Genomic DNA, 45,080 nt, shown 5'->3' with positions numbered 1-45,080 from the left:
CTTTTAGTTCCAAATGGGACATTTTTATTATCAGCATAATAAATTATTTCTTTTGCTACACGGCTTTTTACTAATAATTTTAAAGTTCCAAGCCCACCTACACCACTATCAAAAATTGCTATTTTATTTAGCATTTATATACCTTCTTGCATCTAAATATCTTGTATTCCAATATCTTACATTAAGGCTTTGAATTCTTGTTCCACCTTTTGAAGATAAATGTATAAAATTGTTATTTTCAAGATAAATTCCAACATGTAAGCCAAAAGGTCCATCTGTTCTAAAGAACACTAAATCTCCTGCTTTAAGCTTAGATTTTGAAACTTTTTTACCACCTAATCTTTGCTCTTTTGTGCTTCTACTTAGATTAAATCCATATACTTGTTTATAAATCTCTTGAGTAAAAAAAGAACAATCCGCACCTTTATTTTTATTAGTGCCGCCAAGTCTATAAGGAGTGTATCTCCACTCACTTGAAGAATTTAAAATACGCTCTACAATTTTATTTGTTTGTTGTACTTTTTCTATATCCAATTTAGTATCAAAAATAGCATTAGGAGTAAACATTTGTGCTGGATAATTAGAATAAACATCATCAATTAATACTACACCATTGATTTTATTTTGATAGTTTTCATAGTTATTGTTGGCTATATTTTGTGAACAAGCCACAAAAAATATAGCCAAAATAATCGGCAAAAATATTTGCCTATTTATAATCATAAGCCTACTGCACTTAAGGTTTGATATTTATTCACATACATTTGAGCTTCAATTTTTCTCATTGTATCAAGCGCTACTTGAACAACAATTAAAACTGATGTTCCACCAAAATAAAATGGAACTCCCATAAATTTAGCTAAAAGCCAAGGAAGCGTAGCGATAATTGCTAAATATATTGAGCCACTTAATGTCAAGCGACTTGCAATTTCATTTAAATATAAAGCTGTTCCTTCTCCTGGACGAATACCTGGAATAAAACCACCTTGTTTTTTTAGGTTTTCTGAAATATCTTTTGCATTAAATGCAATTGATGCGTAAAAATATGCAAAAAAGATTACAAAAAAGAATGTAAAAATATGAAATACATAACCATTTGGATTGAAAATATCATTAATTTTCATAATGTATTCATTTGTACTTGATTGTAAAACAGTAGCAGGAAATGTCAAAATTGCACTAGCAAAAATTGGAGGAATTACACCACTTAAATTTAATTTAATAGGAATATAATTCATAATTCTTTTATTTTGATTTTGCATTAAAACTTTTCTACTATAAGAAATTGGAATTCTTCTTTCTCCCAATTCTACATAAATAATAGCACCAATAGCTGCAATAATAACTAAGGCAATACCAATTACTACTAAGAAATTTAATTCACCAGTATTTACAAGGTTAATTGTGCTAGAAATCGCACTAGGAATTCCCGAAACGATACCAGCAAAAATAATTAATGAAATACCATTGCCAATACCTCTTTGAGTAATTTGCTCGCCTAACCACATAAGCAACATAGTTCCAGCTAACATACTAGCAGCGCTTAAAGCTATAAATGTATTAAAATCAATCATAATAGCAGCTTCACCTGTTCTTGAGTGTAAGCTTTGAAGCCCTACTGAAACTCCAACACTTTGAATTAAAGTAATTACAATAGTTGCTACACGAATAATTTGCATATATTTAACCATTCCATCGCGTTCTTTTTTCATACGACCGATATTTGGAAATGTTGCTGCAAGTAATTCCATAATAATTGATGAAGTAATATAAGGCATTATACCTAAAGATATGATTGATAAACGCTCAGCAGCTTTTCCACTAAACATATTAAACATACCTAAAGCATTATTTGTGTTTGATTCAAAAAATTCTTTAATTACATCTACATTTACGCCAGGAACTGGCACGTAAGCCAGTATCCTGTAAGCAAATAAAAGCGCCAATGTTATAAAAATTTTATTGGCAAGATTTTTATTCATTATTTACTTCCGCTAGTTTTAATGTTTTCGTCTTTGATTTTTGCTACTAATGAACTAGCACTTGCGCCAATTAATTTTATTTTCTTAACGCTTGAAGAAAATTTATGAACACTTTTTAAGCTTTCAAAAGTAATTTCTTTTAATTCTTTAATAGCTGTAACTTTTTCAACATTAATTACATAAGGTTTTTCAAACTTAGAAGTAAAACCAACTTTAGGTAATCTTCTTTGAAGTGGTTGCTGACCACCTTCAAAACCTCTTTTTTCATTATAACCTTTTCTAGCTGTTTGACCCTTACCACCTTTTGTAGCAGTTTTTCCCCAGCCAGAACCTTGACCACGGCCTATTCTTTTTGTTTTATGAGTAGAGCCTGCTGCTTTTTGTAAATTTTCAAGTCCCATTTTTTATCCTTTCAACATACTTAAAGCTTTGATTGTAGCTCTTACAACGTTGCCTGGATTTGATGAACCAAGTGATTTTGTAAGAATATCTTTAATACCTGCAAGTTCAATAATTGGACGGCTTGAACCACCTGCGATAACTCCAGTACCTTCGCTAGCAGGTTTTAATAAAATACGGCTTGCATTGTATTTTACTTCAATATCGTGTGGGATTGTTTGGCCACGAAGTTTAACTGAAATGATATTTTTGAACGCATCATCTACTGCTTTTTTAATAGCATCAGGAACTTCTTTAGCTTTACCATAACCAACACCTACAAGGCCATTTTTATTACCTACAATTACAAGTGCTGTAAATCTAAAGCGGCGACCACCTTTAACAACCTTTGTAACTCTACCGATATCAACAATTACTTCTTCAAATTCTTCTCTATTATATTTTTCCATAATTTATCCTTATAGTTTGATACCGTTTTCTCTTAAAGCATCAGCAAAAGCTGCTACAACACCATGGTATAAATAACCATTTCTATCAAAAACTGCTTCTTCAATTTTTGCTGCTTTTAAGCTTTTTGCAAATTCAGCTGCTAATTTCTTAGCACCTTCAATATTTGCTTTAATGCCTAATTTTTTACCATTTACGCTAGCTATTGTGTGAGCTTTTACATCATCAATTGCTTGAACATAAAGCGTTCTATTTGATTTAAAAATAGATACTCTTGGTAAAGTTGCACAACCGCTAATTTTTGCACGAATTCTCTTTTTTCTCTTAATTCTAAGAGATAATTTTCTTTTTAAGATATTTGCTCTCATTATTTATCCCTTACTTCTTAGATGTTTTACCAGCTTTGCGAATAATACGCTCATCTGAATACTTAATACCTTTACCTTTATATGGCTCAGGTGGTCTAAATTCACGAATTTTAGCTGCAACTTGACCTACTACTTGCTTATCAGCACCTGTAATTACGATAGTATTTTTCTCAACTGCTATTTCAATGCCTTCTGGAGCATCAAAAATTACTGGATGTGAGTAACCTAAAGCCATTTCTAAAGTTTTACCTTTCATTGCAGCTTTATATCCAACACCATTTATTTCTAATACTTTTTTAAATCCTTGAGTAAGACCTATTACTATATTATTAGCTAAAGCTCTGTAAGTTCCCCAATAAGCTCTTGAACTTCTATCATCACTTTTTGGAGTGAATACTACTTGATTGTCTTTAACTTCTACATTTACATGGCCTTTAAAATCAAGTTCTTTTTTTACATTTCCTTTAGTAAAACTAAGAACATTACCATCTACTTTAGCTGAAATTCCAGCTGGAATTTCAATTGGTTGTTTTCCTATTCTTGACATATTTTTCCTTTTTATTTGTCTAGGGAAAGCTTAAGCTTTCCGAATGCCATAAAAAGCATTAATTACCAAATAGTGCAAAGTACTTCGCCACCGATGCCTTCTTTATAAGCAACTTCATTGCTAATAACACCTTTGCTTGTACTCACAACTATTGTTCCATAACCGTTTTTAAATCTTTTGATTTCATCTTTACCACGGTAAACTCTACGACCAGGTTTGCTAACACGCTTTATTTCATTAATAACGCTTTTGCCTTTTTCATCATATTTTAAAACTACATTGATGAATTTCTTTTTATCTTCTTCAACAACGCTATAATCTTCAATATAACCTTTCGCTTTAAAAATATCAACAATAGATTCTACAACTTTTGAATGTAGTAATTTTGTTGTATCTAATTTACGAAGTGCTGCATTTCTAATACGAGTTAGTGAATCTGAAATTAAATCGTTAATCATAACTTCTCCTTACCAGCTAGCTTTCTTAAGACCAGGAATTAATCCTTCATTAGCCATTTTTCTTAGGCACACACGGCAAATTCCAAAATCTCTATATACTGAGTGTGGACGACCACAAATTTGGCATCTTGTATAAGCTCTAACTTTAAACTTAGCTGGACGAGCAGCTTTTGCTATCATTGATTTTTTTGCCATATTACTTTCCTTTTGTGAAAGGCACACCGAATAATTCTAATAATCTTAATGCCTCTTTATCGCTATTTGCTGTTGTTACAACATTTATATTCATACCATGGGTTCTTAAAATTTGGTCATATACAACTTCAGGGAACATTAATTGTTCATTTAAACCGAAGCTATAATTTCCACGACCATCAAAACCATCTCTACTTAGGCCTCTAAAGTCTTTAACTCTTGGTAATGCAATAGAAATTAACTTATCTAAAAACGCATACATATTGTCTTTTCTTAAAGTTACCATTACACCAACAGGGAAACCATCTCTTACTTTAAAACCAGCAACTGATTTTTTAGCTTTAGTTACAACTGCTTTTTGTCCTGAAATTAAACTAATTGTATCAACAATGCTTTGTAATACTTTTTGATCTTTAGTAAATTCAGCACCTAAACCAACGCTAATTACAATTTTTTCAATAGCAGGAATTAACATAGGATTTTTAATATCAAATTCTTTAGCAATAGCAGGCTTAATGCTATTAACATATTTTTCTTTTAATCTCATATTATGCCTCCACCTTTGCTACATTTGAAATATCCATAGGCATTTCCTTATTTACAAAACCACCTTGTGGATTTTGCTCGCTTGGTTTAACTGCTTTCTTAGCAATTTTGCAACCTTCAACGATTACTTGATTTTTCTTAGGAAAAACTGCCTTTACAACACCTGTTTTACCTTTATCATCACCTGCGATAATTTTTACATTATCACCTTTTTTAATTTTAAATTTAACAGCCATTATAAAACCTCCGGAGCTAGTGAAACAATTTTCATAAAGCCACCATATCTTACTTCTCTACCAACTGGCCCGAAAATACGAGTTCCAACTGGCTCTCTTTTAGCATCTAAAATAACTGCTGCATTTTCATCAAAACGAATTAATGAGCCATTTTCTCTTTGAACTTCTTTTTTAGTTCTTACGATTACAGCTTTAACTACTTGACCTTTTTTAATTTTACCATTTGGTAAAGCTTTTTTAACAGATGCAACTATAACATCACCTACAGTAGCATATCTTCTCTTGCTACCACCTAATACTTTTATACACATAATTTCTTTTGCGCCGCTATTATCAGCAACTACAAGCCTTGTAAAACTTTGAATCATTACTCAACTCCTGCTGCTAAGATTGTTTTAAGACGAAAAGATTTGCGTTTTGACAATGGTCTGCATTCAATTGCCACAACTGTATCGCCAACATTAGCAGTATTTTTTTCATCATGAACTAAATATTTTTTAAAGCGTTTTACAATCTTTCTATATCTTGGGTGAACAACTTTACGCTCAACTAGAACGCTAACTGTTTTATCACCTGATTTTGCAACGATTACGCCTTGTATTTCTCTTTTAAAACTCATAATTAGCCCCTTATTTCATAGCTGATATTGCAGTATTGATTTTAGCAATATCTTTTCTTACTACGCGAAGCTCATTTGTATTTGTAAGCTGCATCGTTTTAAGCTTTTGTTTTAGTGTAAATAAAAGCACCTTTTTCTCTTTTAACATAGCATTTAATTCTTCTGCTGTTTTATCTTTTAGCTCAGTATATTTCATTTTCACTCTCTCTTGTAACGAACTTAGTTTTAAATGGTAATTTACTCATAGCAAGTGCAAGAGCTTCTCTAGCCATATCTTCACTAACGCCTGTCATTTCAAAAAGAATTCTGCCTGGTTGAATATTCATTACCCATTCTTCAACACTACCTTTACCTTTACCCATCCTTGTTTCAAGTGGTTTTTTAGTTAAAGGTTTATCTGGGAATACTCTTATCCATGATTTACCTTGTCTTTTAACATGACGAGTTAGAGCAATACGAGCTGCTTCAATTTGGCGTGAATTAACTCTACCACCCTCAGTAGCTTTTAAAGCATAATCACCTAGAGCAAGTTTTGTGCCACGGCAAGCATAGCCACGATTGCGGCCTTTCATCATTTTTCTAAATTTTGTTCTTTTTGGCATCAACATAATTATTTACCTCTTCTGGTTCTTCTTGTCTTCTTTGCTGCTGGCTCTTCAGTTTTATCAGCTTGAACACCTTTATGTAATACCTCACCTTTGAATATCCATACTTTAATACCTATGTTTCCATAAGTTGTATGAGCTTCAGCAAAACCATAATCAATTTTTGCTCTTAAAGTATGTAAAGGCACACGACCTTCAAGATACCACTCTGTTCTAGCCATTTCAGCACCACCTAAACGACCTGCAACGCTAACTTTAATACCTTTTGCTCCTGCTTTTTGTGCATTTTGAATAACTTTTTTCATAGCACGGCGGAAAGCAACACGCTTTTCAAGTTGAGTTGCAACACTTTCTGCTGCTAATTGAGCTGATGCATTAGCACGACGCTCTTCTTTAATATTAAGATTTACTTCTTTATTGATAATTTTTTGTAGTTTTGTTTTAATTACTTCAACATCACTACCTTTTTTACCAATGATAATTCCAGGACGAGCTGCAACTACAGTAACTCTTAATTTCTTAGCAGTTCTTTCTATTATTATTTGACTAACGCCTGCATAGTATAGCTCTTTTTTAAGAAAAGCACGGATTTTATAATCTTCGCCTATGCTTTGTGCTAAACTAGCTTTAGCTGGAAACCATCTTGATTCCCAATTTCTATTAATTCCTAGTCTAAGACCGATCGGATTTACTTTTTGTCCCATTTTAGCTTTCCTTACTTTCAGTTTTTGCTCTGCTTACTTCAACCATAATATGAGCAGTTGGTTTTCTAATGCGACTTGCACTACCTCTTGCTCTTGGTCTAATTCTTTTTAGAACTGCACCTGCATCAACACGGCATGAACTTACTACAACTTCACTTGGCTCATATCCACCATTTGCAACAGCACTTGAAATTGCATTAGAAATGTATTTTGCTGCTTTATTTGGCATAAATTTTAAACTAGCCATTGCTAATTCAGCATTCATTCCTTGAACTTCTCTTGCTAACAATCTTGCCTTAGTTGGTGATAGTCTTATGAATTTAATTAATGCTTTACTCATCTACTACCCCTTATTTTCCAATTTTCTTCTGCACAGAACCTTTGTGGCCTTTAAATGTGCGAGTTGGTGCAAATTCACCTAATTTATAACCTATGTGATTTTCAGTTACATATACTGGAATAAAGCTTTTACCATTATGAACGTTAAAAGTAAGACCGATCATATCAGGAGTTATAGTGCTTCTTCTTGACCAAGTTTTAATTGGTTTATTATCGTTAGCTTTTTTTGCTGCGATAACTTTTTTCATAACATGAGAATCAACAAAAGGACCTTTTTTTAATGATCTAGCCATCTTATTTTCCTTTTCTTCTTGATATTATTAGCTTATCGCTAGCCTTTTTACGGCGAGTCTTAGCACCTTTAGTTGGTTTACCCCAAGGTGTAACTGGGTGACGACCTGAGTTCTTTTTACCCTCACCACCACCATGTGGGTGATCTACTGGGTTCATTGCACTACCACGAGTTTGTGGGCGAATACCTCTATGTCTATTGCGTCCTGCTTTACCGATTGTAACGTTAGCCCAATCTTCATTACCAACTTCACCAATACTAGCCATACATTCAGCTAATACTCTTCTCATTTCACCTGATTGTAAGCGAACGATTACATATTTTTCTTCTTTACCCATTAATTGAGCAAAAGAACCTGCTGAACGAATCATTTGTCCACCTTTACCTGGTTTTAACTCAAGGTTATGGATAATTGTACCTACAGGAATTGATTTTAATTTCATAGCATTTCCTGGTTTAATATCTAAACCTTCAGCAGCTGAACAAACAATGTCATTTACTGCTAAACCACGAGGTTGGATAATATATCTTTTTTCACCATCTTTATAAGCAATTAATGCAATACGGCAATTTCTGTATGGGTCATACTCAATAGCTTCTACACGACCTTCAATTCCAAATTTATTTCTTTTGAAATCAATGATACGATATAGTTTTTTAGCACCTGCTTCTTTATGGCGACTTGTTATTCTTCCGTTGTTATTTCTACCTGCTGCAGCTGGAAGTTTTACAAGTAATGAGCGAACACTAGCTTTTGCTGTAATATCATCGCTACTTACACCTGTAATATATCTTCTGCTTGGGGTATATGGTTTATAAGTTTTAATAGCCATCTTAGCCTTCCTTATTCTCTAAACTAGCACCCTCAGGTAGCTTTACATAAAACTTTTTAAAGTCACTTCTTTGGCCTTCAATTCCTCTAAATCTTTTAACTTTTCCATCCATTCTTAATGAATTTATTTTTAAAGGAACGATACCAAAATATTCTCTTAACACTTGCTTTAGACCATTTTTTGTCATTTTAGGGCTAGCTTGAATAACTACTACGCCACTTTCTTGAAGGCCTAAAGTTTTTTCTGTATAAACTATATTTTTTATATCTGTGATATCAGCCATCTTAGCCCTCTCTCGTAATTGATGCTAAAGCATCTTTTTCAATAATAACTGAGTTAAATATACTTAATAAATAAGCATTTACTTCAGTAATATCAACAACATAACAATTTGCAAGATTTCTAAATGCTAATAAAGTTTTTTCATCTAATAATGATTTAACTATTAAAGCATCTTTAACACCTATTTTATTAATCATAGCTCTTGCATCTTTTGTTTTACCACTTTCAATAACTATATTATCTACTGCAAATATTGCGTTTGCATTTGCTTTATCAGCTAAAGCTCTTTCAAATGCTAATCTTTTTTGCTTTTTATTTACTTTTTGAAAATAGTTTCTATTATTTGTTGGACCAAATGCAACTGCACCACCTACCCATACGTTAGTTCTAGTTGAACCTGCACGAGCACCGCCACGACCTTTTTGTCTCCATGGTTTTTTACCACCACCGCTAACATCACTTCTACCTTTAGTATGAGCTGTATTTGCTCTCATGCTAGCTTGATATGATTTTACATATAAATAAAGGTTATGAGGATTTACTTCAGCGTATCTTGCTGGTAAATCAAGCTCGCTAGCTTTTTCAAATTTATCGTTTAATACGCATACTTTCATTTTACAATCCTTACTTTACCCATTGCACCATTATAACCTGCAACGCTACCTTTTAATACTAAAACACCATTTTCAGCGTCAAATGAAACAACTTCATTTTTAACAGTAACTAATTCATTACCAAAATGACCCGCCATTTTGCGTCCTTTTTGAACACGACCTGGCCACTCGCGGTTACCTATAGAACCTGAGCGTCTGTGAAAACGGCTACCATGACTTGCTGGACCACCTGCAAATCCGTGTCTTTTAATAACACCTGCAAAACCTCTACCTTTTGAATTAAAGCTTACTTTTAAAACTTTTGCTTCAGCTAAAGGTGTAGTGTCAATGTCACCTGCTTCTTTATTTGCTACTTCTAAACTAGCAAATTTGTTAAACTCTGCACTTAGGCTGTATTTTTTTTGCTGACCTGCTATGCACTTGTTTTGATGTTTACCTTGTGCGTAAGCAACGATAGCTTTACCATCTTTAAGTTCGCAAACTTTTGTTTTTACTAACTTAAGTAATGTTACAGGAGTGCTAGATGTGTTAATTGTTCTACTCATTCCGATTTTTTCAACAATATATTCCATACTCTATCCTTACTTGCCCATTGCACGAACTTCAACATTAACTTCTGGTGCCAAATCAAGCTTTGTTAAGCTATCAACGGTGTCAGTAGTAGCAGCCAAAATATCAATCATACGAGCGTGAATTCTCATTTCAAATTGTTCTCTTGAATCTTTATTGATGTGCGGAGATCTTAAAACGGTATAACGCTTTATTTTTGTAGGCATTGGCACTGGACCTCTAATTTCAGCACCAGTTCTCTTAACGGCTTCAACAATTGCCGCAACTGTACGATCTAGAACCCTATGGTCATAAGCTTTTAACTTTAACCTAATTCTTTCCATAATTTTTCCTTTTAAAAGAACTCGTTGGCATTTAAGCCAACCCATTAAAGAACATGTGATAAGTATCACAAAAACTAAAATAGGTTCGCAAGTGTATTTAATATAAGTTTATTTGTCAAGAAAAAATATAAAATTCTACATATTTTTATCTTTTTTAAAGAGATAATAAATATAATTTAATTTATTTTATCTTATTTCTTATATAAATATATTTAAAAATTTACATTTTTTTAAGTTTTAAAATTATAAAATTAAATAATTTTTTTAATTTTATATTAAGGTAAAATATGCTTGAGTTATTTTATGCTTTATTTTCAGGTATTTGTTTAATTTGTTGTGGTGTTTTAATGTATATGAAATTGTCTAAAGAAGAAAAACAATGAATATTATAAGCCTGCTTGTTTTAATTTCTTTTATCTTATTTTTAATCTTGTCTTATTTTCTTTCAAAAAGAACTAAAAATTTAGATGACTTTTTTGTTGCAGGAAGAAATGCTAATACTATATTTTTAACAGGTACTGTTTTTGCAAGTATGTTATCTACAAATGGTTTTATGGGTGATTGTGCTTGGGTATATGATGGCCACTTTATATCATTAATGGTGATAAATACTATGTGTGCTTGTGGTTATATCTTAGGCTCTTTATTTTTTGGAAGATATCTAAGAACAAGCAAAGTAAAAACTCTACCTGAATTTTTCTATTTAGTATTTAAAGAACATAAACTTGCAAAATATCTAAGAATGTGTTCGGCTTTTGTAGTTTGTTTTAGTATGTTTGCTTATCTTGTTTCAGTTATGCAAGGTGTTAGTATTTTATTAGAAAGTTTAACTGATTTTAGCAAAACTACAAGCTTAATTGCAGGTTTTATTATAATTTTAGCCTTTGTAAGCCTTAGTGGCTCAAATGGAGCAATTATTAGTGATACTCTTATGTGCGTTATGTTTTTAAGTGTTACTATAATTGCAGCATTTTATGTTTTTAATACTATTGAAAATCCTTTTATAGCAATGAAACAACTTGCTCAATCACGGCCAGAAACATTAAAAGCTCCAAATGAATTACCTTATGTAGTAACTATGGGAATTATCTGGTGTATAACTATAGCTATTTCTCCTTGGCAAGCAGGTAGAAATTTAATGGCTAAAAATGAACATGTGATTTTTAGAACGAGCGTATTATCAGCAATTTTAACAGTATATTTTCTAGGAATTTTATACCTATTAGTAATAGTTATTAAATATAGTGGAATTAATATTAATACCAGTGAAAAAGTAGTAATTATTTCTGCTTTAGAACAAATGCCTCCTATTTTAGGTGCAATGCTAATAACTGGTATAGTTCAAGCAGGAATTAGCTCTGCTATGACATTTTTAGCTGTTATTGGTTTTAGTTTTAGTGAAGATATTATAGGACAAATAAGCAAAAAAGAAAAAACTGATAAACAAAAACTTATATTGTGCAGAATAATTATATTAAGCGTATGCGTTTTATGTTTTATAATTAATACTTTTGAATTAGCAAGTATTAGAATAATTGCTTGGTTTGCAAGCACTATAATAGCAGCTAGTTGGATAGTAAGCGTTATTGGTATTTTATATATCAAAAACTATGGAATAAAATCAGCCCTAGCATCTCAAATCAGTGGATTTTTAACTTATATAATTGTTAGATTTTTAAGCGAACTAAACTTAATTACATATGAAGCATTTTTTTGCTCTATATTGTCTAGTTTAATCTTTGGAATTATGTTTTTAGAAAAAAATTCTAATAAAAATTTAAATTTTATGTCTATTAAATTAGAAACAAACGAATACAAAAAAACTAAATTATATGCCATATTATTAATATTTTCAGGCGTTTTATTATCTTCGTTATTGCTTAAATATTATTCTTCATTATTTAATTAAATATTTATATCAATATATCTTTAAGTTTCAAACAAGGAAAAAAATATATAATTAAAAAACTTATATTTAAAATTTAATATTTTAAATTAAGATTAAATTAAAAAAGGAGATTTTATGAATATTTTAGTTTGCACTAAAATTGTTTTAGATGAAGAAGAATTAAAATTTTCAAATGGTGAATTAAATCAAACTTCTAATTTAAAAATTTCTAACTTTGATTTAAGCGCAATTGAATGTGCTTTATCAATTAAAGAAAAAAATGCTGATTGCAAAATCATAGGAGTTTATGCTGGCGAAAGTCTAAATTCAAAACTTAGTAAAGATTTATTAAGCCGTGGCTTAGATGAGTTAATCAATTTAAAAGGCGTTGCAGTTGATAGCATAAGTGCAGCAAATGCAGTTTGTGAATATGCAAAAAGCATTGATGCAAAAATTATAATCGCTGGTTCAAATTCTTCTGATTTATTTCAAGGAATATTTTCACCTTTTCTAGCTGCAAAATTAGATGCTGCATATGCAGGTAATGTAAGTGCTATTAATGCAGTTTCAAATATTGTAGATTTAAACACTAGTGATTCTTTAAACGAAAGTCATCTTAATTTAGATTTACCTGCAGTGCTTAGCGTAAATCCTGAATACTATGAAGCAAAAATACCTGGTATGAAAGCTATCTTACAAGCTGCTAAAAAACCTTGCAGTGAAGTTGCTGCTAGTAATAATGTGTCGAAAATTACTACATTAAAAATAGAAGCTCCAAAATCAAAAGATAGAGCAAAACAAATATTTGAATTAAAAGACTTTGAGAATTTCAAATCGGAATTTGAAAAATTATTATAAGGAGCAAGATATGAAAATTTATGTATTTACAAACGAAATTGATACCTTAAAAAAGATTAATAATTTAGGTATTATTGACACTCACTATTGCACTGAAAATATACAAAGCATTGCTGAAAATCAAATTAAGTTTAATATTGCTAATGGTGCTAGCATTAATGATTGTGCAAAAAGCATTGCTGAAGATTTAAAAAATCAAGATGTATTATTTATCACCTCATCAGCTAATAAAGATTTAGCAGCTTTAGTTGCAGGATATTTAGACGCTCCTATTGTTAGTGATGTATCAACTATAGATTTAAGCAATGGGGTAAAAACTACTAATATTGTTTATGGTGGTGCTGCTATTAGAACAAGTGAACTTACAGGAAATGAAAAAATAATCTCTTTAAGCACAAACTACGCGGCAAATGAAAATGAAATAACTTTGAAAGATGTAAATACTGCAACAAAAGAAATATCGGCTAATGAAGTAAAAGTTTTAAGTGTTAATAAAAAAGTAAATAACGATGTAGATTTAAGCAAGGCAAAAATTATTGTTGCAGTTGGTCGTGGCTTTGCTCAAAAAGAAGATTTAAATTTAGCATATAAATTAGCTGAAAAATTAGGCGCGCAAATTGCATGCTCAAGACCTATTGCAGAAACTGAAAAATGGATAGACAAATCTCGCTATATAGGTATTAGTGCAAACATTATTGCACCTGATTTATATATTGCTATAGGTATTAGTGGACAAGTTCAACATTTAGTAGGTTGTGTAAATTCTAAAAAAATTGTAGTTATTAACAAAGATGACAAAGCACCATTCTTTGAATCTGCAGATTTAGGAATTGTTGGTGACTTAAAAGAAGTTTTAAATAACTTATCAAAAGTATTAATTTAAAGGAGTATTTATGGTTTATTTTGAAAATAAAGGTTTAAAGTGTGAATTAAACGATGGAATTTTAATTATGAAAATTAATCGTGAAAATAAAGCAAATGCACTAAATCACGAAACAAGTTATGCTATGGAAGATGTTTTAAATCGTGCAGAGCTTGATAAAGATGTAAGAGTTATCATAATAACAGGTGCTGGTTCAAAAGCCTTTTGTGCTGGAGAAGATTTAAGTGAACTTAGTGGAAGTGGCGAGTGTGCTACAGTTACACCGCATGGCTTTGGAGGTATTACAAATCGCCTTAGCAAAAAGCCAATTATAGCTGCTGTAAATGGCTTTGCAGTAGGTGGTGGCATGGAAATAGCTATGAGTTGTGATTTAATAATTGCATCAGAAAATGCTAAATTTGGCTTAACTGAAGTTAAAGTTGGACTTATTGCATCAACTGGTGGTCTTGTAAGACTTGCAAGAGATATCCCTACAAAACTTGCAATGGAAATGATGCTAACAGGTCGTGTAATTAAAGCCGACGAAGCTTTAAAATATAATCTTATTAACAAGATAGTTCCACAAGATGAGCTCATGAATGAAGTTTTAGAATTAGCTAAAACAATTACAAAAAATGCTCCATTATCGCTTGAATTTTCAAAAATGATTTTTCATAGAGCAAAACAAATGAGCCTTGAAGATGCAACTGCATATTGTGATATAGCATATCGTTTTATAGAAAAAACAGCTGATGGAATTGAAGGACCTAAAGCCTTTATTGAAAAGCGTGAACCTGTTTGGCAAGGAAAATAATCATGGTAGAAAAAAGAGGAATAGAACCTAAAGTATTTTTTCCATCACTTTTTGTAGTGATTCTTTTAGGTTGGTGGGTTATAAGTGATTTAGATGCTGCTAATGCAACTATAAATAAAACCTTTGATTTTGTTACTCAAAAGTTTGGTTTTTTATTTGAATGGTATATGGTAGCAATGTTGGCTGGATTTTTTTGGCTAGTGTTTGGACCTTTAAGTAAAAGAAAGTTAGGAGATGGCGATCCTGAATACAGCACTATATCTTGGATATTTATGATGTTTGCAAGTTGCACTAGTGCAGCTATTATTTATTGGGCTGTTTTAGAGGTTTATTACTACTCTATTTCTATGCCATTTGGATACGAAAAAATGAGTTATGAAGCTATGGATATGGGGCTTCCATATTCTATGTTTCATTGGGGGCCTTTACCTTGGGCTTCTTATGCACTTTTAACAATTGCATTTGGTTATTTTATGTTTGTTAAAAAAATGGATACTATTCGCCCATCAGGAACATTAGCACCAGCAATAGGAGAAAAATTAGCTAATGGTTGGCTAGGAACTATAATTGATAATGTTTATGTAGTTTGCTTAATTCTAGCAATGGGAACTTCACTAGGTCTTGCAACCCCTATTGTAACTGAATGTATGCAATGGTTATTTGGAATAGAACACACTTTAATGCTAGATGCAACAATAGTTTCATGCTGGGTAGTATTTAATGCTATTTGTGTGGCTCTTGGTATTTCTAAAGGTATTAAAATTGCTAGCGATATTAGAACATATTTGATGATTATTATGCTTGGATATGTGTTTATATTAGGCTCTACTACATTTATGCTTAATTATTTTACCGATAGTATTGGTATATTTATTACAAACTTTGCAAAAATGATATTTTACACAGATGGTATTCGTAGCAATGGTTTCCCACAAGCTTGGACAGTGTTTTATTGGTGTTGGTATATAGTTTATGGAATTTCAATGAGTATTTTCTTAGCTCGTATTAGTAAAGGTAGAACAATAGGACAACTTTGTATAGGAATTGTTGCTGGAATTAGTGCTTCAACTTGGATTATGTGGGGTATTTTAGGTGGAAACACAATGCATTTAATGGTAACAAAAGGCCTTGATATCCCTGCAGTTATTGAAAAATCTGGCGCTTTTAGGGCTGTAATTGAAACTTGGGCAACACTTCCTATGCCTACTGTTTGTATTTTTGGCTTCTTTATTTTTGCATTCATTGCAACTATTACTTTAATCAACGGATGTGCATATACTCTAGCAATGAGTACTTGCAAAGGTGTAAAAGAAGATGAAGAACCACCTCTATTTATAAGAATAGGTTGGAGTATTTTAGTAGGAGTTGTAGGTGTTACGTTGCTTGCATTAGGAGGATTAAAACCTATACAAACAGCAATTATAGTTGGGGGTTGCCCTTTATTTTTCGTAAATATTTTAATCATTTATGCATTCTTAAAAGATGCTAAAAAAATGAATTGGTTTTAAAAATTATTAAAGGATAAAAATTATGGATTTTAAATTAAACGAAGAGCAAGAATTATTCGTAGCAGGCATTAAAGAATATATGACTAGTAGAAACTGGGAAAGCTATTTTGCAGAGTGTGATGAAAAACATGAATATCCTATTGAATGGGTTAAAGGGTTAGCAGAACTTGGAGTTGATACCATGCTTTTAGATGAAGAACATGGTGGAATGGGTGCAAGTATGGTAACACTAACAGCTATTTGGGAAGAATTAGGTCGTCATGGAGCACCTACTTATGTATTATATCAACTTCCAGGATTTGGTACTATCTTAAGATATGGAACACAAGAACAAATTGATAAAATATTTGCATTCCGTGGAACAGGCAAGCAAATGTTTAATAGTGCTATTACAGAACCTATGGCAGGAAGCGATGTTGGAAGTCTTAAAACAACTTATATAAGAAAAGATGGCAAAATTTATTTAAACGGACAAAAATGCTTTATTACAAGTTCATTACATACTCCTTATTTAATAGTAATGGCAAGAGATGGATCAAGTGAAAAGTCTATTTATTCTGAATTTTTTGTTGATATGAGCAAGACTGGTATCAAAGTGACTCCACTTGATAAACTAGGTCTTAGAATGGATAGTTGTTGTGAAATTACATTTAACAATGTAGAACTTGAAGAAAAAGACTTCTTTGGAAAAGAAGGAGAAGGGTTTAATAGAGTTAAAGAAGAATTTGATGCTGAAAGATTTTTAGTTGCTTGCACAAATTACGGCGTAGCTTTATGTGCTTTTGAAGATGCTTGCAAATATGCTAATGTTAGAGTTCAATTTGGTGAAGCTATCGGGAGAACTCAATTAATTCAAGAAAAAGTAGCTTTCATGGCAATGAAACTTAATTCTATGAAAAATATGATTTATGAATGTGCTTGGAAAATGGATGAGGGAATTGCTAATTCAGGAGATAGTGCAATGTGTAAATATTATTGTGCTAATGAAGCATTTAGCGTAATTGATACAGCTGTACAAATTCTTGGTGGAATTGGTGTTACAGGTCATAGGGTAGGAAGATTTTGGAGAGATTTAAGAATAGATAGATTAAGTGGTGGTAGTGATGAAATGCAAATCCTTACACTTGGTCGTGCAATATTAAAACAATATAGATAAAGGAGTTTAAAATGAATACACCTAAATTTGGTCCATTAAGTGGAGTAAGAGTAGTTTTCTCAGCTATTGAAATAGCTGGGCCATTTGCAGCACAAACTTTAGCAGAATGGGGAGCTGAAGTTATTTGGATTGAACATAGCAAATACACTGATACTATTAGGGTTCAACCAAATTATCCTGAACTTAGTAGAAGAAATTTATATGCTTTAAGTCTTAATATTTTTAGCGAAGAAGGCAAAGAAATTTTTTATGATTTAATAAAAACAGCTGACATTTTTATTGAAGCTAGCAAAGGCCCTGCATTTGCTAATAAAGGTATAACAGATGAAGTTTTATGGTCTTACAAAAAAGATTTAGTAATTGCACATTTAAGTGGTTTTGGTCAATTTGGTGATGATTATCACACAAATTTAGCAGCTTATAACACAATAGCTCAAGCATTTTCAGGATACCTAATACAAAATGGAGACATCAACCAACCAATGCCAGCATTCCCTTACACGGCTGATTATATGGTAGGTCTTACGGCAGCAGCATCTTGTTTAGCGGCTTTACATAAAGCAAAAGCAACAGGCGTTGGAGAAAGCATAGATGTTTGTATGTATGAAGTAATGCTTAGGGTTGGGCAATATTATATGATGGATTACTTTAATGGAGGAGAAATGTGTCCTAGAATGATTAAAGGAAAAGATCCACTTTATGCAGGTTGCGGATTATATAAATGTGCTGATGGTTATATTGTATTTGAAGTAGTTGGTGGATATCAAGTAAGTGAAATTTTTAAAGATTTAGGTATAGGAGAATTAATAGGCACTGAAGAATATCCAGAAGGTATTCAGCTAATATCAAGAAAAACTAGTAAAGCTACTTTATTTGAAGAAAAACTTGATGAATATTTTGGCAAATTAAATGTAAAAGATGCGCTTGATTATTTAAAGAGTAAAAAAATTGCAGGCGCAAAAGTTCTTGAAGTTAGTGAATTAGAAAGTAATTCTCAATATATTGCAAGAAATAGCATTATCACTTGGGAAAACGAAACAGGAAAAACTATTAAAGGTCCAAATATTATGCCAAGATTTAAAAATAATCCTTGTAAAGTATGGAGATCAATGCCTAGTTATGGAAAAGATACAAAAGATATTTTAAGTAGTATTGGTGTTAGTAAAGAAAAAATTAATAAACTAGCAGAAGAAAAGATTATTAATTGCGGTAAATAAAAATGCAAATAGTAAGCGAAAAAAACTTAGCTCATTTTTTAGAGCTAAAAGCAAAAAATGCTAAAGTAGATGATTCTACTTTAGCATTTTCTTTAAAAAGCCTTTGTTTTGTTTATGATAAATGCGAGGCTAACTATGAAAATGCTTATCTTGATAATTATGAAAATTTTGATGAGTATTTTATCAATAATGCAAAATTAGTTAATGGTTATTTTCAAGTTGGAGATTTTATAAAAGCAGTGAATTATAAACAATTAAATGCTTTAGCAAACCAGTGTGCTAATTATTTTAAAGAACTAGGGTTAAAACAAGGAGATAAACTAGGGCTTATGATCTATAACTCTTTTGAGTTTGCAATTATCTTTTTTGCTAGCTTTAAGCTAGGCTTAGTTTTAGTTCCTATAAATGCTTTATTTGCATATGATGATGCAAAATATGTAATAGATAAAACTAAGCTACAATATATTATATTAGAAAAGGAATTTCAAAAAAATTTTAAATTTAATATTAATACAATAATTAAAGAAAAATTATTAGAAAATATCAAAAATAAATCAAAAGAATTTGAAACAAATATTATAAATTGTGATGATTTAGCAATAATATTATTTACTTCAGGGACTACAAGCAAACCAAAAGGCTGCAAATTGACTCACTATAATTTACTTTATGCAAGTCATTTTACTTCAGCTCAAATAGGTTTAAGGTGTCAAGATATTTTTGCTACTTCTATGCCAAATTGGCATATAGATTTACTCACAACTGCATTTATGCCAAGTCTTAGAGCCAATACTAGATTTATTTTACTCAATAGATTTTCTGCTAGAAGATTTTGGCAACAATTGGTATTTTTTAAAGCAAATGTTAGTGAAGTTGTTCCAAAAATGATAGAAATAATAAAATTACAAAAACCATTTTTTAGAGAAGATAAGCACAACCTAAGATTTTTATTATATTTTCTAAATATGAGCAATAAAAAATATCTTGAATTTAAAGCTAGATTTAAAACTGATCTCTTTACTAGCTATGGACTTAGTGAAAGCATAGTTGGTATTATTGGAGATAATCACTATGAAGAATTTAAATTCGGAAGTTTAGGTAAGGTTTATTTTGGTGTAGATGTAATTATTGCAAATAAAAAAGATAACAAACTAATACCATTAAAAGCTAATGAAATAGGTGAAATTTGTATAAAAGCAAGAATGGGTAAAGAAATTTTTGCAGGTTATTATGAAGATGAAAAAGCTAATAATGAAGCTTTTTGCGATGGTTATTTTCTAACTAAAGATTTAGGCTTTTATGATGAAGAAGGTTTCTTTTATTTTTATTCAAGAAACAAAGATTTAATTAAAATAAATGGAGAAAATGTAAGCGCTATTGAATTAGAAAATAAACTATGTGAACATGAGGCTATTAAAAACGCTTGTATTATAGCTGCATGTGATGACATTAGCTGTGATTTAATTATTGCTATTGTTGAACTAAATAATAATGAAGGTATTAGTTACAAACAAGATTCAAAAGATTTAATGAGTGCTATCTTAGATGAGAACTTAAAAAAGCTTAAAAAAGACATATTAAAAATTAACAATACTCTTACAAGTTTCAAAAGAATTAGAGATATTGTTTTTGTAAAAAATTTACCTTACAACCACATAGGTAAAGTTTGTAAAAATATTTTAGGAGAAGTTTATGGAAGAATTTGATGTGATTGTAGTGGGTGGTGGTATAAGTGGGCTTATTTGTGCTTATATACTAGCCCAAAAAGAATTAAGCGTAGTTTTATTTGAACGTGCAGATATAGGGACTAAAAATGTTTCTGGCGGAAGGCTTTATGCTCATACACTAAGAGACATTAAAGGATTAGAAGATTTTGACAGTGCTTGTGAAAGAGCTATTATTTGCGAAAAATTAGGCTTTATGGATGACGAAAGTACTTTTATGATAGAAAGTAGAACTATACTTAGCGATGATAAATTTTCAAACTCTTATAGTGTGTTACAAAATAAATTTTTAAATTATCTTTCTAATAAATGCGAAGAATTAGGAGTTATGATTGCTAGCAATGTTTTAGTAGATGATTTGTTAATTAGGTTAGAAAATGGTGAAATAACTAAATCAAGTTCATTAAATAGAACATTAAGGAACAATGAGAGCGTAATAGGTGTTAAAGCTGGTGAAGATGAAATGAATGCAAAATATGTGGTTTTAGCTGAAGGATTAAATTCTCTTCTTTCACAAAGCATTGATTTGCATGCAAGTAATGATGGCAACAATAGTTTTATAGGCAAAAACTATGCATTAGGAATAAAAGAAGTGATTGAGCTTCCTGTTAGCTCAAGATTTGCTTTAAATGATAAAGAAGGATTAGCAGCACTTTACGCAGGAAAAGCTAGTGATTATTTAATGGGTGGTGGATTTTTATATACTAATGAAAATACTATTTCTCTTGGTTGTGTTATAGGACTTGGAAGAAATATGAATAAAAAAAGCCATGAAATATTTGAAAATTTCAAAAATCATCCAAGCATTGCTCCACTTATTAAAGATGGAAAAACTTTAGAATATAGTGCAAAATTAGTTCCTGAAGGTGGATTTAATGCGATAAGTAAATTAGGGGCTAATGGTGTTTTAGTAATAGGAGATGCTGCTGGTTTTTGTATGAATCTTGGCTACACCGTACGTGGAATGGATTTGGCAATTATGTCAGCAAAAAATGCTGCTCTTGCTATATCAACAGCCATTAATGATAATAAAAATGCTTTAGAAACTTATAAAGCTAACTTAGAAAAAGAAGGATCTTTTTTAGATTTCAAACAATTTAATCAAATAGGAGAATTCTTAGAGAATAACGAAAGAATGTTTAATGACTATCCAAAAGAATTAAATATTTTAATGAAAAGTCTATTTAAAATAGATGGCAAAAGCGAACCTATAAAAGCAAAAGTTATAAGGCTTATAAAATCAATCGGGGTTATCAATTTAATCAAAGATATATGGAAAGGAAGCAAAGTATTATGAATATTGATGAAAAATTAGGATTAAATAAATTTAATATTGATGAAGAAAATGCTCATATCATAATAAATGATATAGATAGCTCATTGGCAAAAGCATTATGCGATATTTGTCCTGCAAATTTATATAAATTAGAAGAAGATGTTCTAAAATTTGATTATGCTGGTTGCCTTGAATGCGGAACTTGTAAAATGGTATCTTGCATATATGCAAACCAAAAAAATGAAATAACAAGTACAATGGCAAGTGCAAATAACTGCGGAAAATTACTAAAACAATGGAAAGTTCCTAATGCAAGTTTTGGTGTAATATATAGATATGGATAAGTTTATAACTTATCCTTCTTCTTGAATAAATTCTGGAGTTGGTATATCTAAACTTTGTATAAGCTTATTTAATTCTTCATCCATATTACTTTCATAATAAGCCCAAGTTCCAACTCTTTTTACTTTTAACAAATTAGCTTCTTTTAATATTTTTAAATGCCTTGAGATTCTTGATTGACTCATATCAAACGACCTGCACATATCACAAACACATAAAGGTCCATTTTTGATTAAAAAAGCAGTAAGTGCTATTCTAGTCTCATCGTTAAGTGCTGAAATTCTTTTTAATAATTCTGTCATTTATTCTCCATATATATTTAATTAAATATATCATTATATATAATTTTTACTTTCAAATTGATTAAACTTATCTTATTATTAAAATTTTTATAATTATTGTATAAAATAGGAAACTTAATTCCTATTTTAAATTCCTAGACTATTTTATTATCTTGTAATAGTTTTTTAAATTCTTCTTTTAAAAATGGTTCTATTTCTTTATATGTTAAACGAACTTTTATATATCCACTAGCGTATGAAAATAATTCATAAGGACTATATGAAAATACTATTCCTAAATTATCAAAATAAAAATTATTTAATTCTAAAGGACTAAAAAATTTATTATCTTTTTCTGGATGTTTAGTTGTATTTTGAAAATCTCTTATTTTTTTAGATATTTTTTCTTTTAACCTATCTGTATCTTTAAAAGCTTCGTTTGATGAAATAATTTTGCCTGTTTTATCTAAAATTGCATATTTTTTAAAATGTAAAGGATGGGCACCTTTATTGTCTTCTACTAAACTAAAACTTATACTCGTTAAATCATTCTTAGCAAATATTACATCTTCTAATATTTCTAAAGTTCCAAAATGAGTTAAGCTTTGAGCAAAAAATTCATTTAAATTAAGTTCTTCTTTATTGTTTCCAGATAAATATCTAATCTTAAAATTACCATCGCTTGTGCCGATACTAATACTATCATATTTAACCCCAATTGATTTTGAAGCCTCATAATCTATATTATTTGTTATCGTATCATTACATGCAAAACATACATTATCTTGCATTATATTCATACCGCTAACAAACTCAACTTTATCTTTATGGTCGTTAATTGTAAAATATGCAGTTTTATCTTTATCTATCATTAAAAACCCAGCAGAATTTAAACTAAGTGCCAAAATACTTGAAATTAATACTTTTTTCATTTTATACTCCTTAAATAAAAATAGTATTTTATCCTAAGTTAATAACACTTAAAAATTTTAATTAATTTTGTTTCACGTGGAACAAAATATTTTAGTCTAAATAAAATTAATAATATTTATTGAATTATTTATTTAATAACATATAATTGGTTCAATAGGTATATTTAATTTTCAATCAAAAATTTTATTAGCACAAAATAAGCTTGTTATTTTATTTCTATAAATAAAAATTTGTCTTCTAATTAGATAAAGTATTAGAACAATTGTTCTTTTGTAGCATTTACTATTTTTTGTATCTTATTTAATTTTTTTACAAATTCTTCTTTATGCGTTATCTTAGTTTTACAAGTTATTGTAAAACTAAATATTTTGTAATCTAATTAGTGAGTTAAGTTGAACCTATAGTTTATAATTTTATATATAAACTTCCAAGTGTGTTTAAGATTATTGATAGTTACAATGTTATTTATTTTAAATTACTAACACTTGTACAATTATAGATAGATTACAATAACTTATGTTCTATAAATCTAAAATATAATAAAAGTAAAGTTTAATTAACATTATAAAAATAACTAAGAAAATAACAAATATAATTAAATCTTGTTAGTTATTTAAAAAATCTATAAATATCAATATAATATATTAAATTGTTTTTAAGATATAATCTTGCTAATTATATCCTAAAATAATTTAATTTTCATTGACAACCTTCGCATTCAATGCTTCTATCAACAGGTTTATTATCTAGATGTTCGCTTGCTGGACTTTCACTTCTTAGATAATAACAAGATTTAAGTCCTAGTGAGTGAGCTAATGTATAAATACTATTTAAATACCCACCACTTGCTTTGTCAAGACTAACAAATATATTTAAGCTTTGTCCTTGGTCTATCCATTTTTGGCGAATTGCAGCAGCACGAACTAAATCTCTTTGGTCAAGCTCATAAGCTGTAACATAATATTGCCAGGTATCAAGACTTAGATTTGGTACAACATTAGGTATCATTCCACTTAAGTTTTGTTCAAACCATTTTCTTTTATATACAGGTTCAATTGTTTGAGTAGTTCCAACTAGAATTGATATACTAGAAGTTGGAGCTATTGCCATTAAATAGCCATTTCTCATACCTTGTTTACTAACTTTCTTTCTTAAATCATTCCAATCACAATTTGATTGATTAAATAAATTATCTCCTAGTGTTAGCATTTTTGCATTATCGTTAGCGACATCAATAGGGAAAATTCCCTTACTCCAATTACTTCCTTCATATTCAGGATATACACCTTTTTCAACTGCTAAATCACTACTTGCACTTATAGCTTCATAAGATATATTTTCCATAATTTTATCAATTAATTCAAAGTGGTCGTTAGTTCCAAACATTATTCCCTTTTCTGCTAACATTTGTGCTTCACCCATAACACCTAAACCTATTGCACGAGATTTAAGGTTAGTGTTTTTTACTTTTGCGTGTGGATAAAAATTAAGTTCAATTACATTATCAAGCATTCTAATTGCTATTGGAACTACTCTTTTAATATCTTCTATACTATTAATTTTACTTAAATTTATACTAGCTAGATTACAAACTGCGGTTCTTCCTTCATCATATTCTTTTTCTACTATATAAACTTTTTTACCATTTAAAGTATCAAGGCTACTTAATTTTTTTGCAGTTTTTACTTGTGAATTATCAAGAGTTAAAATATCATTTTCTTCATAAATCTTTATACTACCATCTTCAAAAGTAGCTTTTATTTTATAATGATTTGGGTCTGTATTTTGAAAAATTTCTGTGCATAAATTAGAACTTCTAATAAGACCTGAATGAGAATTTGGATTAGCTTTATTAGCATTATCTTTAAAGCATAAAAACGGCATTCCACTTTCAAAATAATTTGTTAAAATCTTTTTCCAAAGCTCTTTTGCATCCATTACTTCTTTTACTATATTTTCATCTTTTTCAAGTCTTTCATACTCTAATTCAAATTCTTTTCCGTATAAATCACAAAGTTGTGGAGTATCAAATGGGTCAAATAAAGTCCATTTTCCATTTTCAGCAATTCTTTTCATAAATAAATCATTTATCCATAAAGCAGGGAATAATTCGTGAGCTCTTCTTCTTTCTTCTCCGCTATTTTTTCTAAGGTCAATAAAATCACAAACATCCATATGCCAAGGCTCAATATAAACAGATATTGCACCTTTTCTTGTGCCTAATTGATCAACCGCTACAGCAATGTCATTTGTGATTTTTAAAAATGGAATAATTCCACCAGCTGCATTTTTATGTCCGTCTATACTACCACCCATAGCACGAACCTTACTCCAATCCCAGCCTATTCCACCGCCAAATTTAGATAATAAAGCCATTTCTTTATAAGAATCAAAAATACCTTCTATATTATCAGGGGTTGAGCCGATATAACACGAACTTAATTGGTGTCTTGTTGTTCTTGCGTTACTTAAAGTTGGAGTTGCACACATAACTTCAAATTTGCTTATTAAATCATAAAATTTCTTAGCCCATTCTTGCCTATTTAATTCGTTTTGAGCTAAAAACATAGCTATTGCCATAAACATATGTTGTGGTAATTCAATAGGATTACCTTTGCTATCTTTAATTAAATATCTATCATAAAGGGTTTTAATACCTAAGTAAGTAAATTGTAAATCTCTTTCAGGTTTGATATAAGAATTTAAATCATCTAAGTCATATTTTTCTTTAAGACCTAAAAATAATCTTCCTGCTTTTTCTCCACGCTCAAAATATTCTCTTAAATGCACATATTCTTTTTGTGGATTAACTTTGTGATATAAATCATATAAAAATAATCTCGCAGCTACAAAAGTCCAATTAGGTCTATCTATATCTATTTTATCAACTGCTGTTTTTATTAAAGTGTTTTGTATTTCTTCAGAAGTTATCATATCTCTAAATTGTATTTTAGCATCAACTTCTAGCTCACTTTGGCTTACATTATCAAGCCCTTCAGTTGCTAAAGTTGTATATTTTTTAATTTTAGATATGTCTAATTCTTCTACTCTACCTGTTCTTTTTACTACCTTCATGATTGATTATTTTTCCTTTGTGAATTTTAAAAAAGAATGTATTATAATAAGTAGATATATAATAAAGGTTAAAAAGAGTGGGATATTTATATAAAAAATTTTTTACTACAGAAAATAAAAAAGCTTATCAATTAGTTATGCAAAATTTAAACTACGATTTAAAAAAAGCACAAAGATTTTGTGATAAAAATCGTGTTATTATTTTTAAAAATAATGTTAGTAAAAAGCTAGAAAATACTTTAAATATAGAAGAAATAAATTTAACTGATATTGAAATATGTAAAAAGAATTCTATTATTTGTGGAGAATATTATTTACTAATTTATGAATGCGTTAGTAATAATTTAAAACCAATTTTTGAAAATGAATATTTTGCAATTTTTAATAAACCAAGCGGAGTTTTATCACATCCTAATGGAAGAAATTGTGAGTATTCTTTAAATGATGAAATTTGGCAAAAATATGGAGAAAATGCAAGTGTAGCTCATAGACTTGACGCTGCTACAAGTGGTCTTATAATGGTAGCTAAAACAAAAACTGCCAATAAAGAATTAAAAGAACTTTTTGCAAAACAAAAAATACACAAAGAATATTTAGCATTAGTATGTGGTAATATTAAAAATGATTTTTGTGTTAGTGCAAGACTTAAAAATGATGATGATTTAAAAAATAAAATGCAAGTTTGTGTAGATGGCAAGATTTCGCAATCTGAATTTATAGTTATCAAAAATTATCCTAAATATACACTTTTAAAAGCAATTCCACTAACAGGAAGACAACATCAATTAAGAGTGCATTTGCATTATGTAGGAAATAAAATTGCAGGGGATAATTTGTATGGACTTACTAACAAACAAGCAAGAGATATTTTAGATAAGAAAATATCAAATATAAAAGAACTTTGTGGTGCAAGTAGGCTTTGTCTTCATTCTGCAAGATTAAAATTTACTTATAAAAATCAAGATTATGATTTTTTTAATTATGATATAGAAAATGAATTTTTAGGAGCAATTAAATGAATGGATTAGATATATTTCAATATTTATTTATGGGTGTGGTTTGCATTGGTGGAATTATTGGAATGATTTTTATCATAATCAATGAAAAGAAAAAATAATGTTTCACGTGAAACTTTTTATCATTAGATTATTTTAATGTTTCACGTGGAACATTAAACTTATAATAAAATTAAAATTATTTACATACAAAATAAATTCATTAAACAAAAATTTTATTCTAAAACTTTGTTATAAATATAAATATAAAATATTTTATAAATTTTATTGAAGGAGAAAATATGAAAAAGATATTAATTTCTTTATTTTGTATAGGTGCATTAAATGCTAGTTCAATCAGTGAAATTGAAAAATTAAAACAAGAAAATGAAATTCTAAAACAAAGAATTGATGCTTTAGAAAATAAATTCTATGACCCGTTTGATGATTTTTTTAAAAGTTTTGATGCAATCAATAAACAACATATAAAAGCTTTAAATGAAATCAAAAAATCAATGGAAGATGATTTTAAAAACTACAAATCAAATTCTAATTACTCAAGTTATTTTCAAATCAACAATATCATATCTTATATGAAACAAACTTCACAAAATATAGATAATAAAACCAATTCAAAAATAGAAATAAAAACATATAACGAAAACACAAAAAAGGAATATTTATTAAAAGATATTATAAAAGATTTTGATACTTTTAAGGTGTATTTTAATTCAAAAAATCTTGATAAAAATATAGAATTAGATAAATTCTATATTAGTAGTAATGGCTTTGTATTCTTATCAAAGGATTTTAAAAATCAAATTATTATTAATTTTGAAGATATGAAAATTTATTTAAAAGATGAATTTTTAAAAGAACTTTCTTTATAAATTCATAAACCCTATTTTATAAATAGGGTTAAACTTTAAAAATATATTAAAATATAAATTTAATTACCGATATATTAGTATAATCAGTAACTAAATATAAAGGTAAATTATGAAGCAATCACTTCTATTAGAATTAATCTATCCACTTCCTGCGGCAACACTTGGTTTTGAACTTTTAGTATTTTTAGGTTCAATATATTTTAAAAAACTAAATATCACTTTTATAACATTGTTATTTTTAGCTAGTAGGATATTATTTATTTTTATGGATTTTCAACAAGCCCACGCATATATTTCACTATTTTCACCGATTGTATTTGCAATATTATTAACGCTTAAAAAAGATTATCTTTCTACAAAAAGATTAATTCCTGCTTATTTAGTAGTATTGTTTTATATCTTAATTGGTATATTTATTAAAGATTACCAATTCATATCGTATTTACATAATTTAAACTTTATAAATCTTACTTATGCTTATTCAGATTTTTCTTTTTGCTTATTTTTAGTTTTAATGATTTATGTTGTAATTCTTAGAAAAATTAAAAATTTTGAATGTTTCTTGCAAGGTGCATATATTGCAGCCTATTTTCAATTTATATTCTACAATAGCCTTCAATTTTATAATTTAAGTTATTTTGAATTAGGCTCATTTATATTCTTAGCTGCTATTGGTTATCAAGGATATAAACTAGCGTTTTATGATTCACTAACTAATGTTTATAACAGAAGAGCTTATGATACTACTGAAGTAAAAAATAAAGATGTAATTGCTGTAGTTGATATAGATTTTTTTAAAAAGATTAATGATACTTACGGGCATGATGTAGGAGATATTATTTTAAGAAGTCTTGCAAGTATTTTGAAACAATACTCAAAAGCTTATCGTTATGGTGGAGAAGAATTTGTTTTGATTTTTAAAGAATATGATTTTTATAAATGTGTTAGCTTACTTGAAAACCTTAGAAACGAAGTGCAAAATCATACTTTTAAGGCTAAAAATCACGAAATAAAACTAACTATTAGTATAGGTGTTAGTTTGGTTACAAACTCTAAATTTGGAGCGTTTGAAACTGCTGATAATAGACTTTATAAAGCTAAACAAACAGGAAGAAATAAAACTATATTTGAATAACCAAAGTCATATTAAATTCTTTGATAAATTTATTATTTATACTAAGTTTGTGAGTATATTTATTTTTATAAAATTACTTAAAAGATAATAATATTTGAAAACCTTATTTTAAATCCTATAAATTAGAATTTAAAATAAGAAAATTCAATACTTAAAACTCAAATCTAATACTTGCATTAATATTATAATCAATATTTAAATTCCCACTAAAAGTCTTTTCAGCTTCTATATTTAATCCTAATTTTTTACTAATATTTTTATTAAGTCCTATACTTGCAAAACCTCTTTTATCTTTCTTCGCTCCACTAAAAGCAAAAGAACTAATCCCATCACTAACTAAAAAATCAGGATTATTAGTTAAATCAAATATTCCACCAATTCCAGCTCTTAATGTTGTATTATTAATATCTACTCCAGTATAAACTGCTGCTTTTGATACCATTAAAACTTTTGAAGAAGATGTAATATTGACATTTGATACTTGAGATAAATTGCCAAATTGAATTACTTTTTCACCTTTAATATCAGTCTTCGGGATATAATTTGCAATCAATTCTAAACTAGGCTCTAAATAAAATTCATCACCAAATCTATAACCTAATTCAGCACTTGCTATTATACCTGTTCCTTTACTTGTAGAATTTCCTAAAAATGTATCGTTTCTAAATTCGCTTTTATAATGATTTGTTTTAAGAGTAGCATCTAAGAAAAATCCATTATTATAAACATTACTAACATACACTCCAAAACCATAATTATTAATTTTTGAATTAGTAGTATTATCAGTGGTTGTTTTACCGATATTTAGCATAATTCCTGCATAAGTATCAAAATCATTATTATTTATAATTTTGTCAGCACCTAATTGTATTTCATTGGCTTTTATAGAAGTATTTTTTATACTACCTTTATTTATATATCCACGAATCCAAATTCCTGCATTGTTATTAGTAAAACTTCTTAATTCTCCTAAACGCTTATTAAGATTATTATATTCAAACACTTGAGAAAAATAAAATTGCGAAGTCATTAATTTAGCTGATTCTAAAGCTTTTTCATTTTTACCTGTTACCATTAATTTGATAGCTTCTTTTTGTTCTTCTAATGCTATTTCAAATTTTTCTTCATCAGTCTTAGGCTCACTTGGTTTAATAGGATTTGCAGGTTTTAAATCTATCCAAGGAATGCTTGGTTTGATTTCAGGTTTTGCTTCTTCGTTAGGATTAGGTTTAATATTTTCATTAGGATTTATAGGAGTTTCTGGTGTAACTTCTGGCTTAATATCAGGTTTTATTTCTGGCTCACTTGGTTTAGTATCTTCAATATTTGGCGGGGTTGTTGGCTTAATAGGATTTGCAGGTTTTAAATCTATCCAAGGAATGCTTTTATTGTCAAAATCTTTTATCATTGTGCCTTTATTTTCTAGACTTTTATCTGTATTTTGATTAATTAACTCTTTTGCTTCATTACTTGCTAATAAATTATCATTAAAATCTACTAAATCTTTTATTTTATCACTATTAGCTACTATTTCATTTATTTTATTTATATCTAATTTAGAATTATTTTTATAAGTTAAATTATTAAAACTTTGCTTATTATCCTTAGCTAAAACATATACTTGATAATCTCCTACCTTTTCACTCTTTAAATAAGAATTCGCTAAAGCATATTCGCTAATTCCTGAATAGAATTTAAGATTTGTAGCAAAATCATTATTAGCACCCTTTAAAATAGCTAAAGGTAAATTAACACTTAAATTATTTGCTACTAAATTCCCTTTAGTATCTTTGCTAACTACTCCAATAATTCCAAAATTATTATTAGCCCCACTTGTGCTAATTTTAGAAATTATTGCTCCATTATAAGTAGTATTTGTGCCACCTAAGAAGAATGTAGAATTATTTGCAATTAGTTCATTTGTGCTAAATGCTCCTAAACTTGTAGAATTATTTAAGCTTATTTTATTTGCTGATATTTTATTTCCTGCTAAATCTTTAAAACTACCTACTAAAGAACTCCTAGTTAAATCAATATTAATAGAATTATTACTTTTAATATCAAAATTAAGAGCTGAATTTGTAGCCTTTAAAACACCCCCCCCCCATTAATTCTAAATATCCTTTAGTATTTATATCTTTACCTACTTTTGTATTGGTTAAATTAAAATTTTTAGCACTATATTTAGCATCACTTATAGATGGTAATTTAAATCCTTCTAAAGTGCTTTTATTTAAAATTATTTCATCAGCACTAAAACCACCTTTAAAAATTGAATTAGTATCATCAATTTTGCTTACATATTCACTTTTTACAATTTTATTAAATACTGAATTAGAGCTTTTTATTTCTCCTGAATAATTATTTAAAGCCCCATCTAAATAAACATTATCTAAGCTTATTTTAGAATTGATAGTAGGTTTTAGAGTTTTTATAAGTCTAATATCATCAGAATTTACAATATCGCCTTTAATATAACTATTTGTAATTATAAATGTTCCAGTAGAAGTTGAACTTTTATTTAAATCAAGACCACCACCAATATAAGCTTTGTCAATATTTGCATTTTTTCCGAGATTTGTTTTAGTGCTTGAATTGATAATAGTATCAAAAGTATTATTTGTAGCATTCATAGTATTGCTTGATTTTGCAATGAAATTTGAATTATTTTTATAAATACCCTTAATAGTAAAATCCCCATCAGTATTTATATACCCTGTTATACTAGAGCCTTTATTATTTTTAGTATCATCTATTATAATAGTGCTTGATTGATTAGCCATAATAGCTGTTGATTTTATATCATTATCTCCTGCTTTTATGATTGAACCACTTATATTTAAATAGGTTTTATCAGTTCCAAAACTACGAGCATTAATAGCTTGATAACTTCTACCACGCTGATAACCTCCTTCTACTAAAGAATTATTTAAATTTAATGTCCCCTTATCTATTAAAATAGCAGAAGCAAATTGAAAATCTGTTCTATCAGCATTACCAGCATAAACACTAGAATTAATTAGAGTAACTATTCCATTATTTTTTATTTTAATAGCTTCTATATTATTACTAAATACACTATTGCCTTGAGAAATAAAAATAGAACCATTATCTGTAAAATTACCGCCAGATACTAATATTAAATAATCTTTATTATCAATTTGTGTATTTTTATAATCAAATATTAGATTTTTATTTTCTATACTATTTGTAGTTAATGTGCCATTAATTACAAAAGTTGAATAAATACTATCATCTATTTTATTGGCTTTAATACTAGATATTCCTGTTTGTTTTATGTCTATATTTTTTGTTAAGTCACCAACAATATTTGTAGCATCATATGAATATAAAATAGTTGTAAGAACTATACTTAATTTAAAAATATTTTTCATTAAAAAACCTTTATTTTTTACATAAATTTGTATTACATGAATTAATATTAAATAAAATTTAGTTATTTTAAAATATTAAATATAAATATTAGAAATATTTAGCTGAATTGTAGGGCTAGGTTTGAAATAATTTTTTTGCAAACTATAATGAATATTGACACATTCATTTTCAAATGGGATAAAATCACAATTAAAACAAATCGCTTCAAAAGTTAAATTATTTTGAGTAAAAGTGCATTTTAAGTGCTTTTCGTTTAATAAAACTAGATTTTTAATAATTACGCCTTTACTTATAAAAAATGGCTTTTCATTACCTTGCCCAAAAGGCTCAAAATCACTTAAAATATCTAATAATTCCATATCAATTTCGCTAAATTCTAACTCGCCTAAAGTATTAGTAGTATCACAAAAATCAATATCATTATAATTAAGTTCTAAATTATTTAGCCTTGTTTTAAATTCTTTTAAATGTTCAACCTTTAAAGCAAGTCCAGCAGCTCCTTTATGTCCGCCGTAATTAGTCAAAATATCGCTAACATTTGATAAAAGCTCTAAAATATCAAGCTCTGCTACGCTTCTAGCACTTCCTTTTGCTAAGTCATCTTCAATATTAAAAACAAAACTAGGTTTATTAAATTGTTTAGCTAAACGACCTGCAACTATGCCTAAAATACCCTTATGCCAATTCTTAGAATAAGCTATGATTACTTTATCATTTTCGTTTGCAAATTCTATGCTTTCTAAAAAACTTTGCTTTTCTTGTTCTTTTCTATCTTGGTTTAATTTTTCTATTATTTCTAATAAATTCTTAGCTTCATTAAGGCTTTTTGCTCTTAAAAATTTATAAGAAATACTAGCATCATCCATTCTTCCACTAGCATTTAATAATGGTGCTATTAAAAATGGAATACTCTCATAATCAAAGAATTTCTTTTTATATTTTTCTTTTAAAACTACAAAAGCAGGACGATTTAATTTATTTAACTCTTTTAAGCCATAGCGAACTAATATATGATTTAAATCATTTAAATTCATCATATCAGCAACAATTGCAATACACAATAAATCTAAAAAACTAGCCATATTGTATTCTATATCTAATTCTTTTTTAATAGCCCCACATAGCCACCAAGCTACTTGCGCCCCGCAAATCTCACAATTAATATGCTTAGAAAACTCACAATCATCTCTTTTTGGATTAATTACAGCATAAGCATTTGGTAAAGTATCTCCTGGGGTGTGATGATCGCTTATTATTAAATCTATACCTAATTCTTTACATTTATTTGCAGCTTCATAAGCTACTATTCCATTATCAACCGTGATTATTAAACTAGCGTCTAAATTACTCACTATATCTTCGCTAATTCCGTATCCATCGCTAAAACGATTTGGAATTTTAACAATTATTTCTACACCTAAATTAGCAAAAAATTCACTCATAATAGTAGAAGATACTATGCCATCTACATCATAATCTCCTACTACTGCTATTTTTTCTTTATTTTTTATTGCCTTAGCTATTCTAATTGCTGCTTTATTCATATCCTTAAAGGTATGAGGTTTTGGAATAGTGCTAAGGCTTTTATGAAAATCGTTTTTAAATCTATCTTCTAAAACCTGCTTAATTTTAGTTTTATTTAGTGCAAGCATTGTCTAATAAAGCCTAAGATGACAGGATTTGCTTTAGTTAGCCTTGAAGTAAATTCAGGATGATATTGAACGGCTACGAAGAAATCATTATTTGTATTTTCAATAGCTTCAATAAGTCCATTTGATTCCCCACTAATAATAAGTCCATTTTGCTCGTATAAATCACGATATTTTGAGTTAGCTTCATAGCGATGGCGATGTCTTTCATAAGCTACTTTAGAATTATATAACTTACTTAAAAGTGTGCCTTCTTTTATATTGCAAACATATTCGCCAAGTCTTAAAGTCCCACCTAATGGAGTTTTTATTGTTCTGATTTCTTTTGAACCTGATTGATTAATAAATTCATCAATTAAATAAACAATAGGATTTTTAGTATTCTCATCAAATTCAGTTGAGTTAGCATCATCAAGTTTTATAACATTTCTAGCAAATTCAATTAAACTAAGCTGCATTCCAAGACAAATTCCTAAAAATGGAATATTATTTTCACGAGCGTATTTAATAGCCTTGATTTTACCTTCAACACCACGCTGTCCAAATCCACCAGCTACAAGTATTCCATCATTTCCAGCTAAATCATTTTCATCTTTTAATTCTTCGCTATCTATCCAATTAATTTCTACTTTTGTATCAAGATTTGCACCTGCGTGAATTAGTGCTTCTGTTAAAGATTTATAACTTTCTTTTAAATCTATATATTTTCCTACGAAAGCAATTTTAACTTTTTTGCTTGGATTAATTATTTTTTCTGTTAATGCTTCATACTCTTTTAAATTAGGAGTTTTTAGCTTTAGATTTAAATGTTTTGCAATAGGTAAAAGTATATTTTGCTCTAAAAATTTAAGTGGAATTTGATATATGCTTTTTGCATCAATACTTTCTATTACACAATCAATTTCTACACCGCAACTCTTTGCAATTTTTTCTTTTATTTCATCGCCTAGTGGAATTTCACTACGAGCTATTATCATATCAGGACTAATACCTATTCTTCTTAATTCTCCAACTGAATGTTGGGTTGGTTTAGTTTTTAATTCTCCTGCTACTTTTATAAAAGGAACAAGAGTTAAATGTGCGTAAAATACATTATTTTTTCCGTATTTAAGTCCTAAAGAACGAATTGCTTCAAGGAATGGTAAGCCTTCAATATCTCCAACCGTTCCACCAATTTCTACTACTAAAACATCTTGATTTAAAGCTGCTGCTTCCATTCTACTAGCAATTTCGCCTACAATGTGTGGAATTACTTGAATAGTTTTACCTAGATATTCTCCACGGCGTTCTTTTTCAATTACGCTTTGATATACTTTTCCTGTAGTAAAGTTATTAAGATGAGTTAAATCTTCATCTAAAAATCTTTCATAATGTCCTAAATCAAGGTCAGTTTCTGCACCATCTTTTGTAACAAAAACTTCTCCATGCTCAAGTGGGCTCATAGTTCCTGGGTCAATATTTATATAAGGGTCAGCCTTTAAAATACTTACCTTTAATCCACTTTGTTTTAATAAACTTGCAATGCTAGCTGCTGCAATTCCTTTACCAAGTGAGCTTAAAACTCCACCTGTTACAAATATAAATTTAGCCATACTTTTTCCTATCAGTTTTTTTTATTGTATATAATTTTAATAACCAATCAAATAACTTCGTTTTTTAAAAATTCTAAAACCCTAATTTGTGCGAAATCTTCAATTTCTTCTTCGCCTTCTTTAATTGATTTTTTCAATACTAATCTATCAAGTTGAACGAAATTAATTTTTCGCTTTAGTTTTGGATTTTGTTTAGTTAATTTTTTAATTCCTTTAAGTATATTATCAACTCCCATTGTATCTTGTTTAATATATTTTATATATTGATAAATGGTCGCTAAAAATATTCTTCTTTTGATTTCTTTTTTATAGATTTCTTTTGAGAGTTGTTCTATTTTTCGCTTTAAATCTTGTCTTTCATCTTTAACAACTCCTGCAATACAAGAAATTAATTTAGCTCTTAAATCAAAAGAATTATTAACTCCTATAAAAGTAATTCTTAAATTCGCTAAAAAAATATAAATTAAATCTAATTTCATTTACCCTCTATTAAGTCATTTTATCTTAAAATGCGTTTTCTCAAGTCAAGCCTTGTGCAATGTTTGTAAAAAGCAGAGCTTCAGGATGGGAACATAGCAGAGCACTTTTTATGAGTGTGTGCCGCAAGTCTCTTGGCTTGGGTTTGTAAAAAACTCTTCAAATTCTTTTAACATTTCATAAAAATTTACTTCACCAATTTTAGGATTTTCTTTAAAATCATTTAAAATCTTTGAATAACCATTTTTTAAATCCTTAGATTTAACGCCGTAATAATTAGAAATGATTGCTTCTAAAAAAGCTCCAGTTTTATCACAAGCTTTAAGCATTTTTCCATCAATTGTATTAAAACAATCTTCATTATAATCGTTAGGATTTTGAATAATTTTTACATTTTCTTTATTTATTCTATTTTTAAATTCATCTTTTTTAATCTTACCATCTTCATTATAAATTCCTAAAAGATAAGCAAATTCAGCTCTTATATTATTAGGCACAAAAGGTAAAATCTTTTCATCAATTAATTTAAGCTCATAATCACTTATTATCTCACTAAGCCCATCAATTCCGTATTTAACAGGTGTAATAATATCTCTTGTAAGACTTTCTGGTAAATCGTGAAAAATAGCACAAAAGAAGTTACTAATAAATCTAGTATCACAAGCTTTTATTTTAAGACAATAAAAATAGCTTAAAACAGCTACTACTAACATATGTCCTAAAACACTTGTTTCAGGAATTCTAGGAGTTTGAGCCCAACGCTTTTGAAATCTTAAACGACCACTTAAATCAATTACCTTAGCTAATTTTTGATTTAATGATATTTTTTGAACTGCTAAAATTTCTAAATAATCTTCTAATTCTTCATCTAACTTAGCTTTAATTTCTTCATAATTACTAACATTTGGATATATAAATGAAAACTCATATCTAGTTGATAAATACCCTGCTGCTTTTAAAATAAATTTTTCTTTTTCGTGAGTTTTATCATTATAATAATCATTAAAAATTTTTAAAAAATCATCGTTTTTATTGATTAAACTAAATTGTTTTTGTATCCATTCATCTAATTCTTTTTGTTTTGTTTTTTTGATTTCATTTAATACATCAGGGCGAATATCAGTAACTATTACACGAGAAATAAACTCAACAACAATAGCATCAAGTAAAAATCTCATATCAATATCTTTTTCACTTTTTGCTAAAAAATAAGCAATAATAGCCTTATGAGCTTGTTTATCAAGTTCAACTAAATTACAAATTCTAGGAAAATCATTCCATCTTGAAATTGAAGCAGCCTTAAAAATATGTAAAACAAGCTCTGGACTAATCATTATTTATCCTTTTTATCTTTTTTCTTTTCTTTTTTAATTTCCGTATCAGAGCAGCACTCAATCACCGTATGAACATTACCACGAGGATTAAAATCTCCAACTAATTTAATATATTTTGGTTTTAAACGCTTTTTAAGAGTATTATAAATCTTATTTATACTATCTTCGTGGCTTATGTTTTTGTTATAAAATGAATTAACATAAAGTTTAATTGCTTTAAGTTCAACTACCCATTTATTAGGTATATATTCTAAATATAATGTTGCAAAATCAGGATAACCACTTCTTGGGCAAAGACAAGCAAATTCAGGTAGAGTTATTTTAATAACATAATCATTTTTTTGCTTATTTTCCCAACGCTCTAATTTTTTACCTTTAATTTTTTTTATTTCTTTTTGTCCGTATTTTAATTTTTCTTTCATTTCATCTCCTTAAGATTTTTGTCCTTATAAAATAAAAAGCCTTGATAATAATCAAATTTAATATCTTTTGTTAAATCAAGTAGATTTTTATTATCAATAAATCTCATAATAGTTTTGATATTTAGGCTTTTACATAAATTAAATAAATTTTCATAAATTATAAAATATTTTTCATTTTTTACATTTTTATTAAACTCAATATCAAAAATACCAAATTCAAATTCTAATCGTTTTAAATATTCTAAAGAACTAGGCGAACCTATACGATTTAGGGCAAAATTGATATTAATTTCTCTATATTCTTTTATTATTTCTTCAAATCTTGGCATATCATAATAAACATCATTTTCAAAAAATTCAAAAATAATTTTCCCATTTGTATTAGGGTGCTTAATAAAATATTCTCCTAAATAAAATAAGAAATTTAAATTCCTTAAAAAATCAGGAGATATTTTAATAATAATCCTATTATTAAAATGATATTCTTTCGCTAAAAGTTCTAAAAGATTTTTATAATAATTAAATTCTAAATTATTTTTAATAATTATTTCTTCTAATTTTGCTTGAGATATTTTCTCTGGATAATCTGAATTAATCCTATAATTTAAATAATATATTTCTTCTTCACCTTCTAGCCTTTGGATTTTTAAGAAAAAATCACTCTTATTTATAGAGCTTACAACACTATTAGTAATGATATTTTCAGTAGCTACATCTACATCATCTTTTAATCTATTTTGTGCTTCTAAATAAAGTTTATTAAAATTAATACTTGATTTTATAATAGAATAATAGCACTTAAAATCAACTCCATCTATTCTTTCTCTTTTAATTTCTAAAAATATTTTTTTAATTTCGTGTTGCAAGGTTTTATGCTTTGAACTACTTAAAATCATAAAATCAGCAGTAGTAATCCTACCTATTATTAGATTTTCATCCCACGCATAGAATTTATCAATTAATTTTTTCAATAATCTATCACTTTTATTAAACCCTAGCATTAATTTAATTTCGTTTATATTAGAAATTGTAAAAAACACTATAAAATCATCATTATTTAGATATTTTGTAAATTCACTTTGTAATAAAGTCCCAGTTTTTTCATCAATTACATTATGCTTTACTGATTTATAAATTACAAAAACAAAATAATAAAAATACAAAAATATAAAACATAAAATTACTAATATATCTAATGGTTTAAAAACTATTTCGTTAAATTCTTGCAAATATACAAAAGCAAAAACTAATAGTAATAAAGGCATAATGAGCTTAATAGCTGCATCTTGCCTATTTTTTCTTTCAATTTTTTTACTAATTGTCATATATCTAAGTGTTTTACATCTTTAGCGTGTGCTTGAATATATTCACGGCGAGGCTCAACTTCATCTCCCATAAATAAATTAAACACTCCACTAGCCCTATCAAAATCATCAACACTAATTTGAATTAAACGGCGATTTTCAGGGTCCATTGTAGTTTCCCATAATTGTTCTGGGTTCATCTCACCAAGACCTTTATAACGCTGAATATAAGTTCCTTTTTTAGCATTTTTTTCAACTTCATCAAGAACTTCTAAGAAATCTTTATCATTAAAAATATTTCTTTCTTCAATTTTTTTATAAATATAAGAAGCTTCTTCAAAATATGGACTATAAAATAAATCATTATTTACAACTATTTCTTCTAAACCATTTTGAGTTTGAACATAAATTTTAATCTCATCTTCACTAAGATAATGATTTAATATATTAAATCCTTTTGCTTCTAAAAATTCTTTTGATACTTTAAAAATCTCTTGCATATTAAGAGCTAAAATATCAGGATTTTCAACATAATGTCTAATTAATTCAATCACATTAAAGCGTTTTTTAAGCTCATTTAAAATACTTCTATAAGCTGCTACAACTTTTAAGAAATCTTTTAAATCATTTGTCCCAATTCCACTAAATTCTAAATTCTCAACTCCAGTTTCAATCAAATAATCATTTAAAGCTTTTTCATCTTTTAAATATATTTCTTTTCTTTGACCTTTTTTATAGCGATATAATGGTGGTTGAGCTAAATATACATGTCCATTTCTAATTAATTCTTGCATAAATCTAAAGAAAAATGTAAGAATTAGAGTTTGAATATGAGAACCATCAACATCAGCATCTGTCATAATGATAATTTTATGGTATCTTAATTTTTCTATATCAAAATCATCGCCTATTCCACAACCAAATGCCGTAATCATATTTTTAATTTCATCAGATTTTAAGATTTTATCAAGGTGTGATTTTTCAACATTTAAGATTTTTCCTTTTAAAGGTAAAATCGCTTGAAATTCCCTATTTCTTCCTTGTTTAGCAGAACCACCAGCACTATCGCCCTCTACTAAATATATTTCTCTAATTTCAGGGTCTTTTGAAGAACAATCAGCTAATTTTCCAGGTAAAGTCCCTACACTTATGCTTTCTTTTTTACGAGTTAATTCTCTTGCTTTTTTTGCTGCTTCACGACCTCTTGCAGCCATTAAAGCTTTATTCATAATAGCACGAGCATCGTTTGGATTTTCTTCAAAGAATTTAGTTAAAGCATCATTTGTAATTTTATTTACTATACCACGAACATAAGAACTACCTAATTTACCTTTAGTTTGTCCTTCAAATTGTGGTTCAGGAACTTTTACACTAACTATTGCAATAAGTCCTTCTTTAGTATCTTCGCCTGTTATTTTTATATCTTTTTCTCTAGCGGCTGCATTTGCTTCAATATAACTTGTAATTACCTTTGTAAGCCCCATTCTAAAGCCTGCTTCGTGAGTTCCACCATCTGCGGTTTTAATGTTATTTACGAATGAAAATAAAGTCTCACTATAAGTATCATTATACATTAGTGCAATATCTACAACTACATCTTCTGCTTCATCATTAAATGCAATTACATTTGTAACAGCTTCTTTTTTATTTAAATCAGTTACAAATTGAGAAATACCACCATCATAATGATAAGTTTCGCTTTTACCATTTCTTTGGTCTTTAAAATTAATAGTAATTTGTGGATTTAGATATGCTAATTCACGAAATCTCTTAGCTAAAGTATCATAATCAAATTCAACTACTTCAAATATCTCAGGGTCAGGGAAAAACTCTATGCTAGTTCCTGTGCGATTAGTTGTTTTGATTATTTCTAGCTCACTTGTTGGAATACCTTTAGAAAATTCTTGTCTATGAGTATTTCCATCTCTTTTAACAGTTGCAATTAATTTAGATGAAAGTGCATTTACAACCGATACACCAACGCCGTGCAAACCACCACTAACCTTATAAGTATCTTTATCAAATTTTCCACCAGCGTGAAGAACGGTTAAAACAACGGTTAGAGTTGAGATATTTTCAGTTGGGTGAATTCCAACAGGAATTCCACGACCATTATCAGTAACTATACAAGAACCTTCTTTGGTAATTTCAATATCAATAGTATTACAAAAGCCAGCCATAGCTTCATCAATAGAGTTATCAACTACTTCATAAACCATATGATGAAGACCATTAAAGTTAGTATCGCCAATATACATTCCAGGGCGTTTTCTAACTGCTTCTAGTCCTTTTAATACTTTAATTTTACTTTCTGCATAATTTTCTTGCATTATTTATCCTTAGTTTTTATTTGCTGATATTAGTGATAAGAAATTTTTACTTTCTAACACAACAGGAGCTGCTGATGAATAGAATTTAAATGTGAAATATTCATTTTCATTTAAATGTAAAAAATCCATCATATGTTTGTTTGTAAGATTTATTTCAAATTTATCTTCTATAGTAATATTTGTTTCTAGCTCACTTGTAGCATTTGTTTCGTTAAAATCATCACTTAAAGCATTATTTTTAAATGTGATTTTACCGGTTTCAAATTCTATTTGACATTTTGTGCAAACTGCACTTAGTTTTTTTATTTCATTTAAAAAGTCTTCGTTTTTAATGATAATTTCATTTGTAGGTAATTTATGTGGCATTACTTCAACATATCTTAAAAAATCAATAGTTGCTAATTTTGTAAAGAATTTAAAATTATCATTTTCAATGATTAAATAATTATTTGTTTTATAAACTCTTACTTCTTCATTTAATAATTTTTGTAGTTCTTGAGCTGATTTTTTTGTAATTATTAATCTTTGTTCGTATTCATTTTGAGCTATGAATGAATATTTGTGAATTCTTTTAGAATCGCTTCCTACAAAAACAATGCTATCCTTTAAAATATCTATATAACAGCAATTAAATTGAAAAGAAATACCATTATTATCAACAGCAGGTAAAATCATTTTAAAGCCGATATTTAGTTCTTTTGCACTTATTAAAATAGGTGTTTTGCTATTTTCATCTTCTAAGAAAGAAAAATTATTTTCACTATTTATTGGCAATGAAAAATTAGTTTTATTTTGGGTAATTTTGATAGATTTTTCTAATTTTTTGATTTTAATATCGCTATTATCAAGGCTTTTTAAAATATCAATTAATTTTTTAGCATTGATAAAAATTTGCCCTTCATTTATGATATTACATTCTTGGATTTTATATTCAATTCCTATTTCACTATCACTTGCTCTTAAAATTAATTCATTGTTATAAGCTAATAATAAAATATTAGAATTTAAACTTGTATTATCTTTTTTCTCAACATAATTGCTAACTATTAAAGCTATATTTTCTAATCTCTTTTTGTCTATTTGTATTTCCATATTCTTCCTTTTTCGCTTTATTATATTTAATAATCTTTATTTTTTGAGTTTATTATTTTATTTTTTAAATGTTCTACTAGGCTTCTAAAATCATCATCAAGACATATCATTTCATTTATTTTTTTAATATGTTTTGAAATAGCACTATGGTCTTTCATTTGAAAATGAGTTGCTATTTGGCTTACTGAATTTGAAATTAATTCTTTAGTTAAAAATATAACTATTCTTTTAGCTTTTACTATTTCTTGTTTTTTAGAACTTGATTTTATTTCGCTTATTTTTACATTTAATTCTGAACTTACTATATCAAAAATATCTTCAATTTCAATATTTGATTGATTTTCTTTAATGTATTCTTTTATTTGATTTTTTAAATCATCTAAGGTTATTTTTTGTTTTCTTATACTTTGAAAAGCGTAAATATAATTTATAATTCCTTCTAAATCCCTTACATTTTCACCTATATAATTAGCAATAGTATTAATCATTTCATCATTTAATTCTATATCATATACAAGGCTTTTTTTCTTAATAATTGCTTTTTTGGTTTCTATATCAGGGACACTAATATTTGCAAGAACTCCTTTATTAAATCTTGATTTTAATCTATCTTCAATTCCATTTAAATTTATAGGAGCTACATCTGAAGTCATTATTATTTGACCATTTCTTTCTACTATATCATTAAAGATATGAAAGAATTCTTCTTGTATTTTATCAGTAGTTCCTAAGAACTGAATATCATCAATTAATAATAAATCACAATCTTTATATTCACTATTAAAACTATCAAATTTATTTGCTAATATTGCATTTTGATAGTCTTTCATAAAACCTTTTGAAGTTTTATATATTACTTTTTTTCCAAGTTCTAAACATTCATGTCCACTAGCTTGTAATAAGTGAGTTTTTCCTAAACCTGTATTTGAATATATAAAAATTGGATTAAAGTCTTTTCCAAATTTATTTTCATCTGTTATTGCTTTACAAATTCTATAAGCAAACTCATTACTTTGTCCTACTATGAAATTATCAAAAGTAAGGCTTTGATTTAATATTGAAATTTGTTTTTTAGCTACTATTGGCTGAGTTTCTTGTGGTTTGTTTATTTTTTCATTATTTACTTGAATTGTAATTTTATATTTTTTACTATTTGTTTTTTCTGCTATTTTTTCTAATATGCTTTGGTATTTTGTTTGAATATGTTTAGCTATGAATTGATTAGGTGCATTTAGAATTATTTCATTATTTTTGCTTTCATTAATTTGTAAAATTTCAAAATAATTTTTATATTGATTTTCTCCAATTAATACTTTTAATTCTTCTAGAATTTTATTTAACATTTATTCCTCTTTTTTGTTATTACCTTTGATGATGTGAAAATCTAGTAATATTTGTTTAAAAATATTTAAAACACCTATATATCAATGCTTTTAATAGTGAAAAAATATACCAAAAATATACAAACAATTTACAATATTTCATCATAAATTTCACAAGCTCTTTAAAAAATTCTTTAATTTAGTGAAATTTTTTTATGAATTTTTATTGTAATTTTTAAAATTCTTATAAATTTTCGTGAAATTCTATAAAAATCAGTTTATGTGAAATTCTATTTCATTAAGAAATTTATCGTAATAATAAGCATTTCATAAAAAAATAATTTTAAATTTCACAAGGATTTCACATATGAAAATTTTAGGATTTGACCCAGGAACTAGATTTTGTGGATATTGCCTTTTAGAAAAAAATGGCAGCACAAATACTCTTTTAGAAGCAGGTTTAATAAGATTTAAGAGTAAAGAATTAATAGATAATATTTTAGAATTAAACGAAGCTTTAGAAATGATTTTTAAAAAAGTTCCAAATGCTAGTGTTGCAGTTGAAAATATATTTTTTGCTTATAATCCGCAAAGTGTTTTAAAACTCGCACAATTTCGTGGAGCGATGCTGCTTAAAATCTTGCAAACTTATGGGAATTTTAGTGAATATACAGCTTTACAAGTTAAAAAAACAATCACAGGCAAAGCAAAAGCAGAGAAAGAACAAGTAGCTTTTATGGTTAAAAAGCTTTTAAAAATCAATAAAGAAATAAAACCACTTGATATAACCGACGCAATGGCGGTTGCATTAACTCATAGTTTTTATATAAAAAATACTTAAAATATTAA

Annotated in this window: 50 protein-coding genes, 1 other RNA gene and 1 pseudogene; 16 read left to right on the top strand and 36 right to left on the bottom strand. The window is 28.1% G+C overall.

Annotated features, from left to right (window positions below):
- Positions 1–123: 123 nt before the first annotated feature.
- The 22 genes from AVBRAN9331_RS07610 to rpsJ form a co-directional block, all read right to left on the bottom strand.
- A complete protein-coding gene (locus AVBRAN9331_RS07610) occupies positions 124–723 on the bottom strand; it encodes an NlpC/P60 family protein (RefSeq protein ID WP_214150166.1) in 600 nt (199 codons plus the stop codon).
- The gene (gene secY / locus AVBRAN9331_RS07605; protein ID WP_214116056.1) at positions 720–1,982 is read right to left on the bottom strand and encodes a preprotein translocase subunit SecY; all 1,263 of its coding nucleotides are present in this window, start codon (positions 1,980–1,982) and stop codon (positions 720–722) included. The genes AVBRAN9331_RS07610 and secY overlap by 4 nt, the downstream gene beginning before the upstream one ends.
- Positions 1,982–2,383: a 50S ribosomal protein L15 gene (gene rplO, locus AVBRAN9331_RS07600; RefSeq protein WP_214116065.1), complete on the bottom strand. Its 402-nt coding sequence runs from the start codon at positions 2,381–2,383 to the stop codon at positions 1,982–1,984. The genes secY and rplO overlap by 1 nt, the downstream gene beginning before the upstream one ends.
- Before the next feature lie 3 nt (positions 2,384–2,386).
- Complete coding sequence (gene rpsE / locus AVBRAN9331_RS07595; RefSeq protein WP_214116067.1) at positions 2,387–2,830, bottom strand: 30S ribosomal protein S5; 444 nt, start codon at positions 2,828–2,830, stop codon at positions 2,387–2,389.
- A 9-nt stretch (positions 2,831–2,839) separates the two neighbouring features.
- A complete protein-coding gene (gene rplR / locus AVBRAN9331_RS07590; RefSeq protein ID WP_214116069.1) occupies positions 2,840–3,196 on the bottom strand; it encodes a 50S ribosomal protein L18 in 357 nt (118 codons plus the stop codon).
- A gap of 10 nt (positions 3,197–3,206) precedes the next feature.
- Complete coding sequence (gene rplF, locus AVBRAN9331_RS07585) at positions 3,207–3,743, bottom strand: 50S ribosomal protein L6 (protein ID WP_214116071.1); 537 nt, start codon at positions 3,741–3,743, stop codon at positions 3,207–3,209.
- 62 nt (positions 3,744–3,805) lie between these two features.
- The gene (gene rpsH, locus AVBRAN9331_RS07580; RefSeq protein WP_214116073.1) at positions 3,806–4,201 is read right to left on the bottom strand and encodes a 30S ribosomal protein S8; all 396 of its coding nucleotides are present in this window, start codon (positions 4,199–4,201) and stop codon (positions 3,806–3,808) included.
- A 9-nt stretch (positions 4,202–4,210) separates the two neighbouring features.
- The gene (locus tag AVBRAN9331_RS07575; RefSeq protein WP_172234194.1) at positions 4,211–4,396 is read right to left on the bottom strand and encodes a type Z 30S ribosomal protein S14; all 186 of its coding nucleotides are present in this window, start codon (positions 4,394–4,396) and stop codon (positions 4,211–4,213) included.
- A gap of 1 nt (position 4,397) precedes the next feature.
- Positions 4,398–4,943 (bottom strand): 50S ribosomal protein L5, encoded by a 546-nt coding sequence (gene rplE / locus AVBRAN9331_RS07570; protein WP_214116075.1) that lies wholly within the window; start codon positions 4,941–4,943, stop codon positions 4,398–4,400.
- Between the two features lies 1 nt (position 4,944).
- Entirely contained in the window at positions 4,945–5,178 is a 234-nt protein-coding gene (gene rplX / locus AVBRAN9331_RS07565; protein WP_214116077.1) for a 50S ribosomal protein L24, read from the bottom strand.
- Positions 5,178–5,546: a 50S ribosomal protein L14 gene (gene rplN, locus AVBRAN9331_RS07560; RefSeq protein ID WP_214116086.1), complete on the bottom strand. Its 369-nt coding sequence runs from the start codon at positions 5,544–5,546 to the stop codon at positions 5,178–5,180. Before rplN ends, rplX begins: the two co-directional genes overlap by 1 nt.
- Positions 5,546–5,797: a 30S ribosomal protein S17 gene (rpsQ, locus tag AVBRAN9331_RS07555; RefSeq protein WP_214116088.1), complete on the bottom strand. Its 252-nt coding sequence runs from the start codon at positions 5,795–5,797 to the stop codon at positions 5,546–5,548. Before rpsQ ends, rplN begins: the two co-directional genes overlap by 1 nt.
- Before the next feature lie 10 nt (positions 5,798–5,807).
- Positions 5,808–5,993 carry a 50S ribosomal protein L29 gene (rpmC, locus tag AVBRAN9331_RS07550; protein WP_214116089.1) on the bottom strand — a complete coding sequence of 62 codons (186 nt, stop codon included), beginning with the start codon at positions 5,991–5,993 and terminating at the stop codon, positions 5,808–5,810.
- Positions 5,980–6,405 (bottom strand): 50S ribosomal protein L16, encoded by a 426-nt coding sequence (rplP, locus tag AVBRAN9331_RS07545; protein WP_214116091.1) that lies wholly within the window; start codon positions 6,403–6,405, stop codon positions 5,980–5,982. Before rplP ends, rpmC begins: the two co-directional genes overlap by 14 nt.
- A 2-nt stretch (positions 6,406–6,407) precedes the next feature.
- Positions 6,408–7,106 carry a 30S ribosomal protein S3 gene (gene rpsC, locus AVBRAN9331_RS07540; protein WP_214116093.1) on the bottom strand — a complete coding sequence of 233 codons (699 nt, stop codon included), beginning with the start codon at positions 7,104–7,106 and terminating at the stop codon, positions 6,408–6,410.
- A 1-nt stretch (position 7,107) separates the two neighbouring features.
- Positions 7,108–7,446 carry a 50S ribosomal protein L22 gene (gene rplV, locus AVBRAN9331_RS07535; protein WP_214116095.1) on the bottom strand — a complete coding sequence of 113 codons (339 nt, stop codon included), beginning with the start codon at positions 7,444–7,446 and terminating at the stop codon, positions 7,108–7,110.
- Between the two features lie 10 nt (positions 7,447–7,456).
- Positions 7,457–7,738 (bottom strand): 30S ribosomal protein S19, encoded by a 282-nt coding sequence (gene rpsS, locus AVBRAN9331_RS07530; protein WP_214116097.1) that lies wholly within the window; start codon positions 7,736–7,738, stop codon positions 7,457–7,459.
- Position 7,739: 1 nt separating this feature from the next.
- On the bottom strand, positions 7,740–8,570 hold the full coding sequence (gene rplB, locus AVBRAN9331_RS07525; RefSeq protein WP_214116098.1) for a 50S ribosomal protein L2: 831 nt from the start codon (positions 8,568–8,570) through the stop codon (positions 7,740–7,742).
- A gap of 1 nt (position 8,571) precedes the next feature.
- The gene (locus tag AVBRAN9331_RS07520) at positions 8,572–8,853 is read right to left on the bottom strand and encodes a 50S ribosomal protein L23 (RefSeq protein ID WP_214116101.1); all 282 of its coding nucleotides are present in this window, start codon (positions 8,851–8,853) and stop codon (positions 8,572–8,574) included.
- A 1-nt stretch (position 8,854) separates the two neighbouring features.
- A complete protein-coding gene (rplD, locus tag AVBRAN9331_RS07515) occupies positions 8,855–9,466 on the bottom strand; it encodes a 50S ribosomal protein L4 (protein WP_336612733.1) in 612 nt (203 codons plus the stop codon).
- Positions 9,463–10,038 (bottom strand): 50S ribosomal protein L3, encoded by a 576-nt coding sequence (gene rplC, locus AVBRAN9331_RS07510; RefSeq protein WP_214116105.1) that lies wholly within the window; start codon positions 10,036–10,038, stop codon positions 9,463–9,465. Before rplC ends, rplD begins: the two co-directional genes overlap by 4 nt.
- A 9-nt stretch (positions 10,039–10,047) precedes the next feature.
- The gene (gene rpsJ, locus AVBRAN9331_RS07505; RefSeq protein ID WP_214116107.1) at positions 10,048–10,359 is read right to left on the bottom strand and encodes a 30S ribosomal protein S10; all 312 of its coding nucleotides are present in this window, start codon (positions 10,357–10,359) and stop codon (positions 10,048–10,050) included.
- A gap of 379 nt (positions 10,360–10,738) precedes the next feature.
- Here rpsJ and AVBRAN9331_RS07500 point away from each other — a divergent pair, with 379 nt between their 5' ends.
- The 10 genes from AVBRAN9331_RS07500 (at position 10,739) to AVBRAN9331_RS07455 (ending at position 22,006) form a co-directional block, all read left to right on the top strand.
- The gene (locus AVBRAN9331_RS07500) at positions 10,739–12,268 is read left to right on the top strand and encodes a sodium:solute symporter family protein (protein WP_336612732.1); all 1,530 of its coding nucleotides are present in this window, start codon (positions 10,739–10,741) and stop codon (positions 12,266–12,268) included.
- A gap of 114 nt (positions 12,269–12,382) precedes the next feature.
- Positions 12,383–13,105: a hypothetical protein gene (locus tag AVBRAN9331_RS07495; protein WP_336612731.1), complete on the top strand. Its 723-nt coding sequence runs from the start codon at positions 12,383–12,385 to the stop codon at positions 13,103–13,105.
- Between the two features lie 10 nt (positions 13,106–13,115).
- Entirely contained in the window at positions 13,116–13,988 is an 873-nt protein-coding gene (locus AVBRAN9331_RS07490) for an electron transfer flavoprotein subunit alpha/FixB family protein (protein WP_336612730.1), read from the top strand.
- A 10-nt stretch (positions 13,989–13,998) separates the two neighbouring features.
- Positions 13,999–14,781, top strand: coding sequence for an enoyl-CoA hydratase-related protein (locus AVBRAN9331_RS07485; RefSeq protein WP_336612729.1), 783 nt, complete (start codon positions 13,999–14,001; stop codon positions 14,779–14,781).
- Between the two features lie 2 nt (positions 14,782–14,783).
- A complete protein-coding gene (gene caiT / locus AVBRAN9331_RS07480) occupies positions 14,784–16,289 on the top strand; it encodes an L-carnitine/gamma-butyrobetaine antiporter (protein ID WP_214116125.1) in 1,506 nt (501 codons plus the stop codon).
- Between the two features lie 22 nt (positions 16,290–16,311).
- Positions 16,312–17,445 (top strand): crotonobetainyl-CoA dehydrogenase, encoded by a 1,134-nt coding sequence (gene caiA / locus AVBRAN9331_RS07475; RefSeq protein WP_336612728.1) that lies wholly within the window; start codon positions 16,312–16,314, stop codon positions 17,443–17,445.
- Between the two features lie 11 nt (positions 17,446–17,456).
- Positions 17,457–18,662: an L-carnitine CoA-transferase gene (gene caiB / locus AVBRAN9331_RS07470; protein WP_336612727.1), complete on the top strand. Its 1,206-nt coding sequence runs from the start codon at positions 17,457–17,459 to the stop codon at positions 18,660–18,662.
- A gap of 2 nt (positions 18,663–18,664) precedes the next feature.
- Positions 18,665–20,368: an AMP-binding protein gene (locus tag AVBRAN9331_RS07465; protein ID WP_336612726.1), complete on the top strand. Its 1,704-nt coding sequence runs from the start codon at positions 18,665–18,667 to the stop codon at positions 20,366–20,368.
- Positions 20,355–21,683: an FAD-dependent oxidoreductase gene (locus AVBRAN9331_RS07460; protein ID WP_336612725.1), complete on the top strand. Its 1,329-nt coding sequence runs from the start codon at positions 20,355–20,357 to the stop codon at positions 21,681–21,683. Before AVBRAN9331_RS07465 ends, AVBRAN9331_RS07460 begins: the two co-directional genes overlap by 14 nt.
- On the top strand, positions 21,680–22,006 hold the full coding sequence (locus tag AVBRAN9331_RS07455; RefSeq protein ID WP_214116137.1) for a ferredoxin family protein: 327 nt from the start codon (positions 21,680–21,682) through the stop codon (positions 22,004–22,006). Before AVBRAN9331_RS07460 ends, AVBRAN9331_RS07455 begins: the two co-directional genes overlap by 4 nt.
- Positions 22,007–22,015: 9 nt before the next feature.
- Here the strand turns inward: AVBRAN9331_RS07455 and AVBRAN9331_RS07450 are convergent, their stop codons facing one another.
- The 3 genes from AVBRAN9331_RS07450 to AVBRAN9331_RS07440 form a co-directional block, all read right to left on the bottom strand.
- Positions 22,016–22,306, bottom strand: a complete 291-nt coding sequence (locus AVBRAN9331_RS07450; protein WP_214116139.1) for an ArsR/SmtB family transcription factor — start codon at positions 22,304–22,306, stop codon at positions 22,016–22,018.
- A 134-nt stretch (positions 22,307–22,440) separates the two neighbouring features.
- Positions 22,441–23,217: an RsiV family protein gene (locus AVBRAN9331_RS07445; RefSeq protein ID WP_336612724.1), complete on the bottom strand. Its 777-nt coding sequence runs from the start codon at positions 23,215–23,217 to the stop codon at positions 22,441–22,443.
- Positions 23,218–23,917: 700 nt separating this feature from the next.
- The gene (locus AVBRAN9331_RS07440) at positions 23,918–26,293 is read right to left on the bottom strand and encodes a ribonucleoside-diphosphate reductase subunit alpha (protein WP_214116143.1); all 2,376 of its coding nucleotides are present in this window, start codon (positions 26,291–26,293) and stop codon (positions 23,918–23,920) included.
- 137 nt (positions 26,294–26,430) lie between these two features.
- Here AVBRAN9331_RS07440 and AVBRAN9331_RS07435 point away from each other — a divergent pair, with 137 nt between their 5' ends.
- The 3 genes from AVBRAN9331_RS07435 to AVBRAN9331_RS07425 all read left to right on the top strand — a co-directional run bounded on the left by AVBRAN9331_RS07435 (position 26,431) and on the right by AVBRAN9331_RS07425 (position 29,313).
- Complete coding sequence (locus tag AVBRAN9331_RS07435) at positions 26,431–27,312, top strand: RluA family pseudouridine synthase (RefSeq protein ID WP_214116447.1); 882 nt, start codon at positions 26,431–26,433, stop codon at positions 27,310–27,312.
- Between the two features lie 278 nt (positions 27,313–27,590).
- Positions 27,591–28,178, top strand: coding sequence for a hypothetical protein (locus AVBRAN9331_RS07430; RefSeq protein ID WP_214116145.1), 588 nt, complete (start codon positions 27,591–27,593; stop codon positions 28,176–28,178).
- Positions 28,179–28,287: 109 nt separating this feature from the next.
- On the top strand, positions 28,288–29,313 hold the full coding sequence (locus AVBRAN9331_RS07425; RefSeq protein WP_214116147.1) for a GGDEF domain-containing protein: 1,026 nt from the start codon (positions 28,288–28,290) through the stop codon (positions 29,311–29,313).
- A gap of 151 nt (positions 29,314–29,464) precedes the next feature.
- On the opposite strand, the gene AVBRAN9331_RS07420 is transcribed toward AVBRAN9331_RS07425, so the two are convergent.
- Complete coding sequence (locus AVBRAN9331_RS07420) at positions 29,465–30,721, bottom strand: autotransporter outer membrane beta-barrel domain-containing protein (RefSeq protein WP_336612723.1); 1,257 nt, start codon at positions 30,719–30,721, stop codon at positions 29,465–29,467.
- Between the two features lie 469 nt (positions 30,722–31,190).
- On the opposite strand from AVBRAN9331_RS07420, the gene AVBRAN9331_RS07415 reads away from it, so the two are divergent.
- Complete coding sequence (locus tag AVBRAN9331_RS07415; protein WP_336612722.1) at positions 31,191–31,424, top strand: hypothetical protein; 234 nt, start codon at positions 31,191–31,193, stop codon at positions 31,422–31,424.
- Here AVBRAN9331_RS07415 and AVBRAN9331_RS07410 read toward each other — a convergent pair.
- The 4 genes from AVBRAN9331_RS07410 to AVBRAN9331_RS07395 form a co-directional block, all read right to left on the bottom strand.
- On the bottom strand, positions 31,380–32,708 hold the full coding sequence (locus AVBRAN9331_RS07410) for a hypothetical protein (RefSeq protein ID WP_336612721.1): 1,329 nt from the start codon (positions 32,706–32,708) through the stop codon (positions 31,380–31,382). The two genes, AVBRAN9331_RS07415 and AVBRAN9331_RS07410, sit on opposite strands and share 45 nt — an antisense overlap.
- Positions 32,709–32,783: 75 nt before the next feature.
- Positions 32,784–34,361 carry a single-stranded-DNA-specific exonuclease RecJ gene (gene recJ / locus AVBRAN9331_RS07405; RefSeq protein WP_214116155.1) on the bottom strand — a complete coding sequence of 526 codons (1,578 nt, stop codon included), beginning with the start codon at positions 34,359–34,361 and terminating at the stop codon, positions 32,784–32,786.
- Positions 34,349–35,950, bottom strand: a complete 1,602-nt coding sequence (locus AVBRAN9331_RS07400; protein WP_214116158.1) for a CTP synthase — start codon at positions 35,948–35,950, stop codon at positions 34,349–34,351. Before AVBRAN9331_RS07400 ends, recJ begins: the two co-directional genes overlap by 13 nt.
- Before the next feature lie 47 nt (positions 35,951–35,997).
- Positions 35,998–36,429 carry a hypothetical protein gene (locus tag AVBRAN9331_RS07395; protein WP_214116160.1) on the bottom strand — a complete coding sequence of 144 codons (432 nt, stop codon included), beginning with the start codon at positions 36,427–36,429 and terminating at the stop codon, positions 35,998–36,000.
- Positions 36,430–36,472: 43 nt separating this feature from the next.
- On the opposite strand from AVBRAN9331_RS07395, the gene ffs reads away from it, so the two are divergent.
- Positions 36,473–36,570: signal recognition particle sRNA small type (gene ffs, locus AVBRAN9331_RS09890), an RNA gene on the top strand.
- On the opposite strand, the pseudogene AVBRAN9331_RS07390 reads toward ffs, so the two are convergent.
- The 6 genes and pseudogenes from AVBRAN9331_RS07390 to dnaA all read right to left on the bottom strand — a co-directional run.
- Positions 36,571–37,761: pseudogene (locus AVBRAN9331_RS07390) on the bottom strand (HD domain-containing protein); the annotation flags it as partial.
- Positions 37,761–38,183, bottom strand: a complete 423-nt coding sequence (gene queF, locus AVBRAN9331_RS07385) for a preQ(1) synthase (RefSeq protein ID WP_214119961.1) — start codon at positions 38,181–38,183, stop codon at positions 37,761–37,763. The pseudogene AVBRAN9331_RS07390 and the gene queF, both read right to left, overlap by 1 nt.
- A complete protein-coding gene (locus AVBRAN9331_RS07380; RefSeq protein ID WP_336612720.1) occupies positions 38,180–39,508 on the bottom strand; it encodes an EAL domain-containing protein in 1,329 nt (442 codons plus the stop codon). Before AVBRAN9331_RS07380 ends, queF begins: the two co-directional genes overlap by 4 nt.
- A complete protein-coding gene (gyrB, locus tag AVBRAN9331_RS07375) occupies positions 39,505–41,817 on the bottom strand; it encodes a DNA topoisomerase (ATP-hydrolyzing) subunit B (protein ID WP_214116169.1) in 2,313 nt (770 codons plus the stop codon). Before gyrB ends, AVBRAN9331_RS07380 begins: the two co-directional genes overlap by 4 nt.
- Before the next feature lie 9 nt (positions 41,818–41,826).
- Positions 41,827–42,909: a DNA polymerase III subunit beta gene (gene dnaN / locus AVBRAN9331_RS07370; RefSeq protein WP_214116171.1), complete on the bottom strand. Its 1,083-nt coding sequence runs from the start codon at positions 42,907–42,909 to the stop codon at positions 41,827–41,829.
- 26 nt (positions 42,910–42,935) lie between these two features.
- Positions 42,936–44,252: a chromosomal replication initiator protein DnaA gene (gene dnaA / locus AVBRAN9331_RS07365; protein WP_214116173.1), complete on the bottom strand. Its 1,317-nt coding sequence runs from the start codon at positions 44,250–44,252 to the stop codon at positions 42,936–42,938.
- Positions 44,253–44,598: 346 nt separating this feature from the next.
- Between dnaA and ruvC the strand changes: the two genes are divergently transcribed.
- Complete coding sequence (ruvC, locus tag AVBRAN9331_RS07360) at positions 44,599–45,072, top strand: crossover junction endodeoxyribonuclease RuvC (protein ID WP_214116175.1); 474 nt, start codon at positions 44,599–44,601, stop codon at positions 45,070–45,072.
- The last annotated feature ends 8 nt before the right edge of the window (positions 45,073–45,080 follow it).

The sequence above is a fragment of the Campylobacter sp. RM9331 genome, assembly GCF_020137685.1.
GTDB lineage: Bacteria > Campylobacterota > Campylobacteria > Campylobacterales > Campylobacteraceae > Campylobacter_E.
The sequence above is the reverse complement of the archived record's forward strand: the minus strand, read 5'-3'. Positions and strand labels throughout refer to the sequence as shown.

What these genes read in the sequence shown, in the direction of transcription:
- AVBRAN9331_RS07410 (WP_336612721.1), bottom strand. Translation starts at nt 32,708, where the DNA reads ATGAAAAATATTTTTAAATTAAGTATAGTTCTTACAACTATTTTATAT.
- AVBRAN9331_RS07400 (WP_214116158.1), bottom strand. Translation starts at nt 35,950, where the DNA reads ATGGCTAAATTTATATTTGTAACAGGTGGAGTTTTAAGCTCACTTGGT.
- rplN (WP_214116086.1), bottom strand. Translation starts at nt 5,546, where the DNA reads ATGATTCAAAGTTTTACAAGGCTTGTAGTTGCTGATAATAGCGGCGCA.
- caiT (WP_214116125.1), top strand. Translation starts at nt 14,784, where the DNA reads ATGGTAGAAAAAAGAGGAATAGAACCTAAAGTATTTTTTCCATCACTT.
- rpsJ (WP_214116107.1), bottom strand. Translation starts at nt 10,359, where the DNA reads ATGGAAAGAATTAGGTTAAAGTTAAAAGCTTATGACCATAGGGTTCTA.
- secY (WP_214116056.1), bottom strand. Translation starts at nt 1,982, where the DNA reads ATGAATAAAAATCTTGCCAATAAAATTTTTATAACATTGGCGCTTTTA.
- rplC (WP_214116105.1), bottom strand. Translation starts at nt 10,038, where the DNA reads ATGGAATATATTGTTGAAAAAATCGGAATGAGTAGAACAATTAACACA.
- AVBRAN9331_RS07420 (WP_336612723.1), bottom strand. Translation starts at nt 30,721, where the DNA reads ATGATAAAAGATTTTGACAATAAAAGCATTCCTTGGATAGATTTAAAA.
- AVBRAN9331_RS07500 (WP_336612732.1), top strand. Translation starts at nt 10,739, where the DNA reads ATGAATATTATAAGCCTGCTTGTTTTAATTTCTTTTATCTTATTTTTA.
- rpsE (WP_214116067.1), bottom strand. Translation starts at nt 2,830, where the DNA reads ATGGAAAAATATAATAGAGAAGAATTTGAAGAAGTAATTGTTGATATC.
- AVBRAN9331_RS07430 (WP_214116145.1), top strand. Translation starts at nt 27,591, where the DNA reads ATGAAAAAGATATTAATTTCTTTATTTTGTATAGGTGCATTAAATGCT.
- rplD (WP_336612733.1), bottom strand. Translation starts at nt 9,466, where the DNA reads ATGAAAGTATGCGTATTAAACGATAAATTTGAAAAAGCTAGCGAGCTT.
- rplF (WP_214116071.1), bottom strand. Translation starts at nt 3,743, where the DNA reads ATGTCAAGAATAGGAAAACAACCAATTGAAATTCCAGCTGGAATTTCA.
- AVBRAN9331_RS07450 (WP_214116139.1), bottom strand. Translation starts at nt 22,306, where the DNA reads ATGACAGAATTATTAAAAAGAATTTCAGCACTTAACGATGAGACTAGA.
- caiB (WP_336612727.1), top strand. Translation starts at nt 17,457, where the DNA reads ATGAATACACCTAAATTTGGTCCATTAAGTGGAGTAAGAGTAGTTTTC.
- AVBRAN9331_RS07465 (WP_336612726.1), top strand. Translation starts at nt 18,665, where the DNA reads ATGCAAATAGTAAGCGAAAAAAACTTAGCTCATTTTTTAGAGCTAAAA.
- caiA (WP_336612728.1), top strand. Translation starts at nt 16,312, where the DNA reads ATGGATTTTAAATTAAACGAAGAGCAAGAATTATTCGTAGCAGGCATT.
- rplP (WP_214116091.1), bottom strand. Translation starts at nt 6,405, where the DNA reads ATGTTGATGCCAAAAAGAACAAAATTTAGAAAAATGATGAAAGGCCGC.
- rplB (WP_214116098.1), bottom strand. Translation starts at nt 8,570, where the DNA reads ATGGCTATTAAAACTTATAAACCATATACCCCAAGCAGAAGATATATT.
- AVBRAN9331_RS07485 (WP_336612729.1), top strand. Translation starts at nt 13,999, where the DNA reads ATGGTTTATTTTGAAAATAAAGGTTTAAAGTGTGAATTAAACGATGGA.
- AVBRAN9331_RS07610 (WP_214150166.1), bottom strand. Translation starts at nt 723, where the DNA reads ATGATTATAAATAGGCAAATATTTTTGCCGATTATTTTGGCTATATTT.
- rplR (WP_214116069.1), bottom strand. Translation starts at nt 3,196, where the DNA reads ATGAGAGCAAATATCTTAAAAAGAAAATTATCTCTTAGAATTAAGAGA.
- dnaA (WP_214116173.1), bottom strand. Translation starts at nt 44,252, where the DNA reads ATGTTAAATAAAATTCTAGAAGAATTAAAAGTATTAATTGGAGAAAAT.
- recJ (WP_214116155.1), bottom strand. Translation starts at nt 34,361, where the DNA reads ATGCTTGCACTAAATAAAACTAAAATTAAGCAGGTTTTAGAAGATAGA.
- AVBRAN9331_RS07440 (WP_214116143.1), bottom strand. Translation starts at nt 26,293, where the DNA reads ATGAAGGTAGTAAAAAGAACAGGTAGAGTAGAAGAATTAGACATATCT.
- queF (WP_214119961.1), bottom strand. Translation starts at nt 38,183, where the DNA reads ATGAAAGAAAAATTAAAATACGGACAAAAAGAAATAAAAAAAATTAAA.
- AVBRAN9331_RS07495 (WP_336612731.1), top strand. Translation starts at nt 12,383, where the DNA reads ATGAATATTTTAGTTTGCACTAAAATTGTTTTAGATGAAGAAGAATTA.
- AVBRAN9331_RS07380 (WP_336612720.1), bottom strand. Translation starts at nt 39,508, where the DNA reads ATGACAATTAGTAAAAAAATTGAAAGAAAAAATAGGCAAGATGCAGCT.
- AVBRAN9331_RS07460 (WP_336612725.1), top strand. Translation starts at nt 20,355, where the DNA reads ATGGAAGAATTTGATGTGATTGTAGTGGGTGGTGGTATAAGTGGGCTT.
- AVBRAN9331_RS07490 (WP_336612730.1), top strand. Translation starts at nt 13,116, where the DNA reads ATGAAAATTTATGTATTTACAAACGAAATTGATACCTTAAAAAAGATT.
- rplO (WP_214116065.1), bottom strand. Translation starts at nt 2,383, where the DNA reads ATGGGACTTGAAAATTTACAAAAAGCAGCAGGCTCTACTCATAAAACA.
- rpmC (WP_214116089.1), bottom strand. Translation starts at nt 5,993, where the DNA reads ATGAAATATACTGAGCTAAAAGATAAAACAGCAGAAGAATTAAATGCT.
- AVBRAN9331_RS07435 (WP_214116447.1), top strand. Translation starts at nt 26,431, where the DNA reads ATGCAAAATTTAAACTACGATTTAAAAAAAGCACAAAGATTTTGTGAT.
- rplE (WP_214116075.1), bottom strand. Translation starts at nt 4,943, where the DNA reads ATGAGATTAAAAGAAAAATATGTTAATAGCATTAAGCCTGCTATTGCT.
- AVBRAN9331_RS07520 (WP_214116101.1), bottom strand. Translation starts at nt 8,853, where the DNA reads ATGGCTGATATCACAGATATAAAAAATATAGTTTATACAGAAAAAACT.
- rpsQ (WP_214116088.1), bottom strand. Translation starts at nt 5,797, where the DNA reads ATGAGTTTTAAAAGAGAAATACAAGGCGTAATCGTTGCAAAATCAGGT.
- AVBRAN9331_RS07455 (WP_214116137.1), top strand. Translation starts at nt 21,680, where the DNA reads ATGAATATTGATGAAAAATTAGGATTAAATAAATTTAATATTGATGAA.
- AVBRAN9331_RS07395 (WP_214116160.1), bottom strand. Translation starts at nt 36,429, where the DNA reads ATGAAATTAGATTTAATTTATATTTTTTTAGCGAATTTAAGAATTACT.
- AVBRAN9331_RS07425 (WP_214116147.1), top strand. Translation starts at nt 28,288, where the DNA reads ATGAAGCAATCACTTCTATTAGAATTAATCTATCCACTTCCTGCGGCA.
- rpsS (WP_214116097.1), bottom strand. Translation starts at nt 7,738, where the DNA reads ATGGCTAGATCATTAAAAAAAGGTCCTTTTGTTGATTCTCATGTTATG.
- AVBRAN9331_RS07575 (WP_172234194.1), bottom strand. Translation starts at nt 4,396, where the DNA reads ATGGCAAAAAAATCAATGATAGCAAAAGCTGCTCGTCCAGCTAAGTTT.
- rplV (WP_214116095.1), bottom strand. Translation starts at nt 7,446, where the DNA reads ATGAGTAAAGCATTAATTAAATTCATAAGACTATCACCAACTAAGGCA.
- ruvC (WP_214116175.1), top strand. Translation starts at nt 44,599, where the DNA reads ATGAAAATTTTAGGATTTGACCCAGGAACTAGATTTTGTGGATATTGC.
- rplX (WP_214116077.1), bottom strand. Translation starts at nt 5,178, where the DNA reads ATGGCTGTTAAATTTAAAATTAAAAAAGGTGATAATGTAAAAATTATC.
- gyrB (WP_214116169.1), bottom strand. Translation starts at nt 41,817, where the DNA reads ATGCAAGAAAATTATGCAGAAAGTAAAATTAAAGTATTAAAAGGACTA.
- dnaN (WP_214116171.1), bottom strand. Translation starts at nt 42,909, where the DNA reads ATGGAAATACAAATAGACAAAAAGAGATTAGAAAATATAGCTTTAATA.
- rpsC (WP_214116093.1), bottom strand. Translation starts at nt 7,106, where the DNA reads ATGGGACAAAAAGTAAATCCGATCGGTCTTAGACTAGGAATTAATAGA.
- rpsH (WP_214116073.1), bottom strand. Translation starts at nt 4,201, where the DNA reads ATGATTAACGATTTAATTTCAGATTCACTAACTCGTATTAGAAATGCA.
- AVBRAN9331_RS07445 (WP_336612724.1), bottom strand. Translation starts at nt 23,217, where the DNA reads ATGAAAAAAGTATTAATTTCAAGTATTTTGGCACTTAGTTTAAATTCT.